At 72.2% G+C, this 55867-nt stretch carries 49 protein-coding genes and 3 pseudogenes (1 of these 52 cut by a window edge); 25 read left to right on the top strand and 27 right to left on the bottom strand.

Annotated features, from left to right (window positions below; translation table 11 throughout):
* Positions 1 to 678: pseudogene (locus tag ACIP94_RS28960) on the top strand (O-antigen ligase family protein) (it extends 313 nt beyond the left edge of the window).
* A gap of 140 nt (positions 679 to 818) precedes the next feature.
* On the opposite strand, the gene ACIP94_RS28955 reads toward ACIP94_RS28960, so the two are convergent.
* Positions 819 to 1364: a hypothetical protein gene (locus tag ACIP94_RS28955; protein ID WP_402431901.1), complete on the bottom strand. Its 546-nt coding sequence runs from the start codon at positions 1362 to 1364 to the stop codon at positions 819 to 821.
* Between the two features lie 88 nt (positions 1365 to 1452).
* Positions 1453 to 2238, bottom strand: a complete 786-nt coding sequence (locus ACIP94_RS28950) for a glutamate racemase (protein ID WP_402431898.1) — start codon at positions 2236 to 2238, stop codon at positions 1453 to 1455.
* 57 nt (positions 2239 to 2295) lie between these two features.
* Here ACIP94_RS28950 and ACIP94_RS28945 point away from each other — a divergent pair, with 57 nt between their 5' ends.
* Positions 2296 to 3471, top strand: a complete 1176-nt coding sequence (locus ACIP94_RS28945) for a glycosyltransferase (protein WP_402431895.1) — start codon at positions 2296 to 2298, stop codon at positions 3469 to 3471.
* A gap of 18 nt (positions 3472 to 3489) precedes the next feature.
* Here the strand turns inward: ACIP94_RS28945 and ACIP94_RS28940 are convergent, their stop codons facing one another.
* Entirely contained in the window at positions 3490 to 4812 is a 1323-nt protein-coding gene (locus tag ACIP94_RS28940; RefSeq protein ID WP_402431892.1) for a TerD family protein, read from the bottom strand.
* A 297-nt stretch (positions 4813 to 5109) separates the two neighbouring features.
* On the opposite strand from ACIP94_RS28940, the gene ACIP94_RS28935 reads away from it, so the two are divergent.
* The 4 genes from ACIP94_RS28935 (at position 5110) to ACIP94_RS28920 (ending at position 9962) form a co-directional block, all read left to right on the top strand.
* Entirely contained in the window at positions 5110 to 5550 is a 441-nt protein-coding gene (locus tag ACIP94_RS28935) for a DUF6643 family protein (protein ID WP_402431889.1), read from the top strand.
* 49 nt (positions 5551 to 5599) lie between these two features.
* Complete coding sequence (locus ACIP94_RS28930; protein ID WP_402431886.1) at positions 5600 to 6424, top strand: MOSC domain-containing protein; 825 nt, start codon at positions 5600 to 5602, stop codon at positions 6422 to 6424.
* 367 nt (positions 6425 to 6791) lie between these two features.
* A complete protein-coding gene (locus ACIP94_RS28925) occupies positions 6792 to 7397 on the top strand; it encodes a hypothetical protein (protein WP_402431883.1) in 606 nt (201 codons plus the stop codon).
* Positions 7398 to 7520: 123 nt separating this feature from the next.
* Entirely contained in the window at positions 7521 to 9962 is a 2442-nt protein-coding gene (locus ACIP94_RS28920; protein WP_402431880.1) for a right-handed parallel beta-helix repeat-containing protein, read from the top strand.
* On the opposite strand, the gene ACIP94_RS28915 is transcribed toward ACIP94_RS28920, so the two are convergent.
* On the bottom strand, positions 9932 to 12331 hold the full coding sequence (locus tag ACIP94_RS28915; protein WP_402431877.1) for a hypothetical protein: 2400 nt from the start codon (positions 12329 to 12331) through the stop codon (positions 9932 to 9934). The two genes, ACIP94_RS28920 and ACIP94_RS28915, sit on opposite strands and share 31 nt — an antisense overlap.
* A gap of 274 nt (positions 12332 to 12605) precedes the next feature.
* Here ACIP94_RS28915 and ACIP94_RS28910 point away from each other — a divergent pair, with 274 nt between their 5' ends.
* The gene (locus ACIP94_RS28910) at positions 12606 to 13433 is read left to right on the top strand and encodes a DeoR/GlpR family DNA-binding transcription regulator (RefSeq protein WP_402431874.1); all 828 of its coding nucleotides are present in this window, start codon (positions 12606 to 12608) and stop codon (positions 13431 to 13433) included.
* Positions 13434 to 13513: 80 nt separating this feature from the next.
* Complete coding sequence (locus tag ACIP94_RS28905; protein ID WP_402431871.1) at positions 13514 to 14032, top strand: SRPBCC family protein; 519 nt, start codon at positions 13514 to 13516, stop codon at positions 14030 to 14032.
* Here the strand turns inward: ACIP94_RS28905 and ACIP94_RS28900 are convergent.
* Positions 14000 to 15124, bottom strand: coding sequence for a PLP-dependent cysteine synthase family protein (locus tag ACIP94_RS28900; protein ID WP_402431868.1), 1125 nt, complete (start codon positions 15122 to 15124; stop codon positions 14000 to 14002). The genes ACIP94_RS28905 and ACIP94_RS28900 overlap by 33 nt on opposite strands.
* 422 nt (positions 15125 to 15546) lie before the next feature.
* Between ACIP94_RS28900 and ACIP94_RS28895 the strand changes: the two genes are divergently transcribed.
* Together ACIP94_RS28895 and ACIP94_RS28890 are read left to right on the top strand one after the other, a co-directional pair.
* Positions 15547 to 15870: a hypothetical protein gene (locus ACIP94_RS28895; protein ID WP_402431865.1), complete on the top strand. Its 324-nt coding sequence runs from the start codon at positions 15547 to 15549 to the stop codon at positions 15868 to 15870.
* Between the two features lie 242 nt (positions 15871 to 16112).
* Entirely contained in the window at positions 16113 to 16637 is a 525-nt protein-coding gene (locus ACIP94_RS28890) for an ATP-binding protein (protein WP_402431862.1), read from the top strand.
* A gap of 78 nt (positions 16638 to 16715) precedes the next feature.
* Here ACIP94_RS28890 and ACIP94_RS28885 read toward each other — a convergent pair whose 3' ends face one another.
* The gene (locus tag ACIP94_RS28885) at positions 16716 to 17003 is read right to left on the bottom strand and encodes an SHOCT domain-containing protein (protein WP_402432194.1); all 288 of its coding nucleotides are present in this window, start codon (positions 17001 to 17003) and stop codon (positions 16716 to 16718) included.
* A 175-nt stretch (positions 17004 to 17178) separates the two neighbouring features.
* Between ACIP94_RS28885 and ACIP94_RS28880 the strand changes: the two genes are divergently transcribed.
* From ACIP94_RS28880 to ACIP94_RS28865, 4 genes are read left to right on the top strand one after another with little or no spacing between them, the layout of a single operon-like run.
* Positions 17179 to 17739: a TetR/AcrR family transcriptional regulator gene (locus ACIP94_RS28880; RefSeq protein ID WP_402431859.1), complete on the top strand. Its 561-nt coding sequence runs from the start codon at positions 17179 to 17181 to the stop codon at positions 17737 to 17739.
* A gap of 16 nt (positions 17740 to 17755) precedes the next feature.
* The gene (locus tag ACIP94_RS28875; protein ID WP_402431856.1) at positions 17756 to 18151 is read left to right on the top strand and encodes a cupin domain-containing protein; all 396 of its coding nucleotides are present in this window, start codon (positions 17756 to 17758) and stop codon (positions 18149 to 18151) included.
* An 11-nt stretch (positions 18152 to 18162) separates the two neighbouring features.
* The gene (locus ACIP94_RS28870) at positions 18163 to 18747 is read left to right on the top strand and encodes a DUF4865 family protein (RefSeq protein WP_402431853.1); all 585 of its coding nucleotides are present in this window, start codon (positions 18163 to 18165) and stop codon (positions 18745 to 18747) included.
* Positions 18744 to 19652, top strand: coding sequence for a phosphotriesterase (locus tag ACIP94_RS28865; protein WP_402431850.1), 909 nt, complete (start codon positions 18744 to 18746; stop codon positions 19650 to 19652). The genes ACIP94_RS28870 and ACIP94_RS28865 overlap by 4 nt, the downstream gene beginning before the upstream one ends.
* 16 nt (positions 19653 to 19668) lie before the next feature.
* Here ACIP94_RS28865 and ACIP94_RS28860 read toward each other — a convergent pair whose 3' ends face one another.
* Both ACIP94_RS28860 and ACIP94_RS28855 read right to left on the bottom strand, forming a co-directional pair.
* Positions 19669 to 20913, bottom strand: coding sequence for an ROK family protein (locus ACIP94_RS28860; protein ID WP_402431847.1), 1245 nt, complete (start codon positions 20911 to 20913; stop codon positions 19669 to 19671).
* Positions 20910 to 21599, bottom strand: a complete 690-nt coding sequence (locus ACIP94_RS28855) for an alpha-ketoglutarate-dependent dioxygenase AlkB family protein (RefSeq protein WP_402431845.1) — start codon at positions 21597 to 21599, stop codon at positions 20910 to 20912. The genes ACIP94_RS28860 and ACIP94_RS28855 overlap by 4 nt, the downstream gene beginning before the upstream one ends.
* Before the next feature lie 142 nt (positions 21600 to 21741).
* Between ACIP94_RS28855 and ACIP94_RS28850 the strand changes: the two genes are divergently transcribed.
* A complete protein-coding gene (locus tag ACIP94_RS28850) occupies positions 21742 to 22890 on the top strand; it encodes a methyltransferase (RefSeq protein ID WP_402431842.1) in 1149 nt (382 codons plus the stop codon).
* Positions 22891 to 22936: 46 nt separating this feature from the next.
* Here ACIP94_RS28850 and ACIP94_RS28845 read toward each other — a convergent pair whose 3' ends face one another.
* Together ACIP94_RS28845 and ACIP94_RS28840 are read right to left on the bottom strand one after the other, a co-directional pair.
* Positions 22937 to 23821, bottom strand: coding sequence for a ketose-bisphosphate aldolase (locus ACIP94_RS28845; RefSeq protein WP_402431839.1), 885 nt, complete (start codon positions 23819 to 23821; stop codon positions 22937 to 22939).
* A gap of 174 nt (positions 23822 to 23995) precedes the next feature.
* Positions 23996 to 24874 (bottom strand): annotated as a pseudogene (locus ACIP94_RS28840) (SIS domain-containing protein); the annotation flags it as partial.
* A 189-nt stretch (positions 24875 to 25063) separates the two neighbouring features.
* Here ACIP94_RS28840 and ACIP94_RS28835 point away from each other — a divergent pair.
* Together ACIP94_RS28835 and ACIP94_RS28830 are read left to right on the top strand one after the other, a co-directional pair.
* A complete protein-coding gene (locus tag ACIP94_RS28835; RefSeq protein WP_402431836.1) occupies positions 25064 to 25843 on the top strand; it encodes a DeoR/GlpR family DNA-binding transcription regulator in 780 nt (259 codons plus the stop codon).
* Positions 25844 to 25996: 153 nt separating this feature from the next.
* The gene (locus tag ACIP94_RS28830) at positions 25997 to 27832 is read left to right on the top strand and encodes a glycoside hydrolase family 15 protein (RefSeq protein ID WP_402431834.1); all 1836 of its coding nucleotides are present in this window, start codon (positions 25997 to 25999) and stop codon (positions 27830 to 27832) included.
* A gap of 37 nt (positions 27833 to 27869) precedes the next feature.
* Here ACIP94_RS28830 and ACIP94_RS28825 read toward each other — a convergent pair whose 3' ends face one another.
* Complete coding sequence (locus ACIP94_RS28825) at positions 27870 to 28601, bottom strand: CBS domain-containing protein (protein ID WP_402431832.1); 732 nt, start codon at positions 28599 to 28601, stop codon at positions 27870 to 27872.
* A 437-nt stretch (positions 28602 to 29038) separates the two neighbouring features.
* Here ACIP94_RS28825 and ACIP94_RS28820 point away from each other — a divergent pair, with 437 nt between their 5' ends.
* Positions 29039 to 29779, top strand: coding sequence for a maleylpyruvate isomerase family mycothiol-dependent enzyme (locus ACIP94_RS28820; protein ID WP_402431829.1), 741 nt, complete (start codon positions 29039 to 29041; stop codon positions 29777 to 29779).
* A gap of 33 nt (positions 29780 to 29812) precedes the next feature.
* Here the strand turns inward: ACIP94_RS28820 and ACIP94_RS28815 are convergent, their stop codons facing one another.
* Entirely contained in the window at positions 29813 to 30208 is a 396-nt protein-coding gene (locus tag ACIP94_RS28815; RefSeq protein WP_402431826.1) for a MarR family winged helix-turn-helix transcriptional regulator, read from the bottom strand.
* 86 nt (positions 30209 to 30294) lie between these two features.
* Between ACIP94_RS28815 and ACIP94_RS28810 the strand changes: the two genes are divergently transcribed.
* Positions 30295 to 31839, top strand: a complete 1545-nt coding sequence (locus ACIP94_RS28810; RefSeq protein ID WP_402431823.1) for an MFS transporter — start codon at positions 30295 to 30297, stop codon at positions 31837 to 31839.
* A gap of 70 nt (positions 31840 to 31909) precedes the next feature.
* On the top strand, positions 31910 to 32221 hold the full coding sequence (locus tag ACIP94_RS28805) for a DUF6332 family protein (protein ID WP_402431821.1): 312 nt from the start codon (positions 31910 to 31912) through the stop codon (positions 32219 to 32221).
* On the opposite strand, the gene ACIP94_RS28800 is transcribed toward ACIP94_RS28805, so the two are convergent.
* From ACIP94_RS28800 to ACIP94_RS28790, 3 genes are all read right to left on the bottom strand, one after another.
* Positions 32182 to 32847, bottom strand: a complete 666-nt coding sequence (locus tag ACIP94_RS28800) for a response regulator (RefSeq protein WP_402431817.1) — start codon at positions 32845 to 32847, stop codon at positions 32182 to 32184. The two genes, ACIP94_RS28805 and ACIP94_RS28800, sit on opposite strands and share 40 nt — an antisense overlap.
* The gene (locus tag ACIP94_RS28795) at positions 32844 to 34127 is read right to left on the bottom strand and encodes a sensor histidine kinase (protein ID WP_402431814.1); all 1284 of its coding nucleotides are present in this window, start codon (positions 34125 to 34127) and stop codon (positions 32844 to 32846) included. The genes ACIP94_RS28800 and ACIP94_RS28795 overlap by 4 nt, the downstream gene beginning before the upstream one ends.
* A gap of 221 nt (positions 34128 to 34348) precedes the next feature.
* Positions 34349 to 35041 (bottom strand): TetR/AcrR family transcriptional regulator, encoded by a 693-nt coding sequence (locus ACIP94_RS28790; protein ID WP_402431811.1) that lies wholly within the window; start codon positions 35039 to 35041, stop codon positions 34349 to 34351.
* A 422-nt stretch (positions 35042 to 35463) separates the two neighbouring features.
* Here ACIP94_RS28790 and ACIP94_RS28785 point away from each other — a divergent pair, with 422 nt between their 5' ends.
* Complete coding sequence (locus ACIP94_RS28785) at positions 35464 to 35913, top strand: nitroreductase family deazaflavin-dependent oxidoreductase (protein ID WP_402431807.1); 450 nt, start codon at positions 35464 to 35466, stop codon at positions 35911 to 35913.
* Here the strand turns inward: ACIP94_RS28785 and ACIP94_RS28780 are convergent.
* Positions 35903 to 37135 carry a geranylgeranyl reductase family protein gene (locus tag ACIP94_RS28780; protein WP_402431804.1) on the bottom strand — a complete coding sequence of 411 codons (1233 nt, stop codon included), beginning with the start codon at positions 37133 to 37135 and terminating at the stop codon, positions 35903 to 35905. The genes ACIP94_RS28785 and ACIP94_RS28780 overlap by 11 nt on opposite strands.
* Positions 37136 to 37344: 209 nt before the next feature.
* Here ACIP94_RS28780 and ACIP94_RS28775 point away from each other — a divergent pair, with 209 nt between their 5' ends.
* Positions 37345 to 38700, top strand: a complete 1356-nt coding sequence (locus ACIP94_RS28775; protein ID WP_402431801.1) for a dipeptidase — start codon at positions 37345 to 37347, stop codon at positions 38698 to 38700.
* 137 nt (positions 38701 to 38837) lie between these two features.
* On the opposite strand, the gene ACIP94_RS28770 is transcribed toward ACIP94_RS28775, so the two are convergent.
* From ACIP94_RS28770 to ACIP94_RS28755, 4 genes are all read right to left on the bottom strand, one after another.
* On the bottom strand, positions 38838 to 39878 hold the full coding sequence (locus tag ACIP94_RS28770; protein ID WP_402431799.1) for an NUDIX domain-containing protein: 1041 nt from the start codon (positions 39876 to 39878) through the stop codon (positions 38838 to 38840).
* Between the two features lie 173 nt (positions 39879 to 40051).
* Positions 40052 to 40246: a hypothetical protein gene (locus ACIP94_RS28765; protein WP_402431796.1), complete on the bottom strand. Its 195-nt coding sequence runs from the start codon at positions 40244 to 40246 to the stop codon at positions 40052 to 40054.
* 127 nt (positions 40247 to 40373) lie between these two features.
* Positions 40374 to 44651, bottom strand: coding sequence for a TIR domain-containing protein (locus ACIP94_RS28760; protein ID WP_402431793.1), 4278 nt, complete (start codon positions 44649 to 44651; stop codon positions 40374 to 40376).
* 548 nt (positions 44652 to 45199) lie between these two features.
* On the bottom strand, positions 45200 to 46159 hold the full coding sequence (locus ACIP94_RS28755) for an ROK family protein (protein ID WP_402432191.1): 960 nt from the start codon (positions 46157 to 46159) through the stop codon (positions 45200 to 45202).
* A gap of 213 nt (positions 46160 to 46372) precedes the next feature.
* Between ACIP94_RS28755 and ACIP94_RS28750 the strand changes: the two genes are divergently transcribed.
* Complete coding sequence (locus ACIP94_RS28750; protein WP_402431790.1) at positions 46373 to 47467, top strand: LacI family DNA-binding transcriptional regulator; 1095 nt, start codon at positions 46373 to 46375, stop codon at positions 47465 to 47467.
* Positions 47468 to 47600: 133 nt separating this feature from the next.
* Here ACIP94_RS28750 and ACIP94_RS28745 read toward each other — a convergent pair whose 3' ends face one another.
* Complete coding sequence (locus tag ACIP94_RS28745) at positions 47601 to 48905, bottom strand: DUF6986 family protein (RefSeq protein ID WP_402431787.1); 1305 nt, start codon at positions 48903 to 48905, stop codon at positions 47601 to 47603.
* Positions 48906 to 49123: 218 nt separating this feature from the next.
* Here ACIP94_RS28745 and ACIP94_RS28740 point away from each other — a divergent pair, with 218 nt between their 5' ends.
* On the top strand, positions 49124 to 50029 hold the full coding sequence (locus ACIP94_RS28740) for an endonuclease/exonuclease/phosphatase family protein (RefSeq protein ID WP_402431785.1): 906 nt from the start codon (positions 49124 to 49126) through the stop codon (positions 50027 to 50029).
* A 54-nt stretch (positions 50030 to 50083) separates the two neighbouring features.
* On the opposite strand, the gene ACIP94_RS28735 is transcribed toward ACIP94_RS28740, so the two are convergent.
* From ACIP94_RS28735 to ACIP94_RS28720, 4 genes and pseudogenes are all read right to left on the bottom strand, one after another.
* On the bottom strand, positions 50084 to 51046 hold the full coding sequence (locus tag ACIP94_RS28735) for an electron transfer flavoprotein subunit alpha/FixB family protein (RefSeq protein ID WP_402431782.1): 963 nt from the start codon (positions 51044 to 51046) through the stop codon (positions 50084 to 50086).
* A 57-nt stretch (positions 51047 to 51103) separates the two neighbouring features.
* Positions 51104 to 51889: an electron transfer flavoprotein subunit beta/FixA family protein gene (locus ACIP94_RS28730; protein ID WP_402431779.1), complete on the bottom strand. Its 786-nt coding sequence runs from the start codon at positions 51887 to 51889 to the stop codon at positions 51104 to 51106.
* Between the two features lie 194 nt (positions 51890 to 52083).
* Positions 52084 to 52593: a flavin reductase family protein gene (locus tag ACIP94_RS28725; protein WP_402431776.1), complete on the bottom strand. Its 510-nt coding sequence runs from the start codon at positions 52591 to 52593 to the stop codon at positions 52084 to 52086.
* Between the two features lie 255 nt (positions 52594 to 52848).
* Positions 52849 to 53258 (bottom strand): annotated as a pseudogene (locus ACIP94_RS28720) (TlpA family protein disulfide reductase).
* Between the two features lie 328 nt (positions 53259 to 53586).
* On the opposite strand from ACIP94_RS28720, the gene ACIP94_RS28715 reads away from it, so the two are divergent.
* On the top strand, positions 53587 to 54315 hold the full coding sequence (locus tag ACIP94_RS28715) for a lysophospholipid acyltransferase family protein (protein WP_402431773.1): 729 nt from the start codon (positions 53587 to 53589) through the stop codon (positions 54313 to 54315).
* 7 nt (positions 54316 to 54322) lie between these two features.
* Here ACIP94_RS28715 and ACIP94_RS28710 read toward each other — a convergent pair whose 3' ends face one another.
* Both ACIP94_RS28710 and ACIP94_RS28705 read right to left on the bottom strand, forming a co-directional pair.
* On the bottom strand, positions 54323 to 55015 hold the full coding sequence (locus ACIP94_RS28710; protein ID WP_402431770.1) for a B3/4 domain-containing protein: 693 nt from the start codon (positions 55013 to 55015) through the stop codon (positions 54323 to 54325).
* Between the two features lie 8 nt (positions 55016 to 55023).
* Positions 55024 to 55617 carry a transglutaminase family protein gene (locus ACIP94_RS28705; protein WP_402431767.1) on the bottom strand — a complete coding sequence of 198 codons (594 nt, stop codon included), beginning with the start codon at positions 55615 to 55617 and terminating at the stop codon, positions 55024 to 55026.
* Positions 55618 to 55867 lie beyond the last annotated feature (250 nt).

Here is a 55867-nt window from a genome sequence, read left to right as displayed (position 1 = left end):
TCGCGGTTCGCGCTCCGTCTGTCGGTCGCGGGGATGGCGGGGGTCGCGGGGGCGCTGGGCTCGACGGTGGGCGCGGCGGCGTCCCTCGGCGTACTGCTGTACTCGCTCGCCGCTGACCGGACACGCCACCGCACCAGGGTGCTGGCCGCCTTCGCCCTCGTGGTGACGGCGGGGACCACGGCGACCTGGGCGATGGCCGGGAACGTCACGCCCGGCGGCCCCTTGACGGCCCTCGAGGACCAGTTCGGCGGCCACCGCGTTCTGCTGTGGCACGACGCGCTCACCCTGGTCCGGCAACATCCGGCGATCGGGGCGGGTCCCGGACGCTTCGGCGAGCTGAGCCCCGGGTCCGCGCAGTCGCTCCTGCCCGACGACAAGCCCCATTCCGCATCCCTGCAGCAGGCCGCGGAACAGGGTCTGATCGGGGTGGCACTGCTCGCGGCGGTCTTCTGCTGGTTCCTCCACGCCCTCTGGCGCACCCGGAGACCCACGCCGATCGCCCTCACGGCGGGCGCGGCCCTGACGGCGCTGGCGGTGATCGCGTCGGCCGGCGACGCGCTGAGCTTCACCTCGGTGACGGTGAGCGCGAGCCTGCTGGCCGGGATTGCGACGGCACGCCCCCTGTGGGACGGCGTGGGGGCCGCACGACCGGCCGGGAGGAGCGCACCGCCGCGATGACCGCCGCCGCGCCGCGCAACGGGGCGCCCGGAATCGCTCTGTACAGGGCGCAGCGATCCGCGTACGGCTTGGTAGACGACGTAGTGAATACGGCTTGGTAAACGACGTAGTAAATAAGGAGTGAGGGGAGGGCGAGGGACTCAGTGCGTGGCGCCGGGCAGGCTCGGGTGCAGCCGGGCCCGGATGACCCGTACCGCGGACTCGGCGTTGTCCACGGTGATCGTGAAGGTGTGCCCGTCCCACAGACGCAGCACGACGCCCTCACCACGCCGTACGATCACGGCCGTGCCCTTCTCGGGGCGCCAGCGGTAGCCCCAGCCGCCCCACTGGCGCGGAGTGACCCGGGGGGCGAATTCGGCTCCGGCGACGAGGGAGAGGGGGATGCGGCGACGCGGCAGACCGATGTGGCCGCAGCGCACCTCGAGACACTCCTTGTCGACCTTCACCGCGACATGCACGAACGCGAGCGTGCCGAAGAGGACCAGCAGACCGGCCGCGATGCAGCCCACGACGGACATGACCAGCGGGAGGATGCCGGACGACCATGCCGAGTCGACGGCCAGTTCGATACCGAGCGCCATGCAGGCGGCACCGCCGAGCGCCGCGAGCCACTGGGCACGGTTCGTCGCGCGTCCGGTCCAGACCTCGGACTGCGGGGCCCTGTCACGGTCGAGGTGGTCCCTCATGCCTCGAGAGTACCCATGTTTCGGAGCGCGGGCATGGTGTTGCACAGCGTCACCGGTCCGGGTGACGACCGGGCTCGGGGCCGGCTTTTCAGCCCGCCGTGCTGACCGACTGAAGGAGCTTGCCCTCGTCGTACGCCAGCGCCGCGGCCGGCAGACCACCCTCGCGTCCGCTGAGCAGCACCGTCACACCGGTTCCCGCGGGGGCCTGCGGAGCCACGCCGGCACCGATGCGGCGCAGTGCCTGCGCGGCGACGGCGCCGGCGGAGCCGTGCAGGACGAGCGGGGGCCGGCCGGGCTGCTGGACGGCGGCGCGGATCCGCTCGGCGACCAGTTCGTAGTGGGTGCAGCCCAGGACCACGGTGGTCACCTCGGCCGGTGTGCGCGCCGCGGCCGCGGCGATGGCCGCGTCGATCGCCGCGTCGTCCGCCTTCTCCACGGCGTCCGCGAGCCCGGGGCAGGGGACTTCGGTGACGTCCACTCCGTCCGCGAACTCCTGGATCAGACCGCGCTGGTAGGGGCTGCCGGTGGTGGCGGGCGTGGCCCAGATGGCGACCGGTCCGCCGCCCGCCGCGGCCGGCTTGATCGCCGGGACCGTGCCGATGACCGGCAGTCCGGGTTCGAGCAGGGCACGCAGGGCGGGCAGGGCGTGCACCGACGCGGTGTTGCAGCCGACGATCAGGGCGTCGGGCCGCCGTGCGGCGGCGGCCTCGGCGACGGCCACGGCCCGCTGGGTGACATCCTCGGGAGTGCGCGGCCCCCAGGGCATCCCGTCGGGGTCCAGCGAGAGCACGAGATCTGCGTCAGGCCGCAGACGGCGCACCGCGGCGGCGGCCGGCAGCAGTCCGATTCCTGAGTCCATCAGCGCGATCTTCACCCCGCAACCATAGACGATGGGCCCCCACGGACCCCCTCATGGGGCAGACTGCGACGGGTGACTGCCCTTGTGTGGATCGCCGTCGTGTCGTTGGCCTCCTGGTTGTGGCTGCTGCTCGGCCACGGTTTCTTCTGGCGTACGGATCTACGGTTGCCGCCGCGGCGGGAGCCGGAGTCCTGGCCGTCCGTCTGTGTCGTCGTACCGGCGCGGGACGAGGCGGCGGTCCTGCCCCAGAGCCTTCCGTCGTTGCTCGCACAGGACTATCCCGGACGGGCCGAGGTCATCCTCGTCGATGACGGCAGCTCGGACGGCACCGGAGAGCTGGCCCGCGCGCTGGCCGAGCGGCACGGCGGGCTGCCGCTCACGGTCGACTCCCCCGGTGAGCCACCCATGGGCTGGACGGGCAAGCTGTGGGCCGTACGGCACGGAATCGCCCTCGCACGCGCACGTACCCCCGCATACCTGCTTCTGACGGATGCCGACATCGCGCATGCGCCCGACAGCCTGCGGGAGTTGGTGGCGGCGGCACGCACCGGCGGTTTCGATCTGGTGTCGCAGATGGCCCGGCTCCGGGTGGACAGTGTCTGGGAGCGGCTCGTCGTGCCCGCCTTCGTGTACTTCTTCGCGCAGCTGTACCCCTTCCGGTGGATCGCGGTGAAGGGATCCCGGACGGCGGCGGCCGCGGGCGGCTGTGTACTGCTGCGTACCGAGGCAGCCGAGCGGGCGCGCATCCCCGACGCCATCCGGGGAGCGGTGATCGACGACGTGGCGCTCGCGCGGGCGGTCAAGGCCGGCGGCGGCCATATCTGGCTGGGGCTCGCCGACCGGGTCGACAGCGTGCGTCCCTATCCTCGGCTGCACGACCTGTGGCGGATGGTCTCACGCAGCGCGTATGCGCAGTTGCGGCACAGTCCGCTGCTGCTCCTCGGCACGGTGCTCGGGCTCACCGTCGTCTACCTGGTGCCGTCCCTGACGATCGTGGCGGGAGTCGTCAGCGGGAACACGGCCGTGATGGTGGTCGGCGGTCTCGCGAAGCTGGTGATGACGGCGACGTACATCCCGATGCTGCGTTACTACCGGCAACCGCTGTGGCTCTCGGTGCTGCTGCCGGTCACCGCCTTTCTGTATCTCCTGATGACGGTCGATTCGGCGGTGCAGCACTACCGGGGGCGCGGTGCGGCTTGGAAGGGCCGCACCTATGCCCGCCCCGACGCGGCGTTCGAAGAGCGGTGAGGCGGGCGGACGGGCCGGTCACTTCCTGCCGGGGGTCCAGTTCATGCCCCACCCGTAGGCGCGGTCGATGGTGCGCTGGGGGCTCACCCCCCGCTCGGGGACCAGGTAGCGGGCCTCGCGCTGGACGACCAGGTCGCCGCCGCTGTTCGTGAGGAGAGCGAGGGCGCACACGGTCGAGGGCACCGTGCACTCGTCGAGGGAGAACTCGATGGGTGCGCCGTGCTGCGGCCGGAGTGTGACCGTGGCGTGCAGGTCGGCGAAGGAGCGGGCGCCCTCGTAGATGGTGACGAAGACGAGGATGCGCCGGAGGCTCTGCTTGTGGTCGAGGTTGACGGTGAGGTTCTCGCCGGTCTCCACGGCGCCGGTGCGGTCGTCGCCGTCGAGATGGATGTACGGCGGCCGGTGCAGCGACCCGAAGGCGTTGCCGAGGGCCTGGACGACTCCCTTGCTGCCGTCGGACAGCTCGTAGAGGGCGCACAGGTCCAGGTCGAGGTCCGAGTGCCGGGCCACCGCCCGGCCGTGCTTGCCGCCCCATCCCGAGAACTGTTTACGCGTCTGCCAGTTGAGGTTCACCCGCAGGACACCGGAGGTGCCGCCCTGCTTGGCCAGCGAGACCGACGGGGCCTGCTTGGTGAGCGTGACCTTGGTGAGGCGGACCGGACTGGACGGGACGGACGGCGGGTTCGGGGGCGGGAGCGGCGTCCCGTACGCGCCCGTGGAAGCCGGAGCGGTCACCGGGGAGGGCGGGGCGACGGGCGGGAGCGGCGCGGTGACCGCCGGCGTGGGGGGCGTGGGTGCGGGCCCGGTGGGCCGTGGAGCCTGCGGCGGCTCGTCCACCGTGATCCCGTAGTCGGTGGCCAGCCCCTCGAGTCCGCTGTCGTAGCCCTGTCCGACGGCACGGAACTTCCAGGCGCCCTGACGACGGTAGAACTCCCCGAGCACGAACGCCGTCTCCACGGTCGCGGTGGGGTCGAAGCGCGCCACCTCCGTACCCCGCCCGGCGTCGAGCACCCGGATGTACAGGCCGGGCACCTGCCCGAACGTCCCACCGTCGGCGGAGGCGGCGAGCACCACGGTCTCGATCGCGGGCTCCACGCGCGCGAGGTCGATGAGGAGAGCATCGGTCACCTGGCCGCCCAGATCCCGCTTGCCCTCGTGACGCACCGCGCCGGAGGAGTGGGCCGGCTGGTTGTAGAAGACGAAGTCGCCGTCGCCGCGGACCTTCCCGGAGACCAGCAGCAGCGCCGAGGCGTCCGCGTCGGGGACGCCCGGTCCGGAACGCCAGCCCAATTCGACACGCAGAGCCGTTGTCGGCACCCGGAGGTTGGATCCTTTCGACATTGACATGTCCGCCCCCATCACCTGTCGCGCCGCCGGGGAAGGGATCCGGGCGGGCCGTCGCATCCGTTCCGGACAACCTATTCTCCCGGGCCCCGAACTCCCATCACCGGCGCCGAAGAGCGATGGTCAACCGCCGGTAACCCGCCTGGAACTCGGCCTTTACGCGATCCAAACCCCGAGTGCTGCCCTTTTTTGACAAGTTCGCTCGCATTGGGGATCCCGCGTCACCCCGGGCACGGAAAACAACCCTCTTATCGGTCTCCCCAACCAGCACATCGTGGGCTTAACTTATGTGCCATGACCTCCCCCCGCTCCACCTATGGCGGCGGCTACTACTCCGCGTCGCCCTTCCCGGACACTCCGATCTACGACAGGCTCGTCGCCGAGCGGGGCACCCCGCAGATCGCTCCGATCCGGGTCCCCTCCGCGTACGAGACGCCGGGCAGCAACCTGCCCGCACTGCCGTCGGCGCTTCCCGCGCTGCCGGCCGGCCCCTCCCATGCCCCGGCCTACGGCTACCCCCAGGTTCCGCAGCCCATGCCGATGCAGCAGGCTCCAACCGCGTACATCCCGCAGCAGGCGGGTCCGCGCGGCTATCCGGGCCCGCAGCAGATGCAGCAGCCGCGCCCGATGGCCGCTCCCACCGGCTACGAGGCGATGCGCCCCGCGGCACCGCGCCCCGCCCCGGCGGCGTACCAGGACCCGTACAACAACGGGCAGCAGTACCGCGGATACTGATCCACCGCGTGGCGTGAGGCCGTCGGTGCGCAAATGGCACGATGGCCTCATGCCGACACCAGCGCTGCACTCGATTCACGTCCACCCGGTCAAGGCATTGCGGGGCCAGCGGCTCCACGAGGCCGTGGTGGAGCCATGGGGGCTGTCCGGGGACCGGCGCTGGGCACTCATCGACGAGACGGGCAGGGTCGTGACCCAACGCGAGCAGCCACGCCTCGCGCTGGCCGCCGCCGAGTCCCTGCCCGACGGCGGCGTCCGGGTGTCCGCCTCCGGCCGGGGGCCGCTGAGCGTGTCCGTCCCCGAGCCGGCCGGCACGACGACGGCGCGGTGGGCGGGAGAGAAGATCGAGACGGTGCCGGCCGCCCCCGGGGCAAGCGAGTGGTTCAGCGCGTACCTCGGCGAACGGGTGACCCTCGTCCATCTCGACGACCCCGCGCACCGCCGCCCCATCGACCCGCCGTACGGGCGCCCGGGCGAGACCGTCAGCCTGGCCGACGGCTTTCCGCTGCTGCTCACCACGCTCGCCTCCCTGGACGCCCTCAACTCCCTGATCGCACAGGGTGATCATCCCGACGAGGGCCCGCTGCCCATGAACCGGTTCCGGCCGAACGTCGTCGTGTCCGGAACGGCACCCTGGGCCGAGGACGACTGGGAGCGGATCGCGATCGGCGAGGTCGAGTTCCGGATCGCCAAGATGTGCGGGCGCTGCGTGGTGACGACCACGGACCAGACCACCGCCGAGCGCGGCAAGGAGCCCCTGCGGACCCTCGGCCGCCATCGGCGCATCGACGGCCGGCTGATCTTCGGCCAGAATCTGGTGCCGCTGAAGCGCGGGACGGTCAGCATCGGGGATCCGGTCGAGATTCTCGGATGAGGCGCGCCACGATCCCCTGGTGAGCAGGGCGCCGGGCGGCCCGGCGGCCCCCTTGCCCCGTCTCCCCTCCCCGACGAACCCCCATTCCCCGGCCGTGTCCCCACCCAGCCGTCCGTCCCTCCGCCCCTCCCCCGCATCCCGACGCGGCCGCCGGACCGGGAGACCCCGCGTCTCACCGGCCGAGCGGGGTCCACGATTCGTCCCGTCGGTGGGAACCCGGGCAGCCGACGCGGTCGTTGAGTGTGCGTGAGACGTTCATGAGAGACCGGTGAGGCGGAAGAGGGGTGATATGGCTCTCTCTTCACCGGTTCCGCACATGAACGGGCGGTCGGGGGGGTTATGACGGAGGCGGAAGGGGGTGCGGGACGTGCGAGCAATCGGCGGCCTGTGGCGCTGGCGGCGCAATCCGCTGCGCCGTACGACCGATCTGGTCGAGGCCTGGCTGGCGCTGATCACCCTGGTACTGGTCCTCGTCGCCGCGCCGGTGGCGGGCGCCGTGATCGGGACGGTCGCCCAGAACTCCCTGCAGCGGTCCGTGCGGGCCCAGCAGCGCACCCACCACCAGGTGGCGGCCACGGTCGTCAGACGGCTCAACCGTGCCCCGCTGGAGCCGGATCCGGAATCCCCCGCGGCACGGCAGAGACAGAGCCGTGTCCTCGCCGACTGGACCGCCCCCGACGGCACCGCCCGGCGCGGCACGGTCCTGGCCGACCTCGACTCCCCGCACCGGGGCGACCAGTTCGCGCTCTGGACCGACGACTACGGCCGCATAGTGGCCCGCCCGCTGGACCGTGCCACCGCGACGATGCACGCCGTGCTGGCCGGATTCGGCGCGGCGGCGATGGCCGCCGGGCTGATAGAGGCCGGCCGCCGCCTGATCGTCTGGCGCATGCTCCGGCGCCGGTACGCCCGCTGGGACCAGGCATGGGACAAGGCGGGCCCGGACTGGGGCCGTACCGGGACGGGCAGTTGACGGCCTGCGGACTCCGGTCAACCAGCGGCGTCCGCGCACGCTACGGTGGACCGACCGGGCTGTTCGGCTGTCCGGCATCTTCGCGAGAGCCCGCGTGAGCAGAGGTGGGGGCACAGCAGCGCCATGGCACAGGGCACGGTCCAGGTGACGCACACCGGCACTTCGCGGTGGCGGCGCCGCACGGGTGAGTACGCATCGCTCGCCGCCGCCCTGGAGGCCGCGGGCGACGGAGACGTCCTCACCGTCGCCCCGGGCACCTACCGGGAGAACCTCGTCGTGCAGCGGGCGGTGACGCTGCGCGGTCCCGAGGGCTCCCCCGGCTCCGTGCGCATCGCGCCGGTGGACGGCGTGCCGCTGACCGTGCGGGCCTCCGCCGTGGTCCAGGACCTGCATGTCGAGGGCCAGGACGCGGCCGCGCCCGCGGTGCTCGTGGAGGCGGGCACCCCGGAGCTGGTCGATGTGCGGGTCATGACGCGGTCCGCGGCCGGTATCGAGGTCCGTGGCGGCGCGCGCCCCACGGTCCGCCGCTGCACGGTCGACAACCCGGCCGGCATCGGCATCGCGGTCGTCGACGGCGGTGGCGGGGTGTTCGAGGAGTGCGAGGTCGTGGCGGCCGGCCAGACCGGCGTCGCGGTCCGCGGCGGCGCGCATCCGCGGCTGGAGCGCTGCCGGGTGCACCACACCTCGGGCGCCGGCCTGTCGGCGACCGGTGAGAACTCGGCGCTGGAGGCGGTCGGTTGTGAGGTGTACGAGGTCCGGGGCTCCGGAGTGCAGGTCACGGGACGGGGCACCGCGCATCTGACGGACTGCGATGTGCACCGGACCACCGCGGACGGCATCACGCTGGACACCGACGCGGTGATGACCCTGGCCGACTGCCGTATCCACGACATCCCGGAGAACGCGGTCGATCTGCGGTCCCGTTCGGTGCTCACGCTCACCCGCACGACGGTGCGGCAGTTCGGGCGCAACGGCCTGTCGGTGTGGGACCCGGGCACGCGTGTGGACGCCAACCAGTGCGAGATCTTCGACAGCACCGGTGACTATCCGGCGGTGTGGGTCAGCGACGGGGCAACCGCCGTCCTCGAGGCGTGCCGGGTGCACGACGTGCCCGACGCCCTGTTCGTCCTCGACCGCGGTTCACGCGCGGACGTCGTGGACAGCGATCTCACTCAGGTGCGCAACACCGCGGTGTCGGTGAGCGACGGGGCCACCGCGCAGCTGGACGACTGCCGGATCCGGGACGCGGCGACGGGCGCCTGGTTCCGGGACCACGGCAGCGGTGGCACGCTGTCGGGCTGCGCCATCGACGGCACCCAGACGGGCGTGATCGTCACCAAGGGCGCCGACCCCACCATCGAGCGCTGCGCGGTGACCTCACCGTCGGAGGCGGGTTTCTACGTCTCCGCGGGCGGCCGGGGCAGCTTCCTGAACTGCCGGGTCACGGACAGCGGTGGCTACGGCTTCCATGTGATCGACGGCTGCCGGGCGACACTGAGGAAGTGCCGCACGGAGCGCTGCACCCGCGGGGGCTACGAGTTCGCGGACGGCGGCCCCGGCGCGCCCGAGGGCGGCGCCGCGATCGTCGAGGACTGCACGAGTGACGAGAGCGCCGGACTTCGGCCGATGGTGGCCCACGAGTCCGCCGTGCAGCCGACGACCCAGTCGACCGGTCTGCTCGGCGCGATCCCCGGCCAGCGCATCACCGAGCAGGAGCCCTTCGTCGCCCCCGCCCCGGAGTCGGATAAGCCGGCGCGAACGTCGACGGCGGTGCTCGGGGAACTCGACGCGCTGGTGGGCCTGGAGAGCGTCAAGCGCGAGGTCCGCGCGCTCACCGACATGATCGAGGTGGGGCGCCGCCGGCAGCAGGCCGGCCTCAAGGCGGCCTCCGTGCGGCGCCATCTGGTGTTCACGGGCTCTCCCGGCACCGGCAAGACGACCGTGGCCCGGCTCTACGGCGAGATCCTGGCGTCGCTCGGTGTGCTGGAGAAGGGCCATCTCGTGGAGGTGTCCCGGGTCGACCTGGTCGGCGAGCACATCGGCTCCACCGCCATCCGCACCCAGGAAGCCTTCGACCGGGCGCGCGGCGGGGTGCTGTTCATCGACGAGGCGTATGCGCTGTCCCCGGAGGACTCCGGACGGGACTTCGGACGTGAGGCGATCGACACGCTGGTGAAGCTGATGGAGGACCACCGGGAGGCGGTCGTGGTGATCGTCGCGGGCTACACGGCGGAGATGGAGCGCTTCCTCTCCGTCAACCCCGGTGTGGCCTCCCGCTTCTCACGCGTCATCACCTTCGGTGACTACGGGCCGGAGGAGCTGCTGCGGATCGTGGAGCAGCAGGCGGATGAGCACGAGTACCGGCTGGGCCCGGGTACGGGCGAGGCGCTGCTCAAGTACTTCGGCGAGATCCCCAAGGGACCGGCGTTCGGCAACGGACGTACCGCACGCCAGACCTTCGAGGCGATGGTGGAGCGGCACGCGGGCCGGGTCGCCCAGTTGGCGGAGCCGAGCACGGAGGACCTGAGCCTGCTCTACCCGGAGGATCTGCCCGAGCTGCCCTGACCCGTGCCCCCGGAGCCCTCGTCGTCCGGCCCGGGCGGCGTGCCCGCCGGACGTGGTCCGGGCAGTCCGGGCCGCAGTCGTGCGAGCAGCCGGGCGCGTTCCTCGGCGAACGCCGGGTCCGCCTGGTAGTGCCCGTGCCCGAGAATCGGCGCGGGCAGCGGATGGCGGGGTGTGCGGCCGTAGGCGAGCGGGTCCTTGAGCGGTGCCCGGTCCACCTGCGGGCCGCAGTCGCCGGGCAGCCGGATCGGGCCGCCGATCGGGTCGGTCAGGCGGTGCAGATTGCGCCAGCAGTCGACCTCGCGGTGCAGGGAGCTGAGCGCGGCCGGGCCGAAGTACGCCGGGAACCAGCGCCCGTACAGCCGCTCGAGGGGTGAGCCGTAGGTCAGCATGCCCACCCGCCCGCGTACCGAGGGCCTCAGCTGCCAGGCGGCGGCAGCCGCCAGCACGCTCCCCTGGGAGTGGCCGGACAGCACGATGCGTCCGCCGCTCTGGCGCATCCAGGTGTCCATCCGCCAGGTGAGGTCGGGCACGGCGCGTTCGGCGTAGCACGGCGGGGCGAAGGGGTGGGCCGCGCGCGGCCAGAAGGTGCCGACGTCCCACAGGATGCCGATGGTGCGGCGCGCGGAGGCGTCCCTGTAGGCGCGGCGGCCCCAGGTGACGAAGACGAGGAAGCCGACACCGATCAGCCAGGAGCCGAGTGTCTGCACGGTCTCGGCCGTGCCCCGGATGGCGGGCTGGGCGGTGTGCGCGGCGCCCGCCGGCGTGTCGTCGGTGGCGACGGCGCCCACCAGGGCGGCCGCCCCGAGCAGCAGGGTCATGGCGGAGGTGACGCCCACGACGAGCGGGGCCCGGTCGGTGAGCGTGGCCATCGCGCGGCTTCCCGCGATGCGCGCGGTACGGGCCGAGTCGGTGGGCTCGCCCCGGTGGTCGCGTTCGACCTCGGCCGCCTCGGCGCGCCGCAGCAGCCGGGTGCGTCGGGCCAGCAGGCCGGCCAGGCCCAGCAGGACGATCAGCAACGGCGGGATGGTGGACGCCTGCCAGGTGAGCAGGACCGGTGGCCCGGCCAGCGAGTGGCCGGTGCCGTCCAGCCAGTCGGCGACCCGCTGGGCCACGCCGCCGGACATCACCCCGCCCAGCGCACAGGCGAGCAGCGCGACGGCGGGTCCGGCCAGTCCCCGCAGCGCGGTGCGTGGGTCGGGGTGGGCGCGGTACAGGACGTGCGCGACGACGGCGAGCGCGAGAATGAGGGCCCCCTGCGCCAGGGTCAGTGCGCCGAACGTCGGGGCACCCGGCAGCCGCCCCTGTGACCGCCAACCGGGACGCGACCAGCCCGCGTAGACCATGGCCGCGACCACCAGCGCGAGCGCGCCCGCGGGCAGCAGACGCACCACGGTGCGGTCGAGTTGCCGGTCGAGCAGGTTCTCGGTGCGCCCCCGCCGGCACACCACGGCCACCACCAGCACCGCGACCGCGATGAGCGTGGCCTCCAGCAGCAGACCGGTCAGGTGCAGCGTGCTCGCGCCGTGGCGGCGGTCGTCGTGTACGGCGGAGCCGGTGAGGGCGGCGGCCACGGTGAGGAAGCCGGCGGCGGTGTGTGCGGCGCGCAGCCGGGCCACGAGGCGGCGGCCGTACCAGAACCCGGGGCGGCCGAGCGCGGGGCGGTGCGGGTTCTCGTCGGGCTCCGGCGGGCGGGGGATCGGCTCCTGGGACTCGTAGGCGCACCAGGTGCGGTGCGACAGATACCAGAGCAGGCCGGTGAGGGCGGTGGGCACCACGGCGGCCAGGGCCAGGCGCCGGCCGGGCAGGCTCCACCAGCCCGCCGAGGCGCCGGCCGGAGAGAGAAACCCGAGCCAGGCGTGGCGCCGGGCGCAGGCGCGGGTGCCCGCACACTGCCAGGCCGCGAGGTCCAAGGCCACCTCGCAGGCGGCGGCGACCAGCAGCACGGTCAAAGTGAGCCCGATGAGCCGCACGATCAGCCCGTGGAGACGGACGGTCTGCCGCCGGTCGGTCGTCGTGGGCCGCATCCAGTGGGCCAGGTTGGCCACCATGAACGGCAGCAGCAACAGCCACAGGGTGCGCGCGGCGTTTCCCGAGGTGAGGTTGCACCAGACGTACGCCTCGGGCACCGGGCGGCCGTGCCGGTCGTCAGGGTGCCGCTCCGCCTCCGCGTCGCCGGCGCGCCGGTACATGGCTGCCGTGTCGTCGCCGGTGATCCGGACCGTGCGGGGATCGCCGAGCATCTCCCCGGGCGTGGTGCCGCCGACGCCGTGGACCAGGAGCTCCAGGGCCGTCATGGTCTCCGTGGACGCCGGTCCGGCGGCGCCGCGGTCCCCCTCATGTTTCCGTGCACCCTCCACTGTTTCGCACATCCCCCGTGCCGCGTACGGTGTGTCGTCGCAGGCTCAGGATCGCCTCCGGCGTGACGGTGCACACGTGTTGTCACGGAATCTCCCCGATATGTGTGACGACGCGGGGCAAGGAACGAGCAGGTCCCGGGGCGCGGGCGGTGGCGCCGGTGGAGGCGACCCATGCGAGGATGAGACCTCCTCGGCGCCGGTGACGGGAGAATGGCCTCGTGGACGCCGGTGCGGATGGTCTGTCGGAAATTCGGGTGAATTCGGGATGAAGGAGAACGGAGCGAACGTGAGTGAGAATCAGAACCTCCTCGCGGAGCAGCGCCGTGCCCTGATCCTCGACGAGGTGCGACGGCGCGGCGGCGTCCGGGTCAACGAACTGACACGCAAGCTCGGCGTCTCCGACATGACCGTCCGTCGCGACCTCGACGCGCTCGCCCGTCAGGGTGTCCTCGAGAAGGTGCACGGCGGTGCCGTGCCGGTGGTGGAGGCGAGCACCCACGAGCCGGGCTTCGAGGCCAAGTCGGGCCTGGAGCTGACGGCCAAGGAGGACATCGCGCGCGCGGCGGCCGAGCTGGTCGCGCCGGGCACGGCGATCGCCCTCTCCGGTGGTACGACGACCTACGCGCTGGCCCACCGCCTGGTCGACGTGCCCGAGCTGACCGTCGTCACCAACTCGGTGCGGGTGGCGGACGTCTTCCACTCGGCGCAGCGCACCTCGGGCCCGCGGCAGGGTGCCGCCACCGTCGTGCTGACCGGTGGGGTGCGCACCCCGTCCGACTCCCTGGTGGGGCCCGTCGCCGATCAGGCGATCGCGTCGCTCCACTTCGATGTGCTGTTCCTCGGGGTGCACGGCATATCGGTGGAGGCGGGTCTGTCGACGCCGAACCTCGCGGAGGCCGAGACCAACCGGCGGCTCGTGCAGTCGGCACGCCGTGTCGTGGTGGTCGCCGACCACACCAAGTGGGGCACGGTGGGCCTGAGTTCGTTCGCCACGCTGGAACAGGTCGACACGCTGGTGACCGACGCGGGGCTGCCGGGCGAGGCGCGCGCGGAGATCTCGGAGCACCTGCGGCTGATGGTGGCCGGGGAGACCGAGGACGCTGCAGACATCTGACGGTCCGCCAGCTAGGGTGACGCACCCGGCGCCATCCGCTCGCGCCCGGGGCACCGGTGCCCCCGAGGAGGTCGTCGCCCATGGCACGCCGTCTGCGCCCGGTGGAGCGGGACTTCACGCGGACCGCCCCTGTGCGGCTGGTGTTCGCCCGGGAGATCGCGGCGCCCCCGGAGCGGGTGTTCCGGGCCCTCGCAAAGGAGGTCTCCGGCTGGAGCGAGTGGTTCACCGCGGTGACCTCGGTCCACCCGGTCGACGGCGGTGCCGGGCGCGAGGTGCGCCTCATGGGCGGCACCCGCTTCCGGGAGACGGTCGTCGCGGCCGTGCCGCACGAGGTGTACGCATACCGGGTCGACGAGACGAACGCGCCGGGGCTGCGCGCGCTCCTGGAGGAGTGGCGGCTGACACCGGCGGGCACGGGCACCCGTGTGCAGTGGACCTTCGCGGCCGACGGGCCGGGTGTTCTGCTGTTTGGCCTGCGATGGGCACGCGGGGGCCTCGGGCGCGCGTTCAGGGGCGCGATGACGGCCCTGGAGGCGAGGCTGGCGGCGGAGGGCGCCGGGCCGGGGTCAGCCCGGCCACACTCCGGTCGCCAGAAGTGAGGTGATCGCCGCCGAGTACGGCGCGATGTCGAGTCGCTGCTCGGCGAGCCACGTGTCGGAGTAGTACTTGTCGAGGTAGCGGTCGCCCGGGTCGCACAGCAGGGACACCACACTGCCGGTGCGCCCCTCCGCCACCATCTCCGCGACGATCTTCAGCGCGCTCCACAGCCCGGTGCCGGTCGAGCCGCCGGCCCTGCGGCCGATGGCCCCCTCCAGGGCCCGTACCGCGGCGACGGCGGCGGCGTCGGGGACCTTCATCATCCGGTCGATGGCGCCGGGCACAAAGCTGGGCTCCATCCGGGGCCGGCCGATGCCCTCGATGCGTGAGCCGCTCTCACAGGTGACGTCCGGGTCGCCCGTGGTCCACCCTGCGAAGAAACACGAGTTCTCCGGGTCCGCGACGCAGATGCGCGTGTCGTACCCCATGTAGTGCACATACCGCGCGATGGTCGCCGAGGTGCCGCCGGTGCCGGCCGTGGCGACGATCCACGCGGGCTCCGGGAACCGCTCCAGCTCCAACTGGCGGAAGACGGATTCGGCGATGTTGTTGTTGCCGCGCCAGTCGGTGGCCCGTTCAGCGTAGGTGAACTGGTCCATGTAGTGGCCGCCGGTCTCCGCCGCGAGGGCGGCCGAGGCCTCGTACATCTTGCGCGGGTCGTCCACGAAGTGGCACTGCCCGCCGTGGAATTCGATGAGCCGGCACTTCTCGGCGCTCGTCGTGCGGGGCATGACCGCGATGAAGGGCACGCCGATGAGCCCCGCGAAGTACGCCTCGGAGACGGCCGTCGAACCGCTGGACGCCTCGATCACCGGGCGCCCCGGGCGGATCCAGCCGTTGCACAGTCCGTACAGGAACAGCGAGCGGGCAAGGCGGTGCTTGAGGCTTCCGGTGGGGTGTGTCGACTCGTCCTTCAGATACAGGTCGATGCCGCAGTGCTCGGGCAGCGGGAAGCGCAGCAGATGCGTGTCGGCCGAGCGGTTCGCGTCGGCCTGCACCTTGCGAACGGCCTCTTTGAGCCAGGTGCGGTACTCGGCGTCGCTGCGATCGACGTCGAGCGTCTCGCCGGGGCGGGTGATCTGGGGAGTGCTCACGGCGGGGCTCCTTAGCGGGGGTGTGCCGAGGCCGGTTCACACGGTCGGACGTCACGCATCATAAACAGCTTTCACATGGCTTCTCACCTGCATAAACGCATCTTTGAGCAGCTCAAAGGCCTCCCTTGCGGAGCGGCGGAAAACGGTGGGGGCGCATCCGCGCGAGTGCGCCGGTTGCCCGGCGCGCCCCCGCCGTGTGCACTGGTGCGAGGCGCCGGGTGCGGGCAGACTGCACGGCGAGGAACGCCGGTCGGTGCAGCCTGGCGTCACCGGGGCACCGGCCTGCGCGGAATCGGTTACTCGATCACGACCGGACTCGATCACGACCGGACTCGATCAGCGCCACGCCGGATCGCGCGCCGCGCGGGATCCGGACGGGATCCGGTACGGACACAGGCGAACGCGCGAGGGGGCGGGGCATCATGGCGGAGCCGGAGTTCACGGCCACGGGTGTGCGGATCGGGAAGGGACTGCGGTCGCTCACCCGGGCCGGAGAGGTCCGGATCAGCGACGGCCGGCTGCGTCTGCTCACGAGTTACGGCAGCGAGATCGACAGCGCGCCGGTGCAGGCGGTGCGCGCGTCGAAACCCTGGTTCGCGCCGGAGGGCCGGGCGTCGGCGGACCTCAACGGCACCCGCTATTCGCTGACGCTCGGCGGCCACGACCCCGCTCCGGGGCAGCAGGGACAGCCGTCGGCGCGACGGTTCATCGAGGCGGTGCGCAGGGCGTCGGGGCGGGGCGGCTGAGCGGAGCGCGAGTTGCGGTACGTCACCCCGTGCGTCACGCTGGTCTCACATCACTCTGGGTTTACCGGCGATCACGCTGAAGAACCAGCCCGCCGGTACGACAGCGGGCGGCCCCCGTACGAAGCCGTACCGCACCAAGCGGCCGGAGTACTCAGCCGCACAGCAGGCGGCGGGTACGCCCAGCCCTCCTGCTGGATCCGATCTCCGTCTTCTTCCGGACCTCAGTTCGAGGAGTCGCAGCCGTGATCAGCCAGCCAAGCAGGCACTGCACGGTGGAGCTCCAAGCCCTGCCGTCGCGGATCGGCCAGGTCCGCAGAATCGTATCGGCGCAGTTGCGCTACTGGCACCTCGATCCCTTGATAGACCGGGCCTCCCTGGGTGTGACGGAGTTGTTGACCAACGTCCACCTGCACGCACAGCCCGACAAGTCGTGCACCGTGGAGATGGAACTGCTGCTGGACCGGCTCACCGTCTCGGTGCACGACCACGACCCGCGCCTGCCGGAGCTGCGCGAGCCGGATCCCACCGCCACCAGCGGACGTGGCCTGGCGATGGTCGCCGCACTCGCCGACAGCTGGGGCGTACGGCCGGACGGCGACTCGGGCAAGGTCGTCTGGTTCGCGCTGCCCGCGCCGTCGCCGGCGCCGGCCGGCCCGGTTCCCGGCCTCACGCCGTACGAGAGGGCCCTGGAGGCTCCGCCCCGCGCGCTCGCGGTCGACGAGAGCAGGACACAACACGCTCCCGCCCGGTCAGCCGTTGCCGGCTGACCGGGCGGTGACCCCTGTCCCGTAGGAGCGCGGCTTTCGCCCGCCCGGCGACCGGCACCCCAACGGCAGCCGCACCGCTCAGGCCGCCCGCTCCCTGCCCGCACGGCCGAACTGCTCGTCCAGGACGGCCAGTCGGCGCCAGTACTCGTCCTCGTCGATCTCGCCGGAGGCGAAACGGCGGCCGAGCACGGCGATCGGCGAGTCGGCCGACGGACGGCCGTCCACTCCGCGCCACGGGGCTCCGCGGCCGCGCCAGGCGGTGCGGCGGACGGCGGTGACGACGCCGGCGACCACGGCCGCCCAGATCAAAGGGACGAACAGGATCCAGGGGCCGGGACCGCCGTCGCCAAGAGCCAGGGTCTGCATCTCGGTCATCTCCTCGGTGGGTTCTCGGTGATGCCCCCAGATTCGCGCCGGCAAGGGTGCGAGGTCGTCGTACGACCGGCGGCAGTGCGCGTACCCCTTCGGGAGTACGGGGACCTCCGCCGTTGCTCCTTGGGGTTCCTCGACTTCTGTACCTATTAGTATGTACAGTACTTTCATGAACACTCCGGAGCGGCTGATCGAGTCCACCCGCGAACTGCTGTGGGAGCGCGGCTACGTGGGCACCAGCCCCAAGGCGATCCTGGAGCGCTCCGGCGCCGGCCAGGGCAGTATGTACCACCACTTCAAGGGCAAGCCGGACCTGGCGCTGGCCGCCATCCGCCGCACCGCCGAGGAGATGCGCGCCACCGCGCAGGCCGTGCTCGCCGGCCCCGGGACGCCGTACGAACGCATCGAGGCGTATCTGCGGCGTGAGCGCGACGTGCTGCGCGGCTGTCCCGTCGGCCGGTTGACGATGGATCCCGACGTGATCGCCAGCGACGCTCTGCGGGCCCCCGTCGACGAGACGATCGACTGGCTGCGCGAGCAGCTCGCGCAGCTCGTCGAAGAGGGCAAGGAACAGGGCCGATTCGCGCAGTCCCTGGACGCGGAGGAGATCGCGGCCACCATCCTCGCGACCGTCCAGGGCGGCTATGTCCTGGCCCGCGCCTCGGGTTCGCCGGCCGCCTTCGACACGGCGGTCCGGGGCCTGCTCTCCCTTCTCCGGCCGACCTCCTGAAGGAGTCCCCGCACCCATGCAGATCACCAGACGGCGTCCCGACACCCTGCGCGGACCGGCGGAGCACTTCACCGGAACGGTCTGGCTGGACGAGATCGCCGCCCCGCGGCCGCCGTCCCGGCTGCGGATGTTCAACGTCCACTTCGCGCCCGGCGCCCACACCGCCTGGCACCGCCACCCGCACGGCCAGGTCCTGCACGTCCTGGAGGGCGAGGGACTGGTCCAGCGCAGGGGCGGTGACATCGAGGCGATCCGGGCGGGCGACACCGTGTGGATCGACCCGGGCGAATGGCACTGGCACGGAGCCGCGCCGCGCACCTTCATGACCCATCTCGCGGTCGTCGAGGCGGCTGAGGACGGCACGACCACCGAGTGGGACGCCCACGTCGGCCACGGCACGTACCCCGCCTGAGGAGGCATCCGATGCACGCCATGCAGTACGAGCTGAACCTGCCCGCCGACTACGACATGGACATCATCCGCGACCGTGTGTCCCGCGTCGGGCATCTGCTGGACGACTGGGACGGCCTCGGCTTCAAGACGTACCTCGTACGGGAGCGGGGAGTGCACGGCTCATCCGTCAACCAGTACGCGCCGTTCTACCTCTGGAACACCGTCGAGGGCATGAACACCTTCCTGTGGACGGGCCCCTTCCAAGGGCTCGTCGACGACTTCGGGCGGCCGGTGGTCCGGCGGTGGACGGGGCTGGCATACGAGGAGGGGGCCGCCGCGGGCTCGCCCGCCGTGGTCGCGGTGCGCAGGCGCGAGCGGGTTCCCGACGGCGTGGAGTTGTCCGAGGCCTTGGAGGACGTGGTGCGCGAGACCGGGCGGCTGGCCGCGGGGGACGGCGCGGTGCTCGCGGCCGCGGCCGTCGACACCTGCGGCTGGGAGGTGGTCCACTTCTCGCTCTGGGACCACGACAAGCCCAAGGCGCCCGGCGATGTGTTCCAGGTACTGCACATGTCGGCACCGGGGAGGGAGCGGTTGCCCCGCGGACGACAGTGGTGAGGCGTGTCCGTACCGTTCTCGGGGACCTGCGCCCCGAGGAGCTGGGTGTGTGCGACGCCCACGACCACCTGTTCTTCGCCAGTCCCCAACTGCCCGGACAGGAGTTGCGCGAGGTGTCGGCGGCCCGGGCGGAGCTGACCGCCTTCCAGGCCCGGGGCGGTGGAGGCGTGGTGCAGTGGACGCCATACGGTCTGGGGCGTCGCGCCGCGGATCTGCCGGCGCTGTCCCGGCAGACCGGTGTGCATGTGGTGGCGGCTACCGGACTGCACCAGGCGGCGCACTACGACGACGCGACGCTCGACGGGCTGCGCGGCAGGCTCGCCGACGTCTTCGTCGCCGAACTCACCGAGGGCATCGGCACGTCCGGGGTCCGGGCCGGGCTCATCAAGGTGGCGGGCGGCTTCCACACCCTCGACGCGCACGCGCGCTGGACGATGACCGCCTCGGCCGAGGCACACCACGCGACGGGCGCGCCCATCGCCGTCCACCTGGAGCTGGGCACGGCGGCCCTCGACGTACTCGACCTGCTGTGCGGAACGCTGGACGTCGAGCCGCACCGGGTGATCCTGGGCCATCTCAACCGCTTCCCCGACTCGGTGATGCAGCGCCAGGCAGCCGAAAGCGGCTGTCACCTCGCGTTCGACGGACCGTCACGCGCCCACCACGCCATCGACTGGCGGCTGCCGGACGCCCTGCGGGCCCTGGCCGACGCCGGCTTCGGCGACCGGCTCCTCCTGGGCGGCGACACGACGACGGCCGCGGCCCGCTCGGTCGACGGCGGCCCCGGGATGCCGTATCTGCTGCGCCGGCTGCGGCCGAGGCTGGAGGCCGCCCTGGGCGCGGACCTGGTGGACCGCATCCTCACGGAGAACCCCGGGCGGGCCTTCGCCGTGGAGTGGCGCTGAGCAGGGGGTCGCGACGCTAGACGCCCGCCAGCGCCGCCGGTGGGTCGTCGAGCACCGGCTGCCATGCCAGCTCGGCCGCCCCCACCAGGCTGTTGTGGTCGAGGGTGCACGCGAGGATGGGGACGCCGCCGCTGCGGCCCCACAGGCTGCGGTCGGCGACGACGGCGCGCAGCCGCTCGGGGTCCGCGTCGAGCAGGGTGCGGTGCAGTCCGCCGAGGATGATCCGGTCCGGGTTGAGGATGTTGACCAGCCCGGCGAGGCCGAGGCCCAGCCGGTCGATCAGGATCTCGACGGCGGTGCGCACGGCCGGGTCGGCGGGGTAGTCGTCGCGGATCAGGTCATTGGCCTGTTGGAGTTGCGACACCGCGGGGCCCGCGTCGCGGCAGGCCGCCGTCAGGAAGGCCGGCGGGTCCGCCTCCACGTCCAGACAGCCTCGGCTGCCGCAGTGGCAGGGGCGGCCCTCGGGGTTGACGGTGAGATGTCCCACCTCCAGCGCGAGCCCCGAACTTCCGGTGTGCAGCCGTCCGTCCAGCACCAGCGCACCGCCCACGCCCCGGTGACCGGTGGCCACGCACAACAGGTCCCGGGAGCCGCGTCCCGCGCCGTGCCGGTGTTCGGCGAGCGCGGCGAGGTTGATGTCGTTGGCGGCGAAGGCGGGCCCGGGGATGCCGGCGGCACGCACCTGCTCGGCGAAGATCTCCCGCACGGGGGCGCCCGCCGGCCAGGCCAGATGCAGCGGGTTGAGCGCGAGGCCCTCGGGTTCGGCGACCGCGGACGGCACGGCGAGCCCCGCGCCCACACAGCGCCGACCGGTCTCGCGCAGCAGCTCGGCGCCCGTCTCGACCACCGAGCCGAGCACCTTCGCCGGGTCGGCGTCAACGGTCTCGCAGCCTGGCGCGGTCGCGACGATCCGGCCGCCCAGCCCGACGAGCGCGGCCCGGAAGCCGTCCGCGTGCACCTGGGCGGCGAGTGCCACCGGCCCGTCCTCGGCGACCTCGAGCCGGTGCGAGGGCCGGCCCTGCGCACCGGCGGCTGCACCGGGGTGCGCGTCGACCCGGATCAGGCCCAGGGCCTCCAGTTCGGCGGCGACCGCTCCGGCGGTGGCCCGGGTGACACCCAGCTCGGCGGTGAGCACGGCACGCGTCGGCGCACGCCCGGTGTGCACCAGCTCCAGTGCGGGACCGAGCGCACCGCGCCCCCGGTCCAGCCGCGTCCGGGTGTTCGGTTCCCCTGCCGTCCGGGGGGCCTCCTTGCCAGTCATGAGGGCGAGTCTCCCATGATCCGTTCCGGGTCCGGCCGGAAGCCGCCGACCCTCAGCGTGATGTTCAGCCGGCCCGTCAGCCCGAGCGAGGGGGGCGCCGTGCCGGGACGCACCCGGGGCACTCCGTGGTAGGCGAGCCGCGCGGGGCCGCCGAAGACGAACAGATCCCCGCTGCGCAGCTCGACATCCGTGTACGGGCGGGCCCTTGTCGCGGTGTTGCCGAAGCGGAAGACACAGGTGTCGCCGAGGCTCAGCGACACCACGGGGGCGCCGGACCTCTCGTCGCTGTCGCGGTGCATGCCCATGCGGGCGTCCGCGTCGTAGTAGTTGACCAGGGCGATGTCGTAGGGCTCCGCCGGCACGGCCTCCGGGCCGAGGGCGGCCCAGACCGCCTCGCGGGCCAGCACCGCGAGCCAGTCCGGAAGCGGCTTGACGGGGGCGCCGTCGCCGTCGACGGCCGTGCGGGCGTAGCCGTAGGGGTACCAGTGCAGACCGAGGCACACCTGGCGCGAGGTCATCGTGCCGCCGCCGGGGGTGCGCACGGTCCGCAGTCCCGCGGGCGGCCGGGCCCACCCCCGGCAGGCTTCGAGCAGCCGATGCTGCCGATCCGCGTCCAGCCAGTCGGGCACATGGACGGCGCCGGGTGCGATCCGCACGCGGCTTCGCGGAAACAGCTCGGCGTCCATGGCCCCATCATCACGTATCCGGCCGGGCGGGCGGAGGCGCGCGGGCCCGGGGCACGGGGCTCGGCCCGGCCCTGCCTCCGGGGGCCGTCGCCCGCGGCCGAAGACCGGGGCCGAGCTGCGCCTCGGCTAGCCTGGACCCACGATGAACGACCGTATGAGCACGCCCTGGGGCGCGTACACGCTGACCCGTTTCCCCGAGGATCCCCGCGACCGGCTGCGTGCCTGGGACGCGTCCGACGCGTATCTGCTGCGGCACCTCGCGGCGAGCGAGACCCCGCTCGACGGTACGGTCGTGGTCGTCGGCGACCGGTGGGGCGCGCTCACCACCGCGCTCGCGGGGCACCGCCCGACGCAGATCGGCGACTCGTTCCTCGCCCGCGAGGCGACCGGGGCGAATCTCGCCCGCAACGGCGTCGACCCGGACACCGTACGGCTGCTGACCACGCAGGACGCCCCGCCGCCCCGGATCGACGTCCTGCTCGTGCGGGTCCCGAAGAGCCTCGCGCTGCTGGAGGACCAGCTGCACCGGCTGGCGCCCGCCGTTCACGAGGGGACAGTGGTCCTGGGCACCGGGATGGTCAAGGAGATCCACACCTCGACTCTGAAGCTGTTCGAGCGGATCCTCGGCCCGACCCGTACCTCCCTCGCCGAGCAGAAGGCACGGCTCATCTTCTGCACTCCCGACCCGGCGCTCGACCGGGGTGCCAACCCGTGGCCGTACCGGTATCGACTCCCCGATGGCATCGGCCCGTTGTCGGGCCGGACCGTCACCAACCACGCCGGTGTCTTCTGCGCCGACCGCCTCGACATCGGGACGCGGTTCTTCCTCGGGCATCTGCCGCGCGGCCGGGGCGCGGAGCACATCGTGGACCTCGGCTGCGGCAACGGGGTGGTCGGTCTGGCGGCGGCGCTGGACGCGCCCGGGGCCGAGGTGCTGTTCGTCGACGAGTCGTACCAGGCGGTGGCCTCGGCGGAGGCGACCTATCGGGACAACGCGGAGGGGAAAGCCGAGTTCCGGGTGGGGGACGGCCTGTCCGGGGTGCCCGCCGGGAGTGTGGACCTCGTCCTGAACAATCCGCCGTTCCACTCCCATCAGGCGACGACGGACGCCACGGCGTGGCGCATGTTCACCGGGGCGCGGCGCGCCCTGCGGCCGGGCGGCGAGCTGTGGATGATCGGCAACCGTCATCTGGGCTACCACGTGAAGCTGCGCCGGCTGTTCGGCAACAGTGAAGTGGTCGCGAGCGATGCGAAGTTCGTGGTCCTGAGGGCCGTCAAGAAAGAGAGATAGCCGGGGATCCCCTTGACCCGCACCGAGGAGGACCCACCACGCGAGATCAGGGGGACTCGCGCGCGGGTGCGGGCGCGGCACCGCCCTGGAGCACCGTGATCAGCCGGGCCACGGTCCGGACCATGGCCTCCCGTCCCACTCCGAGATAGCCCCGCGAGTCGGCCGCCTCGGGGTGCGCGGCGAGGAACTCCCTGATCGCGCCGGTCATCGCGACGTTCAGCGCGGTCCCTATGTTGACCTTCGCGATCCCGCCCGCGACGGCCGCCGTCAGCTCGTCGTCCGGCAGTCCGGAGGAGCCGTGCAGGACAAGGGGCACGTCGATCGCGGCACTCAGCCGCTTGAGCAGACCGTGGTCGAGCACGGCCGTGCGCGTGGTCATCGCATGGGTGCTGCCGACGGCGACGGCGAGGGCGTCGACGCCTGAGCCGGCCACGAAGGCGGCGGCCTCCCGGGGATCGGTCCGGGCACCGGGAGCGTGCGGGTCGGGCGGCGGCTCGCCGTTCTTGCCGCCGACCTGCCCCAACTCCGCCTCGATCCATAGCCCTTGAGCGTGCGCCCAGTCGGCGGCGGCGCGGGTGGCGGCGAGATTGTCCGCGTACGGCAGCCGGGCCGCGTCGTACATCACGGAGCTGAACCCGGCACCGGGCGCCTGCCGGAGAAGGGCGTCGCTGTGGATGTGGTCGAGGTGGAGGGCGACGGGCACGGCGGCACGCTCGGCGGCCGCGGCGGAGGCCCGGGCGAGGGGAAGCAGACGTCCGTAGCGGAACCTGACCGCGTTCTCGCTGACCTGGAGCACCACGGGGGCGCCCGTGTGCTCGGCGCCCGCGATGACGGCCTCGACGTGCTCGAGGGTGATGACGTTGAACGCGGGCACGGCGTGGTTCGCTGCCGCGGCGGCGGCGATCAGGTCACCGGTGGCTGCGAGGGGCATGGCCTCTCCCCCTCACCGGGTACGCGGATCGGGGCTCGGGCTCGCCCACGGGTTCGCACGCCCGCCCGGGTTCGGGTTCGCCCCCGGGTTCGGGTTCGCCCCCGGGTTCGGGTCCTCGCCTGGGTCCGGGTCCTCGCCTGGGTTCCGGTGCGCGCCCGGGGCCGGATTCGCGCCCGGGGTGAGGATCACTGAGCGGGTCAGATGGCGTGGCCGGTCCGGGTCGAGCCCCCGGGCGGCGGCGACGGCGACGGCGAGCCGCTGGACGCGGAGGAGTTCGGCGAGCGGGTCGAGTTCGCCGGCGACCCACAGCCCGCCCGTGTCCCGCACCTGCCGGGCGAGCCCCTCGGGCGCCTCGCCGAGCATCCAGGTGGCGGTGCCGTGGGTGGTGACGCTGATGGGTCCGTGCCGGTACTCCATCGCCGGATAGGCCTCCGTCCACGCCCGGGCGGCCTCACGCATCTTCAGGCCGGCTTCGTTGGCGAGCCCGACCGTCCAGCCGCGGCCCAGGAAGGTGAACTGCGTGCAGTCGGCGAGGCCCGCGGGCAACGGGGTCTCCAGTGCGGTACGGGCGTCGGCGACCGCGGCGTCCGTGTGCAGGCCGAGGTGGGCCCGCAGCAGGGTGAGCGCGGTGGTGGCGAAGCGGGTCTGGACGACGGACCGCTCGTCGGCGAAGTCGAGCACGATCACGTCGTCGGCGCACTCCATCACCGGTGTGCGCGGGTCGGCTGTGATCGCGGTGGTCCGGGCCCGCCCCCGCAGCCGGCCGAGGAGTTCGAGGACCTCGGTGGTGGTGCCGGACCGGGTGAGCGCGACGACCCGGTCGTACGAGCGCCCGTAGGGGAACTCGGAGGCCGCGAAGGCGTCCGTCTCGCCCTGTCCAAACCGCTCGCGCAACGCGGCGGCGGACTGCGCCATGAACCAGGAGGTACCACATCCGACGATCGCGACCCGCTCCCCCGCCGCCGGAAGAACCCCCTTGTACTCCGCCGCTTCCATGGCCGCGCGGCTCCAGCACTCGGGCTGGCTGCTCAGCTCGTCCTCGACATGGGTCATGCTCCACCCTCCCCGGCGCGCGATCTCGATGCACGATCTCGGTGCACCATCTGACGCGCGACCCCAGTGTGCGGTTTCCTGCAAGATATAAGCAGCTTTCAAGCAGAATCAAGCATTAAGGCGGGAGCGGGGTGCGCTAGGGTCGCCGCAGCGGCCGAGGAGCGAAGGCCGGGGAACGGAGACATGCGGATGTCGCGCGACGCCCGCTGGAAGGCGCTGCTGGAACTGCTCGTCGAACGGGGCCGGCTGGATGTCGAGGAGGCCGCGGCCGAACTGCGGGTGTCGGCCGCGACCATCCGCCGCGACTTCGACCAGCTCGCGGAGCAGCAGATGCTGGTGCGCACGCGGGGCGGCGCCGTGGTGCACGGCGTCTCCTACGAACTGCCGCTGCGCTACAAGACGGCCCGCCGCGCCTCCGAGAAGCAGCGCATCGCCAAGGCGGTGGCGGATCTGATCGCCCCCGGGGAGGCGGTGGGTCTCACCGGCGGCACCACGACGACGGAGGTGGCGCGCGCCTTGGCGGTGCGCGGTGATCTGGCGACAGGCTCCCCCGCGCTGACAGTGGTCACCAACGCTTTGAACATCGCCAACGAACTCGCCGTGCGGCCCCAGTTCAAGATCGTGGTAACGGGCGGGGTCGCCCGCCCGCAGTCGTACGAGCTGATCGGCCCGCTCGCGGACGGGGTGCTCGACCGGGTCACCCTGGACGTGGCCGTGCTCGGTGTGGTGGCCCTCGATGTCACCCATGGCGCGGCGGCGCATGACGAGGCGGAGGCCGCGATCAATCGACTGCTGTGCGAGCGCGCGGAGCGCGTGGTCGTCGCGGCGGACTCCAGCAAGCTGGGACAGCGCGCGTTCGCGTGGATCTGCGGGGTGGAGTCGGTGGACACGCTGGTCACGGATGCGGCGGCCGACGTGGACGTGGTGCGGCGGTTCGAGGAGGCGGGTCTGCGGGTGCTCGCGGTCTGACGGACGGCTCCAAGGCGGTCGGCGACGCCCCGCCCACCTCGCTCCCGAACCCGCCTGCACCGCCCCGCCCACCTCGCTCCCCGTGCTCCCGCCTCTGCCCGCGCCTAAGCTGGGACCGGCGGTGGGGCGTGCCCGGTGCTCAGGGAGGCTGCGATGGCCGAGACGCTGTGCAATGCATATGTGCCCGGAGGCTCCCGGTACCTGCCGATCGCCGACCACGGACTCATCGGTGACCTCCGCACCGTCGCCCTGGTGGGCACCAACGGCACCATCGACTGGTACTGCTGCCCGGCCTTCGACCGCCCGAGCGTCTTCGCGTCGATCCTGGACGCGGACAAGGGCGGGTCCTTCGAGCTGACGGCGACCGTGCCGGCCCATACCAAGCAGTTCTACTTCCCCGACACCAACGTGCTGATCACGAGGTTCTTCACCGAGGACGGGGTCGGCGAGATACAGGACTTCATGCCCGTCGGCGAGGGGTGCGTCGAGGCCGAGCGCCACCGGCTGATCCGCCGGGTGCTGTGCGTGCGCGGTTCCCTCCCGTTCCGGGCGCGGATGGCCCCCCGGTTCGGGTACGGCGCCGAGCCGCACACGCTCCGTCTGCTCGGCGATGTGGCGGTCTTCGAGTCCGCCGACCTGACGCTGGCCCTGACCGCCACCATGCCCCTGGAGGGCGATCACTCGGATGTGTGGGCGGATTTCAAGCTCGCCGAGGGAGAGTCGGCGGTGTTCTCCCTCGACCAGATCTGTGACTCGCTGCAGCCGCGCAGGTGCGCACGCCTGGAGGCGGAGGAGCAGTTCGCCACCACGGTGGCGTACTGGCGGCGCTGGCTGTCCGCCTCGCGCTACCGCGGCCGGTGGCGGGAGATGGTGCACCGCTCCGCCCTCACCCTGAAGCTGCTCACCTACGCTCCTACCGGCGCGATCGTCGCCGCTCCGACCACCAGCCTGCCCGAGCGGCTCGGCGGCGAGCGCAACTGGGACTACCGCTACGTCTGGGTGCGGGACGCGGCCTTCTGCGTCTACGCCCTGCTGCGGCTGGGCTTCAGCGGCGAGGCCGAGGCGTTCATGAGCTTTGTGACCCGGCACGTCATCCCCGGGGACGGCGGGCCGTCCGGCCCCCTGCAGATCATGTACGGGATCGACGGCCGCACCGACCTGCCCGAGCAGGAACTCGACCATCTGGAGGGCTACGAGGGGTCCGCGCCGGTGCGGATCGGCAACGCCGCCGCCACCCAGCTCCAGCTCGACATCTACGGAGCCCTCATCGACTCCATCTACCTCTACGACAAGTGGGCGCAGCCCATCTCCAGCGACCAGTGGGACCAGGTCTGCGCCCTGGTGGACTGGGTCCGCGATCACTGGGACCAGCCCGACGAGGGCATCTGGGAGACCCGTGGCGGCCGCAAGAACTTCCTGTACTCGCGGCTGATGTGCTGGGTCGCCATCGAGCGGGCCATCCGGCTCGCCAATCGCCGTGGCCTGCCCGCCGATCTGCTCCGCTGGCGGCGGTGCCGGGACGCGATCTACCGGCGGATCATGCAGCACGGGTGGTCCACCGCGCGGGGGGCCTTCGTGCAGCACGAGGACGGCGACGTGCTCGACGCGGCGCTGCTGATGATGCCGCTGGCCAAGTTCGTCGCCCCCACCGATCCCAAGTGGCTGTCCACGCTGGACGCCCTCACCCAGGACCTGGTGTCCGACTCACTGGTGTACCGCTACGACCCGCAGGCGGCCCCGGACGGCCTGCGCGGCGATGAGGGCACGTTCTCCATCTGCTCGTTCTGGTATGTCGAGGCACTGGTGCGCGCCGGGCGGCTCGACGAGGCCCGGCTGGCCTTCGAGAAGATGCTGACCTACGCCAACCATCTGGGCCTGTACGCCGAGGAGATCAGCCGCACCGGTGAGCAACAGGGCAACTTCCCGCAGGCGTTCACCCACTTCGCGCTGATCAGCGCGGCGTTCAATCTGGACCGGGCCCTGGGCTGAACGGACCGTTCCTTGCGGTACCGGAAGGCACGTCCTCTCAGGGATTGCGCAGCCAGTCGCCGACGACGCCGTACGGTGACCGCTCGTGGCGCGGCAGGCGGGAGTCGTCGAAGCGGTACGTGAGCTGGTCGATCACCGCGACCACTCCGTCGATCTGCCGGGTCATGGAGACGGCGATCCCCGTCTCGCTCTTGCGTACCAACCGGCCGGTGAGAGTGACCACGCCCTCGACCACGAAGACGTCGATGGTCCTGGGTGACAGCCGCAATGTGCGGATCAGCACTTCCTCGATCACTTCGTCACGGATCTCCGCGTCGGACCGCAGAAAGACCTGGAGCAGGTCCCGCCGGGTGACGATGCCGACCAGCCGGTCCTCCTCGTCCAGTACGGGCAGCCGCTCCACACGCCGCTGCGCCATGGTCCGCGCGGCCTCGGCGATGGTCTCCTCGGCGTGCACGGTGACGGGCGGCGCGGTCATGAGCTGGCCGGCGGTGAAAGCCCTGGACTTGGCGGCCTGTCTGCGAGCCCCGGGCGTCAGCCCGGCGAAGCGGAAACGGCGCCTGGGTTCGTCCGCACCGAGTGCTTCCGACTGTCTGGCCACCAGATCCGTCTCGGAGATGACGCCGATGACCTTGTCGTCGTCGTCCACGACAGGCAGTCCGCTGATGTGGCGGTCCGCGAGGAGCCGCGCGACCTCCTTGAACGGAGTGCGGTATTCGGCGCGTATGACATCCGCGGTCATCACCGAGCCGACCTTGTTGTGCTTCATGCCCCTTCCCTCCTCAGCGGAGTCGGCGCAGACACGGATCCCGGGGTCCGCGCGGCAGGAGGCTTACGCGGGCGTCGAGCACGGAGACCCGCCCGGTCGCGTCCGTCGTCGCGGGCCCCCTTCCCTGCCTCTCGACACTTCGAGCATCCAGCGGTTCCGGGGGCCATTCCATGGGCTGTCCGGGGTGGGCCGGGGGCCGTTCGGCCCTGAATCGGGCCGGGGCACCCCCGGCGTCACATGGGCATGTCACCCCGCGCCAGGGCCGTCGGACGGCCGTGAAGCCACGGTGCAACCCGGTGAAGGCGGCCGCCCGCACGCTTGTGGCATTCCGTCTGCTGCGGCTGCCCATGCGGATCTGAGGGACGTACGCGACGCTCACGCCCCGTTCGCGGCGGGCATCTCCCCCCGGCGGGATCCCGTACGGCAGACTCGCTCTCATGGAAACTGCCGAGTTCGTCGGGGTCCTGGACCGGGAGGGGCGGTTGCTGGCCGCCGCGGCGGAGGAGTCGGGTACCACCGCCAAGGTGCCGACCTGCCCGGAGTGGCTGGTGCGGGATCTGCTGCGGCACACGGGAATGGTGCACCGTTGGGCCGCGGCCTTCGTCGCCGAGGGGCACACCGCGTACCACCCCGACGGGGGGCTGCCGGATCTCGACGGCGCGGCGCTCCTGACCTGGTTCCGCGAGGGGCATCGCCTCCTCGTCGACACCCTCTCCGGCGCCGCACCCGACGTGCGGTGCTGGCATTTCCTGCCGGCGCCCTCACCGCTCGTCTTCTGGGCCCGGCGGCAGGCGCACGAGACGGCGGTGCACCGGTTCGACGCCGAGTCGGCGCGCGGGGGGAGGCCCGCCGCGCTCGGCACTGACTTCGCGCTCGACGGCATCGACGAGCTGCTGCGCGGCTTCCATGCCCGTGCCGGGAGCCGGGTGCGCAGCGAGGAGCCTCGGGTGCTGCGGGTGCGGGCGACGGACGCCGGCGACGCCGTGTGGAGCGTACGGCTGTCGGAAGGGCCGCCCGTGGCCGTGCGGGAGGAGACGGGGGACGCCGACTGCGAAGTGTCCGGGCCCGCCGAGCGGTTGTACCTGTCGCTGTGGAACCGGCTGCCGTTCCCCGACGTGACCGGTGACGCCTCCGTCGCCGCGCTGTGGCGCGAGAGGTCCGCCGTCACCTGGAGCTGAGCCGGGGCGCGGGGACCGCGGGGAGCCGTGGTCTCAGCCCGCCAGCGTCCTCGCCAGCACAGCTCGCTGGATGGGCAGCACCTCGCGGTGCAGCTCGCTTCCCTTGGCCGTGAGGGCCACGCGCACGCCGCGCCGGTCCTCAGGGCACATGGCCCGCTCGACCAGTCCGTCCTTCTCCAGGCGGGCGACGAGCCGCGACAGCGCGCTCTGGCTCAGATGGACCCGCTCGGAGATCTCCTGGACGCGGTAGGCGCAGAGAGCGTCCCCAGCGGTCGGCTTGGACAGCAGGTCAAGCACCTCGAAGTCGCTGGCGCACAGGCCGTGCGGCTGCAGGGCGCGATCCAGTTCGCACTGGGTGCGCGCGTGCAGCGCCAGGATGTCGCGCCACTGGTCCACGAGCGCCCGCTCGGCCTTGTTCACCGCCTCCATGGCCGCACCGTAGCAAAGAACGCACTTTGTTGCATCTGAATTAAATGCGCTTGCATCCAATGCATGTACATGAAAGTCTCTGGAACATGACCTCTCCGCTCCCCTCCCTCGCGTCCGAGGGACGCTGGACCCCCCGGCTGTGGGGCACCCTGCTGGTGCTCTGCGCCGCGATGTTCCTGGACGCCCTGGACGTGTCGATGGTCGGCGTCGCCCTGCCGTCCATCGGTTCGGATCTCCATCTGACGACGTCGACCCTGCAGTGGGTCGTCAGCGGCTACATCCTCGGCTACGGCGGCCTGCTCCTCCTCGGCGGACGCACCGCGGACCTGCTCGGCAGGCGCCAGGTGTTCCTGGTGGCCCTGGGCGTCTTCGCCGTGGCCTCACTGCTGGGCGGACTCGTCGACTCCGGTCCGCTGCTGATCGCCAGCCGCTTCGTCAAGGGCCTGAGCGCCGCGTTCACGGCGCCCGCCGGACTGTCCATCATCACCACGACCTTCGCCGAGGGCCCGCTGCGCAACCGGGCCCTGTCGATCTACACCACCTGCGCGGCCACCGGCTTCTCCATGGGCCTCGTGCTCTCCGGTCTGCTCACCGAGGCGAGCTGGCGCCTGACCATGCTGCTGCCCGCGCCGATCGCGCTGATCGCCCTGCTCGCGGGCCTGAAGCTGCTGCCCCGCGGCGAACGCGAGAAGGACCACAACGGCTACGACATCCCCGGCGCCGTCATCGGCACCGCGTCCATGCTGCTGCTCGTCTTCACCGTCGTCCAGGCACCGCAGGCCGGCTGGGCATCCGCCCGGACACTGCTGTCCTTCCTCGCCGTGGCCGTCCTGCTGACCGCGTTCGTCGCCGTCGAGCGGCGCTCGGCCGGCCCGCTGATCCGGCTGGGCGTGCTGCGCTCCGGCATCCAGATCCGCGCGCAGCTCGGGGCGATGGCCTTCTTCGGGTCGTATGTCGGCTTCCAGTTCCTGGTCACGCTGTACATGCAGTCGCTGCTCGGCTGGTCGGCGCTGCACACGGCGCTCGCCTTCCTGCCCGCGGGGGCCCTGGTGGCCGTCTCGTCGACGAAGGTGGGCGCGATCGTCGACCGCTTCGGTACCCAGCGGCTGATCGCGGTGGGCTTCGCGCTCATGGTCGTCGGCTATGCGCTGTTCCTGCGGGTCGGCCTCGACCCGGCATACGCCGCCGCCATCCTGCCGAGCATGCTGCTGATCGGCGCGGCCTGCGCCCTGGTCTTCCCCTCGCTCAACATCCAGGCCACGAGCGGTGTCGAGGACCACGAGCAGGGCATGGTCTCCGGTCTGCTGAACACCTCGGTCCAGGTGGGCGGCGCCATCTTTCTGGCCGTGGTGACGGCCGTGGTGACCGCCCACGCGCCCGCGCACCCCTCGCCGCAGGCCGTGCTCGACAGCTACCGGCCCGGTCTGATCGTGGTCACCGGCATCGCCCTCGCGGGCCTGCTCATCACCCTGACCGGACTGCGCGCCCGCCGGTCGCAGCGGTCCCTGGTCGTCACCGGGTCCCTTCCGCAGAAGGCCGCGTCCCTTCCGCAGAAGGCCGCGTCCCCTCCGCAGCAGGACGGGACCCTCGCGCAGGAGGTGGACGCGGAGCGCGTGGCGGTCCGCGACTAGGGGGCACCTCCACGCGTGCGCCCGGCGGGGCTTCCTTGCTTCGCCGGGCGCACGCCTGTTGACTCGGGACATGGAGAACCACGGGGGGCGTCCACTCGGCGGCCGGCGACGGCGCACCCAGGCCGAGCGGGACGCGATCACGGTCGAGATCGGCTACGCGCTGGCCACCGCCGCGTTCGCGGCGGCCCTGCTGTTCGGTGCCGTGGCGGGACCGGTGTTCGCGTTCGGCCTGGCGGGCACCGCGCGGCACACACTTCTCGTCTCAGGGGCCATCGGGGCCGCCGCGCTCTTCACCGTGCGCGTCGTCAGCGTGCTGGTGCGCTTGGGGCGCGGTGCCGGGGGTCAGCCCAGCCAGCCGGGTCGTACCAGCCCCGACTCGTAGGCCAGTACCACCAGTTGAGCCCGGTCACGCGCGCCGAGCTTCACCATGGTGCGGCTGACATGGGTCTTCGCGGTGAGCGGGCTGACGACCAGCCGGCGGGCGATCTCCTCGTTGGACAGACCGATCCCGACCAGGGCCATCACCTCCCGTTCCCGCTCGGTGAGCGCTGAGAGCGAGGCGAGGGCCGCGGGCTGCTTGGAGCGGGCGGCGAACTCGGAGATCAGCCGCCTCGTCACACCCGGCGAGAGCAGCGCGTTGCCCTCCACCACGGCCCGTACGGCGCGGAGCAGTTCCTCGGGCTCGGTGTCCTTGACCAGGAAGCCCGAGGCTCCGGAGCGGATCGCCTCGAAGACGTACTCGTCGAGTTCGAAGGTGGTGAGCATGACCACCTTCACCGCCTGGAGATCCGGGTCCCCCGTGATCCCCCGGGTCGCCGCGAGCCCGTCGACGCGCGGCATTCGAATGTCCATCAAGACGACGTCGGGCCGCAGTTCGCGGACCCTGCGCAGTGCCTCCTCGCCGTCGGCCGCCTCCCCCGCCACCCCGATGTCCGGCTGGGCGTCCAGCAGCGCCTTGAACCCGGCCCTGACCAGCGACTGGTCATCGGCGAGCAGGACACGGATCATCGGTCCTCCCGGTACTCGACGGACTCCTCGGGCGACGGCCTCAGCGGCAGCACGGCGAGCACCCGGAAGCCGCCGTCGGCCCGCGCGCCCGCCTCGATCGTGCCGCCGAGCGCGGCGGCCCGCTCCCGCATTCCGGCGAGCCCGTTGCCGCTGCCCCCCGCCTCGGCGCGGGTCGCGGGCCCGTCGTCGTCGATCCGGAGGCGCAGCGCCCCCGCCCCGGTGCCGATGCGCACGCGCGCGTGCCGCGATCCGGAGTGGCGTACGACATTGGTGAGTGCCTCCTGGACGATGCGGAAGGCGGCGAGATCGGTACCGGGGGCGAGCCGGGGCGCCGTGCCCTCCACGGTGACCGTCAGCCCGGCGCCCGCGGCCTGCTCGACCAGCTCCGGCAGCCGGCCGAGCCCGGGCGCGGGCGCGCGGGGCGCGTCACCGGGCGTCCGCAGGGTGTCGAGCACCTGACGCACCTCCCCGAGCGCCTCCTTGCTGGCGGCCTTGATCGTGGTGAGCGCCGTGCGCGCCTGTTCCGGGTCGGAGTCCAGCAGCGCGAGACCGACCCCCGCCTGGACGTTGATCACGGAAATGCTGTGGGCGAGGACGTCGTGAAGTTCACGGGCGATGCGCAGCCGCTCCTCGTCTGCACGACGGCGCGCGGCCTGCGCCCGTTCGGCCCGCTCGCGCGCCCACTGCTCGCGCCGGACCCGCACCAGCTCCGCGACCGCCACAAACGCCATCACCCAGGTGGCGACGACCAGTTCCTGTCCCCAGGAGGCAGCCGAGTCCCCGGGCGGGGGCAACCACCGGTACAGCCAGTGCGACACGAGGACATGCCCCACCCAGAACATCCCGACGGCCGTCCACGCCGCCATGCGACGCCCGGCGACGAGCGCGCCGAAACAGCCTACGGCGACAGTGAGGAACACCGGGCCGTACGGGTATCCGGCGCCCAGATACACGGTCGCGGCCGCGGTTGTCACGAACACGACGGGCACGGGACGCCGCTGCCGCCACAGCAGCGCCCCCGCGGCCACCAGCAGCAGCGCGTAGGCGAAGGCATCCGGGTGCGCACGGTCGCCCTGCCGGTCGAGTGCCGCGACATGCGTACCGACGAGCACCAGGGCGGTGAGCAGCAGGGTGGAGCGCCAGGGCAGACGGGAGCCGCGGGGCTCGTCGAGCCCACGGCTCCACCACGGCGGTCCGGGCCGCCATGACGGTCCGGGCGGTCCGGGCGGCCAGGGCGGTCCGGACCACCGACGTGGCGCCGCTGCGCTCTGCTCCTCCATGACGTTCACGCTAGACGCAGCGGGCCGCGGGCGACGTCAGCCGGGCGAGGTGATCACCTGTACTCCCCGGGGAGTACGTCCGGGCCCGGGCCCGGGGCCCGGGGTCCGGGGTCCGGGGCCCGGGGTCCGGGGCCCGGGGCCCGAGATCCAGGGTCCGAGATCCAGGGAGCGGCGAAGCGGCTGGGAAGCAGGGAGCAGGCTCGGTTCCAAGTGAGCAGCGGCTACGGGAAGACCAGGCCCACGCCATGCGCCAGTTGGGTCGCCGCGTGCCGGAAGAACGCCTCCCGGTCCTCGACGACGTTGTTGAACTGCCCGAACAGCTCGAATCCGACCAGTCCGTACAACTGCGCCCAGGAGGCGACAAGGGCCGTGACCACCTCGGGCGGCAGATCGAACGCCAGGTCGGCGGCCATACGGCGGGCCTCCGGCTCGAGTTCGGCGGGCAACGGGGTACGGGCCACGCCGCGCTCCCGGTAGGCGTCGCGCACGATGCCGGCCAGCAGGACCCCCACGCGGGCGGCCGGCGGGATGGTCGACTCGGGCGCGGAGTAACCCGGCACGGGTGTGCCGTAGATCAGCGCGTACTCGTGCGGGTGCGCGAGCGCCCAGCGACGCACAGCCTCGCACACGGCGACCCAGCGCCGCGCGGGGGCGACGTCGCCGGCCCGCGCGGCCGCGGTCTCGGCCGCTTCTCCAAGGGCGTCGTAGGCGTCGATGATCAGCGCGGTGAGCAGGTCGTCCCGGCTGGGGAAGTAGCGGTAGAGCGCGGAGGAGACCATGCCCAGCTCACGGGCGACGGCGCGCAGGGAGAGCCTGGCCGCGCCTTCCGCGGCGAGCTGTCTGCGGGCCTCGTCCTTGATGGCGGCGGTGACCTCGATCCGGGCGCGGGCGCGGGCTCCTTGGGGGGTGCTCATGTCCGCAGTGTGCCATGTTTCCGGAGCAGTGCACACAAGTGAGAGCGCCGCACGCAAACGAGATCGGCGCACCGGAACCAGAGCAGCGCACCGGGACCAGAGCAGTGCACCAGGACCAGAGCAGCGCGCCGGAGCCAGAGCGGCCGCACCCGAACCAGAGCAGCGCACCGCAACCGGAACGGCCGCACCCGAACCAGAGCAGCGCACCCCAACCAGAGCAGCGCACCGCAACCGGAACGGCCGCACCCGAACCAGAGCAGCGCACCCCAACCAGAGCAGCGCACCCCAACCAGAGCGGCCAAAGCCAGAGCACCGCCCCAAAAAGTGAGCACCGCTCTTGTGGCGGAGCACCGATCTCCCCCACACTGTTCCTCACAGCGAGAGCACCGCTCACACTTTCTTTCCGCCCATGGAGGACGGTCATGTCCACGCACGTCCGGAAGCCCGGCTGGTTCACCGTCAACGTCTTCAACCGCGCCGTGGCCTGGGTGACCCGCCGTGGCATCAGCATCTGGGGATCCAGGGTGCTGGCGGTCCGCGGCCGCAAGAGCGGCGAGTGGCGCACCACCCCCGTGAATCTGCTGACCGTGGACGGCCGGCAGTATCTGGTCGCCCCGCGCGGCCATGTGCAGTGGACCCGCAACATGCGCGCGGCCGGCGGCGGCGAACTGCGTCTGGGCAAGAACGTGGACGTGTTCACAGCCACCGAAGTCGCCGACGACGACAAGGTTCCGCTGCTGCGCGCCTACCTCAAGCGCTGGAAGGCGGAGGTCGGGGTCTTCTTCAACGGTGTCGGCCCCGACTCGCCGGACCAGGAGCTGCGCCGGATCGCCCCCGACCACCCGGTCTTCCACATCACGCTCAGGAGCTGACCTCCTCCCCCTCCGGCCCCCGGTCCAGCGCGGTCAGGGCGCGCTGGGCGATGGGACGGGTGCGGACCATCTCCCCCAGGGAGGAGGATCCCTGGGTGATGTCCTTGAACGCCTTCCACGCGGGGCGGAAGCCGGTCAGCGCCGCATGGACGAGACCGGGGCGCCGCTCGAACACCGTCAGCAGCCGCTTGCCGACGCTCATCTCGACACCCAGACCGGCCTTGATCGCGAACGCGTAGTTCAGAGCCTGGCGCCGCGTGTCCACCGCGTCGTGCGCCTCGGCGATCCGGACCGCCCACTCCCCGGCGAGCCGCCCCGACCGCAGCGCGAACGAGATGCCCTCCCGCGTCCACGGCTCCAGCAGCCCGGCCGCGTCCCCGCACACCAGCACCCGCCCGCGCGACAGCGGTGAGTCGTCGGCACGGCAGCGGGTCAAGTGCCCGGAGGAGATGCTCGGTTCGAAGCCGGCGAGCCCGAGCCGGGCGATGAAGTCCTCCAAATACCGCTTGGTGGCGGCGCCTTCACCGCGCCGGGAGATCACGCCGACCGTCAGCGTGTCGCCCTTCGGGAAAACCCAGCCGTAGCTGCCGGGCATCGGCCCCCAGTCGATGAGCACCCGCCCCTTCCAGTCCTCGGCGACGGTCTCCGGAACCGGGATCTCCGCCTCCAGGCCCAGGTCCACCTGGTCGAGCTTCACTCCGACATGGGCCCCTATCCGGCTGGCGCTGCCGTCCGCGCCCACCACGGCGCGCGCCAGTAGCGTCTCACCGCCCTGGAGCACGACGGCGACACTGCGCCGGTCGGGCACCGCCGAGCCGTGCTGCTCGACCCGCGAGACCGTCACACCCGTCCGCAGCTCCGCACCCGCCTTCTGCGCCTGCTCGACGAGTTGCTGGTCGAACTCGGGACGGTTGATCAGCCCGAACAGCATCTGCTTGGAGCGCCGGGTGCGGGTGAAGCGGCCGTTGTTGGAGAAGGTGACCGCGTGCACTCGGTCGCGCAGCGGCAGCTCGAACCCGGGCGGCAGGGAGTCACGCGAGGGGCCGATGATGCCGCCGCCGCAGGTCTTGTAACGGGGCAGCTCCGCCTTCTCCAGCAGCAGCACGCTGCGTCCCGCGACGGCCGCCGCGTAGGCGGCCGAGGCCCCCGCGGGTCCCGCGCCCACCACGACGACGTCCCACACCCGCTGCACGCCGTCCGCCGAAGAGTTCTCGCTGCTCACGATGGTCTACTGCTCCCGATCAAGCCGCCTGCCGCACCTGTCCCCCGCATCCTACGGCGGCGTCGTCGCAGGCCGCTGTGGGAGTATCGGCAGCGTACGTGCCCTGCACGCCCGTGTGCTCGTACCACCGCGTGATCACTCGCACACGGAAGTACACACCTACACAGAAGTACCCATCGGTGCCACATCGCACCCCAAGGAGCGTTCCCATGTCGTCGAATCCAGTCGCCGAGACCATCGCCTCGCTGATGCCCAGGGCGAAGGAGGAGCTCACCGAACTGGTGGCCTTCAAATCGGTGGCGGACTTCGGCCAGTTCCCCAGGGCGGAGAGCGAGGGCGCGGCGGGTTGGATCGCCGACGCGCTGCTCGCCGAGGGCTTCCAGGACGTGGCACTGCTGGACACTCCGGACGGCACACAGTCGGTGTACGGGTTTCTGCCGGGCCCCGAGGGCGCGAAGACCGTTCTCCTGTACGCCCATTACGATGTGCAGCCGCCGCTCGACGAGGCCGGCTGGACCACGCCGCCCTTCGAGCTGACCGAGCGCGACGGCCGCTGGTACGGGCGCGGCGCCGCCGACTGCAAGGGCGGTGTCCTCATGCACCTGCTGGCGCTGCGGGCGCTGCGGGTCAACGGCGGGGTGCCCGTCCATGTGAAGGTGATCGTGGAGGGCTCGGAGGAGCAGGGCACAGGCGGCCTGGAGCGGTACGCCGAGCAGCACCCGGACCTGCTGACGGCCGACGCCATGGTCATCGGTGACGCGGGCAACTTCCGGCTGGGTCTGCCGACCGCCACCACCACGCTGCGCGGGATGACCCTGGTCCGTGTGGCGATCGACACCCTGGAGGGCAATCTGCACTCCGGCCAGTTCGGCGGCGCGGCCCCGGACGCCCTGGCCGCGCTGATCCGCGTCCTGGACTCGCTGCGCTCGGAGGACGGCTCGACGACCGTCGACGGTCTCACGGGCGGGTCCGCCTGGGAGGGCCTGCGGTACGAAGAGGAGCGGTTCCGCAAGGACGCCAAGGTGATCGAGGGTGTGGAGCTGATCGGCTCCGGTCCGGTCGCCGACCGTCTGTGGAGCCGCCCCGCCGTGACGGTCCTCGGCATCGACTGCCCGCCGGTCGTGGGCGCGACCCCGTCGGTGCAGGCGAGCGCCCGCGCGCTGATCAGCCTGCGGGTGCCGCCGGGCGTGGACGCGGCCGAGGCGACGAAGCTGCTCCAGGCCCACCTGGAGACCCACACGCCGTGGGGCGCCCGGGTGCGGACGGAGCAGATCGGGCAGGGGCAGGCGTTCCGGGCGGACTCCTCCGGCCCGGCGTACACCGCGATGGCCGAGGCGATGGCGGTCGCCTACCCGGGCGAGGAGATGCAGTACGCGGGCCAGGGCGGCTCCATCCCGCTCTGCAACACCCTCGCATCGCTCTATCCGCAGGCCGAGATCCTCCTCATCGGCCTGAGCGAGCCGGAGGCGCAGATCCACGCGCTCAACGAGAGCGTGTCCCCGCAGGAACTGGAGCGCCTGTCGCTCGCCGAGGCCCTTTTCCTGCGCGCCTACGCGGCGAGCTGAGCGGCTCCGCTCACGGCAGGGGGCCCTCGCCCAGGGGCGGGCCCCTCTCCTACGTCCTCCCCCCATGGACTCGCTCACCACGGGGACGCGCCGGTCACCCACGCCCGACGTCCGCGTTGGCGTCATGTGATGGCCCGTCAGCCCAGCGGCACGCCAGCCTCCATATAGAGCGCCGCGCCGCGTTCGCGGGCCCGTAGTGCCCAGCGGAGACGCTCGTAGCGCACGGGCGGAAGGAGATCGGCCGCTTCCGCCTCGGTGACGAAGCGCCAGGCGCGCAGCTCGGGCCCGGGCAGCAGGACGCGCTCGGCCTCGGTGCTGTCGAGGCGGCCTCCGTCGAAGAGGAGGCGCAGTCCGCCGTATCCAGGGGGCGCGGGGGACTCCCAGTCGATGACGAGGAGCCGGGGGACCTCCTCGAGCGTGATCCCGGTCTCCTCGGCGACCTCGCGTATGCCGGCGCGGGCCGGGGCCTCGCCGGGCTCGACGACACCCCCGGGGAACTCCCAGCCGGCCTTGTAGGTGGGGTCGACGAGCAGCACACGGTCCTGCTCGTCGAACAGGAGCACACCGGCCGCAAGGGTCTCGGAGGTCGGCTCGGGGGTCTGCACGATGTCGCTGACGGGCGCGTCGCCGGTTCGTACGGCCTCGGCGATCCGCAGAGCGCTCTCGTACGGCGTGAGCGCGCTGGTGTCGACGGGGTGGGCGTCGGCGGCGAGCCAGCCGGCCAGAGCGGTGCGGTAGGGCTCTATGTGGTCGTAGGACCACTGGCGGGTCCGCATCTCGCCGTCGGGAAGGTCGGGTGGCACCTCCCGGCCGGCTATCCGCTCGCGCAGGATCGTTTCGGCCGGGGCAAGCAGGACATGGCATACGGAGATACGCCGGGCGGCGAGGCCGCCGAAGATCTCGTCGCGGTACTCCTGGCGCAGCAGCGTCATCGGAACCACGAGGACACCACCGAGTTCCGCGAGGATGGCTGCCGCGGTGTCGATCACGAGCCGTCGCCAGATCGGAAGGTCCTGGAAGTCGCCGACCTCGGCGAGGCGTTTGGGCGGGAGCAGGTGCGTGAGCGCTCCGCCGATGACCTCGGGGTCGAAGAGCGTGCTGTTCGGGATCAGCTCGATCACTTCCCGTGCGGCGGTGGTCTTCCCCGCACCGAACGCGCCGTTGATCCAGACGATCACGGTTCCCCCCTCTTCTGTTGGCCCCCTGTGGCTTGCCCGCTCCACCCTGCCACGGAAACCCGGCGCTGATGAGGGTGCGTCCGGGGCCGATCACGGGGACGCCGGTGGCCGCATGCCGCGGCGCCGGTACCCCTGGACCGCAGGGGTACCGGCGCCGCGTCTTCGGCTCCCCCTCAGCCGTTCTGCCCCAGGGCGCCGTCCTCGGTGGTGAGGCCGTCCTGGTCGATGGTGTGGTCCACCGCGCTCAGGGTGTCCTTGACGTTCAGGTCGCCGACCGCGTCGCGGGGGGCGGCGTGGGAGGGGGTGACGGCCGCCACGACGAAGCCGGTGGCGAGGGAGGCGAGGGCGAGCATGCTGCGCTTCTTCATGACCGGTTCAACTGCCGCCACCGGCCTCGGGTCACGGCCCCCGCTCGCCCTTCTCCGGTGGCATGGCACGGGCGTGGAGCGCCGGCCGGCCCTCGTGTCCGTCGTATGGCCCGTGCGCCGGGGCCGGTCAGTACAGCGGGGCCATCTCCCGCAGTTCCGGCCAGCCGCCCAAGGTGCCCTCCGTCCTACCATGGAGGTAGTTGCTGCCCCTCATGCTCTCCCGCAGCGAGGCCGGCGTGGCCTCCTCGCGGAACAGCGCGTCCAGCCAGGCCGGTTTGGGCTTGAGCTGGGCCGCGGCCGACACCACGGGGGCGCAGAACGCCGGTTCGCACAGCATGCGCCGTATCCAGCGCTCCTGGTCGACCGGCGCCAGGCGGGTGCACAGGTCCCCCAGGAAGACCGCCCAGGGCCGGGCGATGTCGCGCTTCCACTTCACGTTCTCGGGCTGGACCCGGTGCATCGCCTCCACGATCGTCGCCGTCAGACGGGCCGCCTCCACGGGGTCCTGGGAGACGAGCCGCTCCATGAGGAAGCCCAGAGACCTGAAGATCTCGCTCACCGTCCCGCTGCCGAGATTCGAGCGCACGTCGTAGCCGGCGCGCTCGGCCAGGCAGAGCGCGAAGGCGACGATGCCGTCGGCGCGGTGCAGCGCTCCGAGATGGGCGTGCGCCTGGGTCAGCAGCATGCGGACCTTCGACTCATGGCTGATCACCTGCTCGGTGGCCCGGCACGGCGGCTCGGCCCGTGCCGCCCGGCCGGCCTTGAGCAGCGGCCTGAGGGCGCGCAGCAGCACCGTGGGAGCCTTCGCGTCCCACACCCGGGCCGGGACGGTCACCGTCGCGAGTTCCAGGAGGGCGTTGCGCAGGTCCTGCGCCGCCGCCGCTTCCCAGGCCCCCACGATCTCGTCGATCGTCGGGTAGTCGTCGAAGCCGAGTTCGAGGTGGACCTTCCAGAGAATGAAGCCGTGCCGGCGGATGTCCGGTCTGCGGTCGGCGACGAGCCGTTGCCGGTACTCGACCAGCGCCTGACGGTGCGGGGACGGGAGCCATGCCCGGACCGGCGCGGCGTCGTGCGCGTCGGATCGCTCGGCCTTGGCCATGTCACCCAGCGTCTGGTGGAGCACGTCCGGCCTCGCCGCGGTCCGCGCGTAGACGATCAGATGGTCGACGAGTCCGGGGTGGCGGGGCACGGCGTACTGGAGCCGGCCAACGATGTTCTCCAGTGCGGCGCGCCCTTGCCTTGTGCCCCGCAGCTTGTCCTGGACCTCCCGGTCGCCGACGAGGGCGGTGAGGGCCGTTCGGGCCTCGGCATGTCCGGCGGTGGCGGCGGAGATCAGGAAGGAGCTCAGGCCGCTGTTGCTCAGCCACAGCGACCGGTCCGGGTCGGCCGGACCGGGCCGCGCCTCGGGCAGCACCGCGAGCAGGATCTCGGCCGGCAGCCGCGCCTCCTGGAGGGCGTTGCGCCACAGCCATTTCTCGTCCTTGCCGCCCAGCGGCGAGTTCTCCTCGCACGGCAGGTCCCGCAGTGCCCGCACGCAGCGTCGGCGTGCCTCGGCGGTGAGGGGATTGCCGGCCTCCGGCGCGGTGTCCGTGTCGTCGGCGGTGGAGCGCGGGTCGTGCCCGAAGCGCCCCGCCCGTCCGATGAGCGACTCCGTCAGGACGCCATAGCACACGGCCAGTTGGTGCGCCGGGTCCCGCGTGGACAGGACCGTGTCCAGGTAGCCGGCGGGATCGACGGCGAGTCCGCCGAGTACGGCGGCCGTGTACATGCGCAGCGTCGTCCGCAGGGCCAGGACGTTCGTGCGGCGCTCCTGCCCGTCGGCCGCCGCCCGGCCCTTGCCGAGCCCCAGCCGTCTGCGCAGTTCCGGGAGGACCTCCTCGGCCCTCGGCGCACTGGTGAGGAAGAGGCCGCCGAATGCCCTCTCAAAGGGCACGGTGTCCTGTTTGTCCGGCCGAAGGTCCCCCAGCTCCTCCATGAAGGTCTTGATGGACTTCCGGACGAGCCGTGGGGGAAGGGCCCAGCGGGCCATGCGCACCAGCAGGTCGGTCAACAGGGCGAGTCTTCCGGTGCCCACGGCCACCCGCCAGAACTCGGCGGCGAGATCGACGACGCGCTCCTGGTTGGCCACCACCACGGCGTCGAGGAGCCGGAAGGCCAGTCTTTCGTTGTGATGCAGTTCGTTGGCGGGCAGGGAACGCAGCCACTCGAAACAGCCGTGGTCCCGGGTGAACGCCTCGACGGCCACGGCGTCCTGGGTCCCAAGCCGCACCAGCGCCTCGATGACGCCCTTGCGGACCCGCTTTCCGTCCCGCTCCCGCGCCCACAGCAGCGCCAGGTCGTCCAGCGGCCGGCGCAGGTCCCCATGGGTCACGGACGGCAGCAGCCGCAGGAAGCGGTCGATCAGGGGGGTGTCGGCGCGCTTCAGTGCGCCCGGCGCTTTCTCACGCACCAGCGGGCCGGGCTCTTTGAACTTGGCGTAGACCCGCAGTCCCATGCCCAGCAGAGCGGGGTCGTCGGAGGCGAGCCAGTCGGACAGTGCCGCGTCGGCCCGGTCCTTGGAGAAGGTCTCGCCGCCCGCTTCGGGCAGCCGTCCGGCCATCAGCAGGACCTCACCCGCCACCTCGCCGAAGTAGAGGTCCGCCGGGTCGCGGGCGACTCTCCTCATCAGGTCGTCGACCGCGGAACTGCCGCAGGCGAGCACGCCCCGCGCCGCCGCGTGCTCGAAGAACGTCTGATGGAAGAACCAGAGGTACCCGGTCTGCTCCCGGATCGAGAGCACGCCCCGTGAGCGCAGCGCCTCCAGGGCAGCCGGCACCTCGGGGCGGTCCTGCGCGGCCGGGCCTCGGGTGCGGGCCAGCTGGGCCCCGATCCCGTCCTCCAGCACGGCCCGCCGGGCATCGAGCCGGCTCGAGGCGAGGATCAGGCGCGCGGCAGCCCTGGCGTGTGCGGACAGATCGGCCGCGGGGAGGGCCGTCGACGTCCGCCAGGCCCGCTGATCGCTCACCACCCGGCGCTTCCAGAACCGGTCGTACAGATGAGGCGTGTCCACGTCCTCCTCGGGCATCTCGGGCGCGTACAGCTCGAACAGGAGGCGCAGCGCGAAGGGGTTGGCGCACACCTCCCGGAGCGCGCGGCCCATCGAGGCGGCGTTCGTGACCCGGTCGACGACCTCTTCGGTCGGCCGCGCGCCGGCCAGTCCGTCGTAGAAACCGCGGGCGTAGCTGCGGACCGCCTCGGGCCACTCGTCGGCGTCGTAGGACGCGAGGACCCGGGTCCAGACGTCCACTCCCGCTCCTGCCGCGGCCGTGGTCAGACGCTGGGCCTCCACCGGGCGGCAGGTCAGGAGCGTGGGCAGGCGCAGGCGGTCGGCGGCGCGCACCACGTCGACGACGAGGGCGCAGGCGTCGTCACTGTGCATGAGCAGGTCGACGGTGTCGACCAGGAGAGGCGTCGTGGGTTCCCGCCGGGCCGCCTGCTCGATGGCGCGCAGGACCACCTCGGGCGCGAGAACGCCCCTGCGCCGGGCGGAGCCGCCCCGCCCCGCCTCGTAGAGGCCGGACAGCAGGCTGCTGGCCCGGACGAACAACGGACGCCGTCCCTGCTCCGCGAAGCGCCGGTGAAGGCTCCAGACGAGGCTCGTCTTGCCGTAGCCGGCCTCACCCACCACCGCTGTGCACCCCGGGCCCTCCAGGGCCGCGATGACGTCCTTCTCGATGGTGCGCTGTACATACAGCCCGTGGGAGAGCAGCAGGTCGTGGCCCAGGGGATGCACGCCGACGATCTCGGCCTCGGCGGCGGCGGCCTGCGAGCTGTGCCATAACTCGGCCAACTCCGGTGGATCCCCGCCCTGTCGAGCGCACGCCGAGGTGTCACGCGGCGGCAGCACCGGCGGCGGTCCCAGCTCGGGCTCGACCTCCCACGGCCGTTGGTGCAGATAGCGCAGCAGCTCCTCGGCGCCCCCGGGGGCAAGGGGATCGACCAGGAAGGGCGGTACGGCCGTGGGCAGGAGGTATGCGGGCAGAGAGTCCGGGGAGGCTCCCGGCAGCACGACGGTGAGGACGCGGCGGTACCAGGTCCGGGGGTGCCGGTACACATACTCCCCGAGGAGTCCCGTCTCCCAGGCGACCCCTCGTCCGACCCCCGGGGCCTCGCCGCCCTCGGCCCGCTGTTTGTAGGCGGGTGAGGCGATCACCAGGACGAAGTCCGCCTTCTGAACCTCCTCCAGCATCCAACTGGGCCAGTTCTGACGCCGCCCGGCCGCGACGCGGTCCAACTTCGCGTCCACGTGGTTGGCCCGCAGCAGGAGGTACAGCTCCCACACCTGGTCGGCGTGGGCCCCGCCGTCGTCCTCGTGCGCGTAGGAGATGAACACCCTTGGCGCGTCGGATGGTTCGGTACGCGTCATGGCCAGGCACCTTACCGCTGAAACCGCTGAAGCCCATCGTCGCGTGCGCCACCATGCGGCGGGTTCCGGCGCCGTCGTACAGGGCCGCGCTCCGCAGCACTTGGCGGGGCCGGCGGCCCCGGTCCTGAGTGCGGCTGTGACCACGTCTGCCCCGTCGGCCTGGCCTCACTGGCGCTGCGTGCGACGTGGCGGGCGTCGCATGAGAGGGCGGTGCTTCCACACGAGTGCCGGGGCTCCTGCGCGTTTTCGGCCGGCGTAGGAGATGACGGGCCCGTCCAAGGGAGCGGCCCGCCGCGCGCCTCATGGAACCCCAGCCCGGGGGCCGTCCGCCCGCGAAGAAGCGGACCACCGCCCGACAGAGCGGCCCGTCATGCGCGATGCGGACTACTTGCCGAGAAGCCGCCTGCCGAATCTGCGGACTCCTGGCCGAGGACGCCGCAGACCATAAGAAGAAGCGGCGTCCGCCCGAGGACGCGGGCCGTCGACGCCTGGCCCGCGCCCGCCGCTGGGGTGCACGGCCCGGCCCGGTCCCTCCCCGTGGCTTCCCGTCAGGTCGCGACGCCCGCCGTAGGCATGCTGTCCCGGCCCCCCAGGGCCGCCGCGGCCGCGCCCACGAGTCCCGCGTCGGTGCCCATCAACGCGGGAGTGACCGTCAGGCCCTGGACGAAGGACAGGGTGGCGTAGTCGGAAAGGGCTCTGCGCAGGGGCGTGAAGAGAACCTCGCCCGCCTTGCCCACTCCCCCGCCGATGACCGCGATGTCGATCTCCACCAGCGTGGCGGTCGCGGCGATTCCCGCGGCCAGCGCCTGCGCGGCCCGCTCGAAGGAGGCCACGGCCACCGGGTCGCCCTGACGGGCGGCGGCGGCCACCGCGGCGGCCGAGGTGTCGCCGTCCGGGCCCGGCCGCCAGCCGTGGTCCAGCGCGCGGCGCGCGATGTTGGGTCCGCTCGCGATGCGTTCCACGCAGCCGCGCGAACCGCAGGGGCAGGGGTCGCCGTCCAGGTCGACGCTGATGTGCCCGATGTGGCCCGCGTTGCCGGTCGGGCCCGGGTGCAGCCGCCCGCCCAGGACGAGACCGCCACCGACGCCCGTGGACACGACCATGCAGAGCGCGTTGTCATGACCGCGCGCGGCACCCTGCCAGTGCTCGGCGGCCGTGATCGCCACGCCGTCGCCGATCAACCGGACGGGCAGGCCGCCCGTCGCCGCACGGACCCGCTCGACGAGCGGATAGCCCCGCCAGCCCGGTACGTTGACCGGGCTCACCGTCCCCGCGGAGGCGTCCACGGGGCCCGCGCTGCCGATCCCGACGGCACGCGCCCTGCACCAGAGCGGGGAGAGCGCCAACTCCGCGATGACGTCCGCCACGGCGCCCATCACGGTGTCGCCGTCCTCCAGCGCGGGGGTCGCGCGCTGCGCGCGCAGCAGGATCCGGCCGTGGCTGTCCACCAGTGCCCCGGCGATCTTGGTGCCGCCGATGTCGAGCGCGGCCACGAGGTCGTTGTGCATCAGTGTCGGATCTCCCAAGGCTTGAGTCGTACCGGAGTCGTGCCGGACCGGACGCGCCCCGGCGGTCACCGCGGGGTCCGGGCCTCCGGCCGGGTACGGGCAGGAGGCGCCTGTGGGGGAAGGCGCAGGCCGGAGATTACGGTGGACAGTGTCCCCCGCATCTGACAACGTTGTCCAGGCTCTATGCTCGACGCCACATCCTCATACAACCCCATGGACCGCCGCACCCCCGTGGACGACAGGACAGGACAGCGCATCGTGCCCGAGACCGCACGCCGAGGAGACCGCGCCTCCGGAAACCGCTACGGCAATCGTCCGACGATGAAGGACGTCGCGGCACGAGCCGGAGTGGGCCTGAAGACGGTCTCGCGTGTCGTCAACGGCGAGCCCGGAGTCACCCCGGACACCGAGCGCCGGGTCCAGGAGGCCATCGAGGCCCTGGGTTTCCGTCGCAACGACAGCGCGCGGGTCCTGCGCAAGGGGCGCACCGCGAGCATCGGCCTGGTCCTGGAGGATCTCGCGGACCCGTTCTACGGACCGCTCAGCCGCGCGGTCGAGGAGGTCGCCCGCGCCCACGGTGCCCTGCTGATCAACGGGTCGAGCGCGGAGGACCCGGAGCGCGAGCAGGAGTTGGTGCTGGCGCTGTGCGCGCGCCGGGTGGACGGGCTGGTGGTCATCCCGGCCGGGGACGACCACCGCTATCTGGAGCCCGAGCTCAGGGCGGGCGTCGCCACGGTGTTCGTGGACCGCCCGGCCGGCAGGATCGACGCGGATGTGGTGCTGTCCGACAGCTTCGGCGGCGCCCGGGCCGGGGTGGCCCATCTCATCGCGCACGGCCACCGGCGGATCGGCTTCATCGGCGACATGCCCCGCATCCACACCGCGGCGGAGCGGTTGCGCGGCTACCGGGCCGCCATGGAGGACGCGGGGATACCCGTCGAGCCCTCCTGGATGTCCCTCGGCGTCACCGGCCCCGAGCGGGTGCGGCGGGCCGCCGAGGAGATGCTCTCCGGTCCCGTGCCCGTCACCGCGATCTTCGCCGGCAACAACCGGGTGACGGTCACCGTCGTGCGCGTCCTGGCCGAGCACGACCGTCCGGTCGCCCTCGTCGGCTTCGACGACTTCGAGCTGGCCGATCTCCTCAAGCCCGGCGTCACGGTCGTCGCCCAGGACGCCGCCGCCCTCGGGCGCACGGCCGCCGAGCGGCTCTTCCGCCAGCTCGACGGCTCGCTCGTCACTCCGGAGCGCATCGAACTCCCGACCCGTCTGATCACCCGCGGCTCGGGCGAACTGCCGCCCGCGGACTGACGGGCGGCGCACGCGGGCGACGGGCATCGTGCCGTCGCCCGCGCGGAGGGACCGGTCCTGCGAGAGCGGGCGCGCCGGGGCAGGCCGGCCGGGCCGGGCCGACGCCGTCGCGGGCTCCCGCCCCGGCGCGCGCCTACTGTGGCGAAGCCGTCAGGTCGCCGCGTCGCGGCCTCGCGAAGCCCTCCAGGTCCGCCCGGGTCAGGCCGGTCGCCCGGGCGACCTCGGCCACGTCGAGCGCGCCGCAGTCCAGCCCGCGCAGCAGATAGCCGCTCAGCGCCTTCGCGGTCGCCGGCTCGTCCATGACATCGCCGCCGGTCCGGCCCGCGTACCGGACCAGGCGCGCCGCGGCCTGCTCGAAGCCCTCGCGGTAGAAGGCGAAGACCGCCGCGTACCGGGTGGGAAGGTGACCGGGATGCATGTCCCAGCCCTGGTAGTAGGCGCGGGCCAGGGCCCGCCGGGTGAGGCCGTGGTGCAGCCGCCACGCCTCGTGGACCTTCTCGGTCGGGCCGACCGGCAGGACGTTGGTGGAGCCGTCGCAGACGCGTACGCCGGTGCCGGCGGCCGCGACCTGCATGACGGCCTTGGCATGGTCGGCGGCCGGGTGGTCGCTGGACTGGTACGCGGCGGACACCCCGAGGCAGGCGCTGTAGTCGAAGGTGCCGTAGTGCAGTCCGGTGGCCCGTCCCCCGGCGGCCTGGATCATGCGTGCCACGGTCGCCGTGCCGTCGGCGGCGAGAATGGCCTGGCTGGTCTCGATCTGGATCTCGAACCCGATCCGGCCCGGCTCCAGCCCGTGCGCCTTCTCGAACTCCTCCAGCAGCCGCACCATCGCGGTGACCTGCTCGGGGTAGGTGACCTTGGGCAGGGTGAGGACGAGGCCCCGCGGCAGCCCGCCGGCCTCCATCAGGCCGGTCAGGAAGATGTCGAGCGTGCGGATGCCGCGGTCACGTACCGGCGCCTCCATGCACTTCATGCGAATGCCCATGTACGGGGCCGCCGTGCCGTCGTGGCAGGCCCGCGCGATCAGTCGCGCGGCGCGGGCGGCCGCCTGGTCCTCCTCGGCGTCCGGCCGCGGTCCGTAGCCGTCCTCGAAGTCGACGCGCAGGTCTTCGACCGGTTCGCGCTCCAGCTTCGCGCGGACGCGGTCGTGGACGGATTCGGCGAGGTGGTCCGGGAGGCCGAGCACGGCGGCCAAGGACGCGGCGTCCGGGGCGTGTTCGTCGAGGGCGGCCAGGGCCGCGTCGCCCCAGGAGCGGATGGTGTCGGCGGCGAAGGCGTCCCCCGGGACGTAGACCGTGTGGACGGGCTGGCGCGTGCCGGGGTCACCGGGGTAGCGGCGCTCCAACTCGGCGTCGACCGGGGCGAGGGAGGCGCCGATCTCCTCGCTGACGGCACCCGCGAGGGTCGTCGAGACCCGCTCCTGCCGGCCGTGGCCCATCCCGCACCCTCCCACTTTCCGCTGCACGGAATCAACAATCCGTAGAGCGAAGCTATCCGTGGCTGTCGTCGTGGGTCAACACCTTCCGGACGCGTGAGGCGCTCCTTCCTTCAGGGCGGGACACTCCCGCGCTCGCGCTGTTCACGCCCAACTCATCCGGCTCTGTCACACTACGGGGCGCAGGGCTCGTCCGGCACCCGCCCCAGAAGGAGCCTCCCGTGCCCCCTCTCAGCAGCGTCACGCGCCGCCTGGGCCTCAAGACCGCCGTGGCGGCAGCGGTCGTCGTGCCCGTCTCCGGTGCGGCACTGTCACCGCAGCGCGCCTCGGCCCCGGGCCCTCGCGAGCGCCATCTGGAGGTCATGTCGTTCAATCTGCGGTACGCGAGCGGCACAGGACCCCACCGCTGGGCGGTCCGCCGCCCGGCGATGCGCGCACTGCTGGGCCGCGAACGGCCGCATGTCATCGGCACGCAGGAAGGTCTGTACGCCCAGGTGCGCGACATCGCGGCCGACCTCGGGGCGGAGTACGCCTGGCTCGGCACGGGCCGCGCGGGCGGCAGCCGCGACGAGTTCGTGGCCGTCTTCTACGACACGCGCCGGCTGACCCCGGTGCAGTACGACCACTTCTGGCTCTCCGACACCCCCGATGTGATCGGCTCGAACACCTGGGGCGGTGCCTGCATCCGCATGGTCACGTGGGTCAGCTTCCGCGACGCGCAGGCCCCCGGGCGGGAGTTCTATGTTCTCAACACCCACCTGGACAACAAGAGTCAGCACGCACGCGCGCGTGCCGCGTCCCTCATCGCCGACCGCATCGCCGGACTGGACCGTTTTCTGCCGCTCGTGGTGACGGGCGACTTCAACGCACCCGCCCACAAGAACCCCGCCTACGACACCCTGCTCGGCGCCGGTCTCGTGGACACCTGGGACACGGCGGCCGAGCGCACCGCGCCGTACGGCACGTTCCACGGCTACCGTCCGCCGACGGCGTACGGCGATCGCATCGACTGGATCCTGGCGACGCCCGGCGTGACCGCGCACTGGGCCTGCGTCAACACCTTCGCCCCCGATGGGCGGTTCCCGAGCGACCATCTGCCGGTGCAGGCGTCCCTGACCCTGGGATGAGCGAGGCCCCCGGGACCGCAACGCGGTCCCGGGGGCCTCGTACCCCGAGGTGACTCAGCCCTTACGGGTCTTGATCTCCTCGGTCAGCTGCGGGACGACCTCGAACAGGTCGCCGACCACGCCGTAGTCGACCAGGTCGAAGATCGGGGCCTCGGCGTCCTTGTTGATCGCCACGATCGTCTTCGAGGTCTGCATACCGGCGCGGTGCTGGATCGCACCGGAGATCCCGGAGGCGATGTACAGCTGCGGCGACACGCTCTTGCCGGTCTGGCCGACCTGGTTGGTGTGCGGGTACCAGCCGGCGTCGACGGCGGCACGCGAGGCACCGACGGCCGCGCCGAGGGAGTCGGCGAGCGCCTCGATGATCGCGAAGTTCTCCGCGCCGTTGACACCACGGCCACCGGAGACCACGATCGCGGCCTCGGTCAGCTCGGGGCGGCCCGTCGACTCACGCGGCGTACGGCCGGTGACCTTGGTGCCGGTCGCCTTGTCGGAGAACGTCACCGCCAGCTCCTCGACGCTGCCGGCGGCCGGGGCGGCCTCCACGGCGGCCGAGTTCGGCTTGACCGTGATGACCGGGGTGCCCTTGGAGACACGGGACTTGGTGGTGAAGGAGGCGGCGAACACCGACTGGGTCGCCACCGGGCCCTCGTCGCCGGCCTCCAGGTCGACGGCGTCGGTGATGATGCCGGAGCCGATGCGCAGCGCGAGACGGGCGGCGATCTCCTTGCCCTCCGCGGAGGACGGGACCAGGACGGCGGCCGGAGACACCTGCTCGTAGGCGGCCTGCAGCGCGTCCACCTTCGGCACGACCAGGTAGTCGGCGTACTCGGACGCGTCGTGGGTGAGCACCTTCACCGCGCCGTGCTCGGCGAGCGCGGCGGCCGTGTCGGCGGCACCGTTGCCGAGGGCGACGGCGACCGGCTCGCCGATGCGCCGGGCCAGCGTCAGCAGCTCCAGGGTGGGCTTGCGGACGGCACCGTCCACGTGGTCGACGTAGACGAGAACTTCAGCCATGGGAATGGATCTCCTTGCGGATTGCGAAGTCTTCAGGGGCGGTCAGGCTGAGGAGCCTTAGATGAACTTCTGGCTCGCGAGGAACTCAGCGAGCTGCTTGCCGCCCTCGCCCTCGTCCTTGACGATGGTGCCCGCGGTGCGCGCCGGGCGCTCCGCAACGGCCTCGACCGCGGTCCAGGCGTTCTCGAGGCCCACTTCGTCGGCCTCGATGTCCAGGTCGGAGAGGTCCCAGGACTGAACCGGCTTCTTCTTGGCCGCCATGATGCCCTTGAAGGACGGGTAACGAGCCTCGCCCGACTGGTCGGTGACCGACACGACGGCCGGCAGGGACGCCTCCAGCTGCTCCGAGGCGGCGTCGCCGTCACGGCGGCCCTTCACGGTGCCGTCCTCGACGGACACCTGGGACAGCAGCGTCACCTGCGGCACGCCCAGGCGCTCGGCCAGCAGCGCCGGCACGACACCCATGGTGCCGTCGGTGGAGGCCATGCCGGAGATGACCAGGTCGTAGCCGGCCTTCTCGATGGCCTTGGCCAGCACCAGCGAGGTGCCGATGGCGTCGGTGCCGTGCAGGTCGTCGTCCTCGACGTGGATCGCCTTGTCGGCGCCCATCGACAGGGCCTTGCGCAGCGCGTCCTTGGCGTCCTCCGGGCCCACGGTCAGCACGGTGACCTCGGCGTCGTCGGCGTCCTCCGCGATCTGCAGCGCCTGCTCGACGGCGTACTCGTCCAGCTCGGAGAGCAGACCGTCCACGTCGTCCCGGTCGACGGTCAGGTCATCGGCGAAGTGCCGGTCGCCAGTGGCGTCGGGCACGTACTTCACAGTGACAACGATCCTCAAGCTCACGCCGGCTCTCCTACTGCATCGTCATTTCTGGGCTGCCTTCTTGCAGGCAGCATAGGCGCCTGAAGCGGCCGATCCCGGTCGGGGCGACCCCGCGCTCCGAACGAAATATTACTCGCCAGTACACCCACTACCTGCCCGCTAAGCAAGCGCTTTGAACTGTGACCTTGGCAACGCTGTGTAACCGGCCAGTAGGTTCAGTCACGCAGTCCGTTGAAGCGTCCCTGGTGGTAGAGCAGCGGGCGGCCGGCGCCGGACGGGTCGCCGTGGACGACCTCGGCGAGCACCAGGCGGTGGTCGCCGGCGGGCACCCGTGCCACCACCCGGCACACGAGCCAGGCGAGCACGCCGTCCAGGACGGGAACCCCGTGGGGGCCCTCGCGCCAGCGGGTGGGCGCACCGAAGCGGTCGGCGCCGCTGCGGGCGAAGGTGCCGGCCAGGGCCTCCTGGTGCTCGCCGAGTATGTGCACGCCGACATGGCCGGCCCGGGAGACGGCGGGCCAGCTGGAGGCGCCGACGCCGATGCCGAACGAGACGAGAGGCGGCTCGGCGGAGACGGACGTGAGGGAGGTGGCGGTGAAGCCCACCGGACCGCCGTCCCCCCGGGCGGTGATCACGGCGACCCCCGCCGCGTGCCGGCGGAAGACGGCACGCAGGAGGTCCGGGGAAGCGAGCCGAGCGGCGCCGAGGCCGGGCGTTGCCGTCATGGAGCGTCCTTCTGGGAGGGGGCGTGGGGCAGAAACCGTGGCTGGTCAGCAGGCCGGACAGCGGGCACTTGCGGTGCGGGCCAGATCCACGTGGACACGCTCGAAAAGAAGGAGTTCCGGGGGCATACGGTCAGGCTGACGATAGGTGGTGCGCACAGTCAAGTGCGCCCCTGAATCCGCGAGATGCGTCACCGGCTGCCTCACAGTTCACCTCGCATGGTTTCAAGCGGCCGGGCCGCCCCGGCCGGAGCGGCGTCAGACGGCCTCGCCGAGGGCCGCGATCACATCCGCCTTGCGGGGCCGGCCCGCCGCCCGTCGCACGATGCGCCCGTCCGCGTCCAGCACGAGCACCGTGGGCGTCTTCAGGATGCCGAGCGCGCGGACCAGTTCGAGCCGCTGCTCGGCGTCGATCTCCACATGGGCGACCCCTGGCACCATCCCGGCGACCTCCGCGAGGACCTGGCGTGTGGCCCGGCAGGGGGCACAGAAGGCGCTGGAGAACTGGACGAGTGTCGCTCGCTCGCCGAGCCCCCGGCCCAACTCGGCCGTCCGAGCCGCGTTCCGTCGTCCAGCCCGCGCACTTCCACCCTCCCGCTCCGCCGCCACTGCGGCACTCCGTCGACGCCGCCGGGGCGAGCACGGCCCCACGTCACCCATCCGGTCATTCTCCGTTGCAGCGTTCCCGCGACCGCAAAGATTCCCGCACTCCGCTCCACCGCCCCCCGGACGACGGGTTCGGGCACCGCGTCGGGTGCGAGCCGCATCCGCCCTTAGGGCGCGCGCCGGTACACAAGGCATATGGCGGACTATGACCGTATGAAAACCCCACGATGGGTCATACGCCCGACGTGATGAGGATCTCGCCGCGCGCGGGCACCAGAACTGGCCCCGCGTCCGTTCTTGGGGCACGATCTGCGAGACGCCGTAAACCTACGGCTGCGTAACTTCCGCCGGGAGTCCCTTCCCAGGCAGAGAGAAGGGTCCGCCCCGTCCATGGCTGAGCTCGTCTACCGTCCCGTCATCGGTCTCGCCCTCACGATGTTCAAGGCATGGGACCTGAAGATCGACTGCAAGGGGTCGGAGAACATCCCCAGCTCGGGCGGCGCGGTGCTGGTGAGCAATCACATCAGCTATCTGGACTTCATCTTCAACGGCCTGGCGGCCCTGCCGCAGAAGCGCCTGGTCCGCTTCATGGCCAAGGAGTCCGTCTTCCGGCACAGGATCTCCGGCCCGCTGATGCGCGCCATGAAGCACATCCCGGTGGACCGCAGGGAGGGCGAGGCCGCCTATGCGCACGCGCTGGACTCGCTGCGGTCGGGCGAGGTCGTCGGCGTCTTCCCCGAGGCCACGATCTCCCAGTCGTTCACCCTGAAGAGCTTCAAGTCGGGTGCGGTGCGGCTGGCCCAGGAAGCGGGCGTCCCGCTGGTCCCGATGGCCCTCTGGGGCACCCAGCGGCTGTGGACCAAGGGTCACCCGCGCAACCTCAAGCGCAGCCACACCCCGATCACCATCCGGGTCGGCGAAGCGATCGAGGCCTCGCGGGACTCGTACGCGGGCGCGCTGACCCGTCAGCTGCGCGAGCGCGTCCAGGAGCTGCTGGACGCCGCCCAGCGCGCCTACCCCGCGCGCCCCAAGGGCCCCGAGGACGCGTGGTGGATGCCGGCCCACCTCGGCGGCACGGCCCCGACCGTCGAGGAGCTGCGCGCCGCCGAGGCGCACTGAGCGAGGGTCAGGCCGGGGCGTGCACCGTGATCCGCGCTCCGGGGCTGAACTTCTCCAGGAGTTCGGCCAGTTCGGCACCGGCTCGCTCCACGTCGGCCACCGGCATCGGCGCCAGGCTCTCCAGCAGGAAGACGGCGGAAGTCGACTCCTCGGTCAGCCGGGTGCGAGGCCCCTGGCGCCAGTTCCAGCGGCGGCACGTCACACCCGCCTCGTCGCGCCAGACGACCTCGCCCGGCTCCGGGCGCTCGACGGTCGCCTCGCCGCCCGCGACGGTCGTGAACTCCTCCTCACCCGTGGCCCTGACCAGCCACATGGCGCCCTGGATGAGAGCGAGGTCCTCGCCGCCGACCGGGATCAGATGGGCCACGCTGATCGCGTTGTAGACATCGACGAGCAGATTGATCCTGGGCAGGCCGGCGTCCGACAGGGCCCGCCGGGCGAGCGCCTCGGCCGAGTTGCGGGTGCGCGACGGCTTGGCGCCGAAGGCCGTGTACGCCGCGCGCCAGGCATCCATGTGCGGATCCTCGTGCGGTGCACGCCCGTCCAGGCGTATGGCGAGACGGCGGGCCGCCTCGTCGAGCAGCTCCGACGTGCCCTCGTTGCTGGGCCCGTTGACGAGTCCATGGGCCTCGATCGCGACGTGCGTGAAGCCGGGCGCGAGGGCGCGCACCTCGTCGGACACGGTCAGGGTGAGAGTCATCGGCTGCCTCAGAGTGCGGTGGGGAGCGTCTTCCAGAGGGCCGGCCGGTCGGGCGCGGCTTTGAGGGCGCCCAGCACGGCCGGGTGAGGTTCAGTGTACAGGTCTGGATAGTCCACCTCATTGGACTTCTCGTCGGGGATCCAGGCCAGCCGCTCACCGCCAAGGGAGAACCGGGCGTCCACCCCCGGCTTGTTCCCGCGGGGATCCTGCCGGTGCCAGGCACCGCGGAACCGCACGGCGACCAGCCCGTGCACGACATGGCCGCTGCCGTCGTCGTGCAGCAGCCGCTGGTAGCAGAGCGCCGTCGGGATGTCCTCGGCCCGCAGCAGCGCGGCCAGGGTGTGCGCCTTGGCGTGACAGATGCCGGTGCGCTCCCGGAGGACGTCGGAGGCGCGCCAGGTGACCCGCGGGTCACCGCTGTCGGCGGAGTGCGGGATGGTGTCGCGCACGAACTCATAGGCGGCTTGCGCATAGGCATACGAGTCTGCGACCCGCCCGGCCAGCCGCGCGGCCGTTTCGCGCACTACCGGATGACGGTGATCGATGGCTTCGCCTGCGGCCAAGTAGGCGGACAGGTCCGACGTGTGCTGGATCAGCTCCATGTTCTCAGAGCATAGGAATGCGACCGACCGAAGGTCAATGACCTTTCGATCGGCCGCATACTTATGCGCCGGATGAGATGGCGGCCGCGGAGGCGTGGCTCCCGGGACAGAACACCTAGTGATCTGGTCTTGAGTTCACGTTTCGCCACGTGAGGCGTCGTTCGTTTCAGATTGCAGTCTGGGCGGTGACAGCGGCCAGTCGGCTGCGGTCTGCTGGAGGTGTGGGCGACAGCAGGCTGCAGCCGCTGGT

Source organism: Streptomyces sp. NPDC093261 (assembly GCF_044753645.1).
GTDB lineage: Bacteria > Actinomycetota > Actinomycetes > Streptomycetales > Streptomycetaceae > Streptomyces.
Note: the sequence above shows the minus strand (reverse complement) of the source record. Positions and strands in the feature narration are given on the sequence as shown.

What these genes read in the sequence shown, in the direction of transcription:
- ACIP94_RS28955 (WP_402431901.1), bottom strand. Translation starts at nt 1,364, where the DNA reads ATGAGGGACCACCTCGACCGTGACAGGGCCCCGCAGTCCGAGGTCTGG.
- ACIP94_RS28940 (WP_402431892.1), bottom strand. Translation starts at nt 4,812, where the DNA reads ATGTCGAAAGGATCCAACCTCCGGGTGCCGACAACGGCTCTGCGTGTC.
- ACIP94_RS28935 (WP_402431889.1), top strand. Translation starts at nt 5,110, where the DNA reads ATGACCTCCCCCCGCTCCACCTATGGCGGCGGCTACTACTCCGCGTCG.
- ACIP94_RS28930 (WP_402431886.1), top strand. Translation starts at nt 5,600, where the DNA reads ATGCCGACACCAGCGCTGCACTCGATTCACGTCCACCCGGTCAAGGCA.
- ACIP94_RS28920 (WP_402431880.1), top strand. Translation starts at nt 7,521, where the DNA reads ATGGCACAGGGCACGGTCCAGGTGACGCACACCGGCACTTCGCGGTGG.
- ACIP94_RS28915 (WP_402431877.1), bottom strand. Translation starts at nt 12,331, where the DNA reads ATGTGCGAAACAGTGGAGGGTGCACGGAAACATGAGGGGGACCGCGGC.
- ACIP94_RS28905 (WP_402431871.1), top strand. Translation starts at nt 13,514, where the DNA reads ATGGCACGCCGTCTGCGCCCGGTGGAGCGGGACTTCACGCGGACCGCC.
- ACIP94_RS28895 (WP_402431865.1), top strand. Translation starts at nt 15,547, where the DNA reads ATGGCGGAGCCGGAGTTCACGGCCACGGGTGTGCGGATCGGGAAGGGA.
- ACIP94_RS28885 (WP_402432194.1), bottom strand. Translation starts at nt 17,003, where the DNA reads ATGCAGACCCTGGCTCTTGGCGACGGCGGTCCCGGCCCCTGGATCCTG.
- ACIP94_RS28880 (WP_402431859.1), top strand. Translation starts at nt 17,179, where the DNA reads ATGAACACTCCGGAGCGGCTGATCGAGTCCACCCGCGAACTGCTGTGG.
- ACIP94_RS28875 (WP_402431856.1), top strand. Translation starts at nt 17,756, where the DNA reads ATGCAGATCACCAGACGGCGTCCCGACACCCTGCGCGGACCGGCGGAG.
- ACIP94_RS28870 (WP_402431853.1), top strand. Translation starts at nt 18,163, where the DNA reads ATGCACGCCATGCAGTACGAGCTGAACCTGCCCGCCGACTACGACATG.
- ACIP94_RS28860 (WP_402431847.1), bottom strand. Translation starts at nt 20,913, where the DNA reads ATGACTGGCAAGGAGGCCCCCCGGACGGCAGGGGAACCGAACACCCGG.
- ACIP94_RS28855 (WP_402431845.1), bottom strand. Translation starts at nt 21,599, where the DNA reads ATGGACGCCGAGCTGTTTCCGCGAAGCCGCGTGCGGATCGCACCCGGC.
- ACIP94_RS28850 (WP_402431842.1), top strand. Translation starts at nt 21,742, where the DNA reads ATGAACGACCGTATGAGCACGCCCTGGGGCGCGTACACGCTGACCCGT.
- ACIP94_RS28845 (WP_402431839.1), bottom strand. Translation starts at nt 23,821, where the DNA reads ATGCCCCTCGCAGCCACCGGTGACCTGATCGCCGCCGCCGCGGCAGCG.
- ACIP94_RS28835 (WP_402431836.1), top strand. Translation starts at nt 25,064, where the DNA reads ATGTCGCGCGACGCCCGCTGGAAGGCGCTGCTGGAACTGCTCGTCGAA.
- ACIP94_RS28830 (WP_402431834.1), top strand. Translation starts at nt 25,997, where the DNA reads ATGGCCGAGACGCTGTGCAATGCATATGTGCCCGGAGGCTCCCGGTAC.
- ACIP94_RS28825 (WP_402431832.1), bottom strand. Translation starts at nt 28,601, where the DNA reads ATGAAGCACAACAAGGTCGGCTCGGTGATGACCGCGGATGTCATACGC.
- ACIP94_RS28820 (WP_402431829.1), top strand. Translation starts at nt 29,039, where the DNA reads ATGGAAACTGCCGAGTTCGTCGGGGTCCTGGACCGGGAGGGGCGGTTG.
- ACIP94_RS28815 (WP_402431826.1), bottom strand. Translation starts at nt 30,208, where the DNA reads ATGGAGGCGGTGAACAAGGCCGAGCGGGCGCTCGTGGACCAGTGGCGC.
- ACIP94_RS28810 (WP_402431823.1), top strand. Translation starts at nt 30,295, where the DNA reads ATGACCTCTCCGCTCCCCTCCCTCGCGTCCGAGGGACGCTGGACCCCC.
- ACIP94_RS28805 (WP_402431821.1), top strand. Translation starts at nt 31,910, where the DNA reads ATGGAGAACCACGGGGGGCGTCCACTCGGCGGCCGGCGACGGCGCACC.
- ACIP94_RS28800 (WP_402431817.1), bottom strand. Translation starts at nt 32,847, where the DNA reads ATGATCCGTGTCCTGCTCGCCGATGACCAGTCGCTGGTCAGGGCCGGG.
- ACIP94_RS28795 (WP_402431814.1), bottom strand. Translation starts at nt 34,127, where the DNA reads ATGGAGGAGCAGAGCGCAGCGGCGCCACGTCGGTGGTCCGGACCGCCC.
- ACIP94_RS28790 (WP_402431811.1), bottom strand. Translation starts at nt 35,041, where the DNA reads ATGAGCACCCCCCAAGGAGCCCGCGCCCGCGCCCGGATCGAGGTCACC.
- ACIP94_RS28785 (WP_402431807.1), top strand. Translation starts at nt 35,464, where the DNA reads ATGTCCACGCACGTCCGGAAGCCCGGCTGGTTCACCGTCAACGTCTTC.
- ACIP94_RS28775 (WP_402431801.1), top strand. Translation starts at nt 37,345, where the DNA reads ATGTCGTCGAATCCAGTCGCCGAGACCATCGCCTCGCTGATGCCCAGG.
- ACIP94_RS28765 (WP_402431796.1), bottom strand. Translation starts at nt 40,246, where the DNA reads ATGAAGAAGCGCAGCATGCTCGCCCTCGCCTCCCTCGCCACCGGCTTC.
- ACIP94_RS28760 (WP_402431793.1), bottom strand. Translation starts at nt 44,651, where the DNA reads ATGACGCGTACCGAACCATCCGACGCGCCAAGGGTGTTCATCTCCTAC.
- ACIP94_RS28755 (WP_402432191.1), bottom strand. Translation starts at nt 46,159, where the DNA reads ATGCACAACGACCTCGTGGCCGCGCTCGACATCGGCGGCACCAAGATC.
- ACIP94_RS28750 (WP_402431790.1), top strand. Translation starts at nt 46,373, where the DNA reads ATGGACCGCCGCACCCCCGTGGACGACAGGACAGGACAGCGCATCGTG.
- ACIP94_RS28745 (WP_402431787.1), bottom strand. Translation starts at nt 48,905, where the DNA reads ATGGGCCACGGCCGGCAGGAGCGGGTCTCGACGACCCTCGCGGGTGCC.
- ACIP94_RS28735 (WP_402431782.1), bottom strand. Translation starts at nt 51,046, where the DNA reads ATGGCTGAAGTTCTCGTCTACGTCGACCACGTGGACGGTGCCGTCCGC.
- ACIP94_RS28725 (WP_402431776.1), bottom strand. Translation starts at nt 52,593, where the DNA reads ATGACGGCAACGCCCGGCCTCGGCGCCGCTCGGCTCGCTTCCCCGGAC.
- ACIP94_RS28715 (WP_402431773.1), top strand. Translation starts at nt 53,587, where the DNA reads ATGGCTGAGCTCGTCTACCGTCCCGTCATCGGTCTCGCCCTCACGATG.
- ACIP94_RS28710 (WP_402431770.1), bottom strand. Translation starts at nt 55,015, where the DNA reads ATGACTCTCACCCTGACCGTGTCCGACGAGGTGCGCGCCCTCGCGCCC.
- ACIP94_RS28705 (WP_402431767.1), bottom strand. Translation starts at nt 55,617, where the DNA reads ATGGAGCTGATCCAGCACACGTCGGACCTGTCCGCCTACTTGGCCGCA.